Genomic DNA, 57,343 nt, shown 5'->3' on the forward strand with positions numbered 1-57,343 from the left:
AACGCTCGACAATATCTACGTCAGACAGTTCAAAGATAGCTTTCAGCAGTAAGTATTTAAACATGCGAATGGGGTCGATGGCGTTGCGTCCATTATCCAAACAATATTTTGCTTCCAATTCCTCGTATATGAAGGTGAAGTCCACCAGTTCATTAATTTGACGGAGCATGTTGTCCTTCGGCACGACGATGTCATACAATGCCGCATAAGGACTCAGAACCAAGGTTTGTTGTTGACGAATCATCTCGCTCACCCGCTCTCCATGATGCTTTCATTATAAGCGAAAAAAGGTACAGCTTCCTCAATTTTCTTGAGGGGCTGTACCTTTAACATGAGATGGACTTTTTCAGTGGCCTCAAAACGTTAGGCCTCTTTTTTTGTGTCAGTCGATGTGGATGGAACTAATATTCGGCTATGATTGCAATCTGGAATCAAACATCAATTGGATGTGAATACCGAACGGATCTTCGATTATACCGTAGGCTTTGCTGAATATATTGCTCGATAATGGGACAATAATGCGTACCCGTTTATCCGTAATCAAGCTGGCATAAAATCGTTCCACTTCCTCTAAATCAGGGCTCTGAATGCACAGTGACGTGTTATTGCCAACAGTATAGGCTTCCCCAGGGTTCATTGTATCTTCTGCAATCATTATTTTCGTTCTGCCAATCGATAAGACAGAGTGAGTAATCTGATTCTTGTTGTCCTCCGTAAGCGTTATGGAGCTGTCACGCTTCGCCATGTCTTGATAGGTCACAACCAGCAATTCCTTCGCGTTCAAATGTTGTTTGTAAAAATGAATGGCTTCCCGTGCTTGTCCGTTCATGGACAGGAAAATAGCGACTTCTAGTGTTGCGCTCATCGTATCAGTCTCCTTGTGGATCATCGTGGTTGGCAGATATCTTTTAGCATTTGATATTTGACCTTGGTTTTATCATAATTGCTAAAGGTATCAAATCATGACACCTTTAATAAGGAGATTCGCATGAATAAATTAGAACGATTACAAGACATGCTCAGATACTTAAATAGTCGAGAGTTTTTTAATTTAAAAGACCTCATGGATAAGTACCAGATTTCAAAAAGTACAGCTTTGCGTGATATTCGCTCGTTAGAACAATTAGGCATGCCTATCTATTCGGAATATGGATGTCATGGGCGATATGGTATTTTGCAGAATCGATTGCTATCGCCGATTATCTTTACGCTTGATGAAGTTTACGCTCTGTATTTCGCCATGCTGACGCTGCAATCTTATCAATCTACTCCATTTCATATGCATGTCAATCAGCTGCAAGAGAAGTTTGAAAAGTGCCTTTCGCAAGAACAAATCAAGAAGATTCGTAGCATGAAAAAGGTTCTGCAATTGGAAAGCAATCAGCATCATCATGTAAGTCTTTATTTGGAACAAATCTTGAAGAGCATTCTTCATGAAAACATCTGCACCATTCAATATACACGGAATAAGGGCAGCAAGAGTTATCGGGTTCAATTTTTCAAAATTTCTGCTAAGTTCGGTCAATGGTACGCAACAGGGATAGAGGTAAATACAAATCAACAACGAGTGTTCCGATGCGATAAAGTTACCTCCATGCAGGTGGAAGCAGAAGAATCCCGCTTTTCACTTGATGAACTAGTTAGCCGCTCTTTAGAACTATACCAGTCGGTGTGCCATATTCGTTTTGAGGTAGAAATTGAAGAGCAGGCCAAGGACATCTTCTATAAAGAATCTTATCCTTCTATGAAACTAGATATCGGTGAACAGACCGTCATTACAGGATTCTACAATCCAGGAGAAGAATCATTTATCGCCGAATATTTCATGAGGTATGGCAGTCATGTGGTAGCAGTAAAGCCTGGATCATTACGAACAATGATTCAATCGAAGGTAGAGCAGCTCTTACAGCATTATCAAACCTCAATTACTTGAGTTGGAGAAGGCTATGAATCTATCAGCGGAGCAAGCAGGACTAACTGGGGAAAATTGGGGCAGCTAGATTACAGTGGCGTAAATCTTTCCCTCTCTATCCTATGTTACGATTTAAGAGACATCATGAATGGCTTAGAGAGAAGGAAATATAGAATGAACATAGATTGCTGGTACAAACCGATATGGAAGGTCTCATGTGCTTTGATTGTTGCTGCTGGGGTATTGGCTGCTCCTCTTGGAGTGGGGACGGCTTCTGCTCAAGCGCCGCTACTGCCTGTAGGTGGGCCAATGATCGTTCCATCTCATACAGCAGCGAAGACAGATGATCCATACACAGGAAAAGGGATTAAAGTCGCCGTCATCGATTCTGGTGTAGATATGGAGCATCCCTTATTGAAGGATCGAATTGTGAAGGCATATGACTTTGTGGAAGGTGATGAGTTTCCACAAGATGAGAAGGGACACGGCACGCATGTTGCTGGTATTGTGGCACAGCAAGCGCCTGGCGCCTCGCTGCTCATTTACCGTGCGGTCGCCTCTGAAGGTCATGAATTCACGTCTACGATTGCAGAGGCAATGCAGCGTGCGATTGAAGATGGAGCGAGAGTCATTAATTTATCCCTGCATTCAGATATCGATGCTCCAGATGAACCACTGTCCCAGGCAATTGCGGATGCAGCAAGCAAAGGGGTGGTTGTGGTCAACTCCAGCGGCAACGCAGGGGAGAAGCTATGGAGTATTACAGCGCCAGGACTGGTGGAGGATGTCATCACCGTTGGGGCATCTACCTTACCTACTTATGAACCAATGCTCTCGAAGAACGATCGCAGCATACGCCTAATTTCAGATAGAAATACACCTGCTTTTCCGAAGCAGGGCTCCGCTGATGTTGTCTTCGTTAGTGGGTACAGTCCTAGAGTAATTACACAGAAGCAGCAGCAAGGGAAATGGATCGTAGTGAGGACTCCCAGTTCCTCGGTAACATCTTATTATGAAGCGGCATGCCGAGCGAAGGCAAGCGGTATTCTGTTCTATCAAGATGGGAAGGTAGAGTGGGAACCGGAGATTAATATTAATATTCATAATGAGCAAGATCATCGACTTATTCCCGCGGCTACGATTTCTCCACAAGGAGCGACGATGTTGAAGCAAGGCAAGTCGGCAGTCTGGCAGTGGGGAGAAGAGCAGAGAAGCCGAATGTCAGCGATGAGTTCTCGCGGTCCCGCTGTAGGCACTTGGCTTATGAAGCCGGATCTTGTAGCTCCGGGGATTGATGTACGCAGCTCGATGCCGCGTGATCTATATGAGCAGGGTTATGGGAATATGAGCGGATCGAGCATGGCCGTCCCTTATGTGTCGGCCGCAGCCGCGATCATTCTAGAGGCACATCCGGAGTGGACGCCTGCAATGGTGAAGTCGGCGCTGATGACTTCAGCGGATAAGCTTACGGATATCAATGGATCGGAATATCCGTATCACGCACAGGGATCAGGACTCGTAAATATAGATAAAGCGCTGGATGCACATACCTTCCTACAGCCCACGGCGTTAACGTATGGAGTAGTTGGATCAGAGTCTTGCGGTGCAAAGAAGGAGCAGACGTTCCAAGTGACGAATCGCACCGCGCAGGAAATAACCTATCAGGTTACATTGTCATCCGAAGCAAGGAAATGGGACATCTCCTATCCTGCTTCCATTACGTTGCAGCCTGGCGAGACAGTCCGTGTTCCTGTTGTATGGGATCTAGCCACTCTTATGGAGACGGGAATCCTTACTGGGAGCCTCCAGCTTACGAACGGAACAGAATTGCTACGAATCCCTTTCCAATTGATACATGGTTCCGGTCATTATCCGCTGCTGACGGGATGGTTTGCAGACGATCAACTGCTCACGCCGAACGGGGACAAACATAAGTCAATCCGATTCCATTATTATTTGCCAGGCGACGTCGATCGAATGATTATTACAGCGAGTCGTATTGACTTAGGGAAGAAGGCTGAAGGTGAATATTTATTGTTCAATAAGCCGAATCCTATCAATGGATTGCATACGTACGAATGGAATGGTACAGATGTGACGGGCCGCAAACTGCCAGATGGGTTGTATAACTTGAAGAGTAAAGTGTTCGCGGATGGACGTTCGGAGATGAAGGACGATCAAATTATCTATATCGATCGTGAAGCCCCTAGGGCAACCTTTATGAAGGCAAAGGCGGAACGTGGAGTTGTGCAAGGGACGGTTCAAGACATGATGCTAACCCTTGATTATGCGGTACGACCTATGTTTCGTATTGCCTCGGGAAATAAGCAGCCGGCCCTGATTGATGTGAAGTGGAGTACTTCGAACACAGGAGATTGGAAGAGTGTGAGATTCAATGAAGACAAGAGGATGTTCCACGTGTCTCTTGTAGGGTCAGGGCTTAAAAAGGGCAAGCACAATATATTTATCCGGATGGAAGATGCCGCTGGCAACGTACAAATTCAAAAAACACAAGTAAACATATAGCAGCTTGGAGCGGGGGGCATCCTCCGCTTTATTCTATTTACATGGAATAATTTTCATATTTATAGAGGTGGTAAGAGTTCATAGAATGTTAAGGAGGCAACCTAATCTTTTGCAATTATTTATGATAGGATAAAGAAGCTAACGTGATAGAATGTGGGGAAATGTTTCACGTGAAACATGTTCATGATAGATAAGGTGTTATCAAGAAAGTGATTAGAATAGAAGTGTAACGACGGCAAAAGATATCATTCGAAGTTTTTCTTTTATCGTGTACAAGAAAAGGCAGGAAAAAGGCACAAGCTTGGAGAATACATAAAGGCAGAGCGTATAATTTTGTCGAAGGAAAGAAATGGTTCAAGTCAGATGTCCTACTCTATCATTGTCGCGAAGGACGTAAAGGGAATGGAAAATTGCGAGGAGTAGCGGGAATCGCAGCCCAATTGCCTCCTTGAGCGACGTAGGGCAGAAGATCAAGGATGGAGCAGAGCACTGCCGCTTCTTCATGTGCCTGGCATTATTTTGAAGTTAGGTGGTATTATACGGAAATGAAAGAACAACTGTCTCGGTTATTCGGTTTTGCGGAGCGTCAATCGCTGGATGAAGTGAAACAGCTTCCGGTGAATGAGATTGTCAGCAGTCCCTATCAGCCTCGAACTATATTCGATGATGAGCGTATTGATGAACTGTGTCAGACGATCAAAACGCACGGCGTTATTCAGCCGATCGTTGTCCGCCAGCGAAACGGGCAATTTGAAATCATTGCCGGAGAGCGCCGTTGGCGTGCTGTCAAGAAGTTGGGCTTGGATACGATCCCGGGCATCGTAAGAGAAATTAATGACGCTCAGGCGGCATCCGTTGCCTTGATCGAGAATTTGCAGCGTGAAGGGCTTACAGCGATTGAAGAAGCATATGCTTATCAGAAACTCATTGATTTGCACAATTTGACGCAAGAAAGCTTGGCGCAACGGCTTGGCAAGAGCCAGTCTACAATAGCCAATAAAATTCGCTTGCTGAATCTACCGGATGTAGTGAAGCAGGCCTTAATGGAACGCAAGATTACAGAGCGACATGCAAGAGCATTGCTTGGTCTCGATTCAGAGAGTTTGCAACTCAAACTGCTTGAGGAGATTATCGCGAAAGAATTGAATGTTAAGCAGACAGAGGCACGAGTCGCGTTTTATAAAGAGGTTCACAAGGCGAAGAAATCGAAGCGTATCTCATATACAAAGGATGTACGTCTTGCGCTGAATACGATTCGACAGTCAATCGATCTTGTGACTGGATCAGGCTTAAAAATTAAAACGGATGAACATGATCATGATGATCATTATGAGATTGTCATCAAAATACCGAAAAGGTAGATTATTATAAACGTGTGTTGTTTAAAGAGGTCGACAGATATTTCTTACAAGGGTGCAGCAGCCTTAATCAATAAGAAGAGGGATTTATGGCTATAGCTAGGGAATTGATGAAAGTAAAAATCCTACTGGCAGAGGGGACGTAAAGCTAGCTGCTCCGCATATACATTTGCACTCACATCCTGACCTTTTTAGTAACCTATATATCAGATTCACCTAATTATCGGTTGATACCAGCCTAATCGTTGTATGTTTCCTATCGTACGACGATATTGTTGTCATGCGTAGTGCTCAAATATGTGCAGCGGCAGGCAAGAGGCCGCTCTTTTCTGTTTTTGTGGTCGTTAGCGGTTATCGTTACAGCTAGAAACGCAAAAGAAACAACATTGAGGTGAAGAGGAATGGCTAAGGTTATTGCCATTACCAACCAGAAGGGCGGCGTCGGCAAGACAACGACGACGGTAAATTTGGGTGCAGGTTTGGCGTTATTAGGGAAGCGGGTGCTGCTTGTCGATATTGATCCACAAGGCAACACCACGAGTGGTATCGGGATTAACAAAGCAGATGTAACGAATTGCATTTATGACGTGATAATTAATGATGTTCATCCGAAGGACGCAACGATTCCGACTATGGTCGAAGGTCTGCACATTATTCCGGCAACGATACAATTGGCGGGTGCTGAGATTGAATTGGTTCCGACGATATCACGTGAAGTACGATTAAAGAAATCGCTTCAGCTTGTAGCACATTTGTACGATTACATATTAATTGATTGCCCACCTTCACTTGGGATATTGACGATCAATTCCTTAACAGCATCCCATTCGGTCATTATACCGATTCAATGTGAGTACTATGCGTTAGAGGGACTCAGCCAATTGTTGAATACGGTCAGACTTGTTCAGAAGCATTTGAATACCTCTCTGCAAATTGAGGGTGTTCTTCTTACGATGCTTGATGCACGTACGAACTTGGGTATACAAGTCATTGATGAAGTTAAGAAGTATTTTCAACAGAAGGTGTATACAACGATTATTCCCCGTAACATACGCCTTAGTGAGGCACCGTCACATGGTCAGTCGATCATGACCTACGATCCGAAATCTAAGGGTGCGGAAGTATATTTGGAACTTGCGAAGGAAGTGATTTCGTATGAGTAAGCGATTAGGACGTGGATTAGACGCGCTCATTCCGTCACTATCCGTCAATGATGACGATAAGGTAGTAGAGGTATCTCTACAACAGCTGCGTCCCAATCCATATCAGCCGCGAAAACATTTTGATGAGCAGTCTATTCAGGAGCTTGCAGAATCAATTAAGCAGCATGGTGTCATTCAGCCCATTATTGTGCGGAGTGTTTTAAAGGGATATGAGATTATTGCTGGAGAACGCCGCTATCGAGCCTCTCAGCAGCTTGGTTTGCAGCATATTCCAGCAGTTGTTCGCAACTTCTCCGATCAACAAGTCATGGAAATTGCCCTGATTGAAAATTTACAACGTGAAAATTTAAACGCCATTGAATTGGCCGTTGCTTATCAAGCTTTAATGGATCAGTTCACGTTAACGCAAGAAGAACTATCTGTTAAAGTAGGTAAGTCGCGCTCACATATCGCTAATTTTCTGCGTCTGTTGCAGCTCCCAGAAGAAGTAAAGGAATGTGTTTCACGTGGAACACTATCAATGGGACATGCGCGTGCCATTGTAGGGGTAAAGGACGAGGCAAAGGTGAAGCAGTTGGCTAAAGCTTCCATCGAACAAGGGTGGAGCGTTCGTCAGTTGGAGGAAGCAATCCAGCAGATGAACAAAAAAGGGAAGTCAATTGATAAAACGAAGCTTATCCGCAAAGATCCTTACTTAGACGAATTGGAAGAAAGTTTGCGTGAACGATTCCGTACGACAGTTAAAATTAAACAGAGCAAAGATAAAGGGAAAATTGAGATATCGTACTTTAACAAGCAGGATCTGGAGCGATTATTAGAATTGCTTCAATCGTTGTCGGCTCAATAAAGCCTTAGTTGGGATTCTTGTACATGAACTGGCATTCTTGGTTGTTATCCGAAGCAAGAGGGGATTACACTAAGCATGCCAGTTTTGTGTTGGGACAGAACAATCAGCCAGAAGGACAAGGCAACGATAAACAGTTTATTATTTACAAAATATTGAAGCAAAAGGTTACAACTTTGTTGTCTCTTCATTTGGTTAGATCGTGTTATAACTAAATGTAGAGATCCGTTAAAAGGGCATATTTCCGAATATCATCAATGACCATAAACAGGTTCAGCTTCATCGCAGCCTTTGGAAGTTGATATAGGGCAGAAAAACGCAGATTTTTCAAGTTAATGGTGGGGAAAAAGTATTGTATGAGTCCGATGAAAAAATTTATACTAAGAATGGACGAAATACATACAGAAAATATGACTCATCATTCGGCCAGCTCGCATCATAGCTGCCCATTATAGATAATAAATATTGATAGACAGCAAGCGAACTAATGGGGAAACGCAAGGATGAGGAAGTCCGTGCATTTGAGGTACGGGACACGTTATAGGCAGGAGAGAACAAAGACTTATGATGAATGAATTGCAGAATGATTGGTTGCCGCTCATTGCCGCTGGCATCGGCATATTGTTATTGTTGTTACTTATTATTGTTCTTCTCCAAGGGTCACAGCTCCGTAAGCTTCGCCGCAAATATGAGGCGATTATGGGGGAAAGTGGTATTGAAAATTTGGATGTTGTATTGTCCAGCATGCATGAGGATATTGCACATCTGCAAGGGAAGACGGAACAGCATCATGCTGACATGGAGCAAACGAAAAAAGCTCTGAAAAAGATGAAATCCCACGTCGGCATACAGCGTTACAATGCATTTGCAGAGCGCGGGAGTGATTTAAGCTTCTCGATTGCATGGTTAAATGAGGAGCAGGATGGGGTTGTCATTACAGGCATCCACGGACGGGATCACTCATATGTATATGCGAAGCCCATAGAGAATGGACAGTCTTCCTATTCCTTGTCCCCGGAAGAGAAGCAAGCAATGGAGCTTGCAGAGGCAAAGAAGGGCTCCTAATCCGTGTACTTATCGATGGGCTAAGGAAGTGAGTGACTGTTCGATTGTATCCGCGATCACCTCGGCCATACCCATGACCAAATGAAGCCTAGTATTTTGCAATACGAAATATTCCATGAAGCCTCCGACGTTGACAATGCCTGTAATGTGCATATCTCCGATCGGGGGCAATTGTTTATTTACCCCAGCCCCAGGACGGACCGGCCCTTCAACGACTTGAACGGAACCCACACTGCTGCTCTGGCCAAGACAAGCGTCAACTGCAATAATGAAGGTATGAGGATCGCTCGCTTGCAGTGAATCTATCGTCTCTTGCAAATTCATGGCATGAACAGGCTGCTGTAGTGTCCCGAGAACTTGAAAGTGACGGGAAGTGGACTTCGACAGCCGTGTCCCGACGAGAGGGCCGAGACAGTCGCCCGTTGAACGATCGGTTCCAATGCAGATAACCGTTGTCGACTGGTGAGAAGCTCGCATTTGCAAATGGTGTTGGCAGGAATGAATTAGGGAAGATAGTGCGTTAGGTGCATCATAAACCACTTTACATGGATGGCATTCATGGGTTGACGGGCGTTTGAACAAAGAAAATGTCATCACAAGCAGCCTCCGTTTTCTACTAAAGGTACTATCTAGTATATGGAAGCAAGAAAACTTTTATACTTCGACGAGAATAAGTTCCTATTTTATAATAAAGTGTCCTAACATTGATAACGCTAGATAGTAATAGAGGGGGAATGAAGATGTTATGGGCCGCAGCGGCAGATAAGCCAGAAGAAGTAACCGACAATATTGAACAGACGCTGTCGGTATTCGAGAAATGGCAGCAAGGGATATGGAACTGGGTAACCGATATGGCAACTTGGGAAATGCTCTTAGTAAAAACCATTAAAATTGTACTGATTATATTAGTAACCAGAATCGTGATTCGCATTGTTCATCGAATGATTAATCATACGATTGCCAAGCAGGAGAAATCCCGCCTGAACGGACAACCGAGGCGGCTTGTTACGGTAGGAAAGCTGCTTAAAAATATGACCTCGCTTGCAATGAATTTTATTATGATCCTTGTAGTTTTATCGGAGTTCAATGTGAATTTGGCACCGCTGTTAGCGGGGGCAGGGGTAGTCGGCTTGGCCATTGGTTTTGGTGCTCAAAGCTTGGTGAAGGATGTTATGACCGGATTTTTCATAATATTGGAGGATCATTTCGCGGTAGGCGATGTCATTAAGGTTGGATCCTTCCAAGGTACGGTAGAGATGATTGGTTTGCGGTCGACTCGGATCCATAGCTGGACTGGAGAGGTTCACGTCATTCCAAACGGTAGCATTACCGAGGTAACCAACTATTCACTAAACAACTCGATTGCTGTTGTGGATGTATCAATTGCTTATGAGGAGAATGTAGAGAAGGCTATTCAAGTCATGAATAAAGCGCTTGAAGCATTGCCAGAGCACAATGAGAATGTAGTCAAGACGCCGCAAGTTTTGGGCGTTCAAACGCTTGGGCCTTCAGAAGTGACGATTCGGGTTATTGCCGAATGCCGTCCATTCACCCAAGCAGGTGTTGTTCGTATGATTAATGCAGATATGAAGCGGGCTCTAGAGCGAGAGGGAATTGAGATTCCATACCCGCGCCTCGTTACGTATCAACGAGCAGAACAAGGAGGGAATATGTAATGGATCGTAAAGTCTTCGCACTGGGTGATATCGTTCAAATGAAAAAGCCTCATCCTTGTGGTACAAATGAGATGGAGATCATTCGAATGGGCATGGATATCCGCATTAAGTGCGTTGGATGCAAGCATAGTGTGCTTGTCCCGCGCGCGAAGTTCGAGAAGAGCATGAAGAAGGTGCTTCGTTCTGCTCATCCTGATTCTGAGTAAGATAATTTTGTAAAAAATATGTTGCAATATAGTGTGGACTATGGTAAGATAACTCTTGCTATGGAAAGGTACCCAAGAGGTCCAAGGGGGCTGACTCGAAATCAGCTAGGCGTCGCAAGGCGTGCGTGGGTTCGAATCCCACCCTTTCCGCCACTTATTGGATATGATAACTCCGGAGCTTAGGCTTCGGAGTTTTTTGCATGTTATAGGCAAGTTTTTGCTGCCTCTGGAGCTGTCGATGACGATGTATGTGTTGTTGTAACAAATGCTGAAATAAATAGAGAAGGGACTTCGCATGCGCGAAATCCCTTCCTGGTTGACGGTGCTTATTCGACTTCTATCTTCACAATTCAGATGGCTTAGGTTTTCTTCATCATATGGAACCATATAAAAATTCCATTACGATAAGTGTGTTACAGATAAATGCTCTACAGCACAACCCCTCGCTTCCCTTTATTTCGTAAAGTTAAATGTCTCCACTAGGCTTCTTTGCTCCATTGTTCAACGGAACCCACCTCGCTTCGCACCGTCAGTTGTTATTATGGATCGTTATTGCGGAATTATACATACATCCGAGAAAAAAATAAAAAGGGTGCAGCAAATGAGAGAAGGGATCTCGCATGCGCGAAATCCCTTCCTGGTTGACGGTGCTTATTCGACTTCTATCTTCACAATGTTCAGATGGCTTAGGCTTCCTACATCACATGGAACCTTTACGGTATCCATATTACGATAAGTGTGTTGCAGACAAATGGTCTTTAGCACAACCCCTCGCTTCTCTTATGTCGTAAAGTTAAATGTCTCCACTAGGCTTCTTCGCTCCATTGTTCAACGGAACCACACCTCGCTTCGCACCGTCAGTTGTTATTATGGCTCATTATCACGTTTCTATACACGGATAATAAAAAAAGTGAAACGATCGAATCAGTGCGTCAAAGCATGGCGCTTTTTCTTCCACTTTCGGTCTTTGTTCGTTGTTTCAGGGAATGTATCACCCTTCTTCAACTTAATTTGTTTTGGATCTTGAATTTCGGTATGGAAGCTTCTTTCACCGACTTCCATATAAATGGCATCATTGGGTGCTTTGTCTCCCGGTTCGAATTCTGTTTTCTCGCCCATTGTGTAACCTCCTGAAAGGATGTTGTATAGATGCAGAAGCGTAACGAGATCGCTTGCCTATGTAGTGTGTGCGCAGGGGTATCCCTTAATGAATGGAGAAAAGTGCTTGTATGCGGACACGAAGATGCACTTGCATGTCATCCTTCATTTTGGTACACTAGTTTAGTGCGAGTTTTCTCGCTCCTTGCTTCTGACAAGATCAGAAGCCTGAAGTCCATAAGGAGGTGAACGTGAAATGCGCAAATACGAATTGATGTACATCATTCGTCCTGACGTAGAGCAAGAAGCTGTTCAAACAACAGTCGACAAATTCCAAGGCGTTATCTCTAACGGCGGTGGAGAAATTACGAAGCACGATGTGATGGGTAAGCGTCGTCTTGCTTACGAAATCAAGAAGTTCCGCGATGGCGTGTACGTTCTCGTGAACTTTACTGCAGAACCTGCAGTAGTAGCGGAGTTGGATCGTCAACTTAAGATTTCTGACGAAATCATCCGTCATCTTGTTGTTAGCGACGTGGCTTAATAGCCAAAACTATCGTAAGTTCGTAAAGGATACGTCGAAGGAGGGGATAGCATGTTGAATCGCGTGATATTGATAGGACGTCTTACACGGGACCCTGAATTGCGCTACACTTCATCTGGAGTGGCAGTAACGCAGTTCACGTTAGCGGTTGATCGACCGTTCTCGAGTCAAGGTGGGGAGCGTGAAGCGGACTTTATTCCAGTCGTTACTTGGCGGCAGCTAGCTGAGACATGTGCAAATTATTTGCGCAAGGGTCGGCTTACAGCAGTAGAAGGACGCATTCAAGTGCGCAACTATGACAATAACGAAGGTAAACGTGTATACGTGACTGAAATTATTGCTGATAATGTGCGTTTCTTGGAATCGAACCGTGATAACGGGGGAACACGTGATGATATGGGCGGCGGCAATTACGGTGCACCAGCACCGCAATACAACAATGCTCCAGCACGTGGTGGGAATTCCAATTCTCGCGGACAAGCAGCAGCAGATCCTTTCTCTGATGACGGTAGACCTATCGACATTTCCGATGATGATTTGCCATTCTAGAACGGAAAGGACTGACATGAATGAGCTTTAAGCAAAATGAAGGCGGCGAACGCGAAGGCCGTAAATTCGGTGGCCGTAGAGGTCGTAACAAGCGCCGTAAAGTGTGCTTCTTCACAGTGAACAAAATCACTCACATTGATTATAAAGACATCGACCTGTTGAAGAAATTCATCAGCGAGCGCGGCAAAATCTTGCCACGCCGTGTAACAGGTACAAGCGCGAAGTACCAACGTGCTTTGACGATCGCTGTAAAACGCGCTCGCCAAGTAGCATTGCTTCCGTACACTACGGAGTAATGATGGTGCAGAAGACAGCTGATATGATATCAGCTGTCTTTTTTATTGTCTTTTTTAATTTATCGACAGAGGGCTTTTCGTTATCTCACATCGTGTTCGATTTTTGAATTGCTGATCTTATGGATTTCTGATCAAATATGTAATCATAACTGGAATAATTCCTTCTGCCACATGACCAATACAGTGGAATGATACCCGTGCGGTTGACATGGCCTAGAGAGGGATGAAGCTCCTCTACGGATTGAAGGGAAGCAGGGGCTACAATCGAGCCTGGTAACGCTGTTCCATTCGCAGGAGGAGCGAATTCTCCGCGACAATGGAAGCGGAGTCTGAGCTTGACCTCCTCCTGTTGCATAGGATTCATCATGTACAAGTATAGAACATACCATATCTTTACTTGTGCGGCTAATACAGTAACCCATCCTTTTTTCTAATTTACCATGCCTGTATCCCATTCAATCTTGATTTCGCAAATGAATAAATGCTGCTCCAGTTGGATGGGGGGTTCCGTCTCGAGGCGGATTCCTTCATATGGCTGCAGTGATACAATGGATAGCAGGAGAAGGATGAAAATGGTTTCGGTACGGAGGTTTAGATCATGAGATGGCACGAACGATTCAGTAAACGTTGGCAGGGACAAGAAATCGACTATCAATGGCCATCCCCACAGCTTCCGATTATTAGCATCCGGAGCAGTGGCGCTAGCCGAGTAGGCCGACACAGTAAGGTCGCAATTGGCCTTATCGCGATTGGGGATATCGCAATCGGTCTCATCGCTGGAGGAATGATAAGTGTTGGTCTGTTTGCATTTGGTGCCATATCCTTAGGACTGCTGGCAGCAGTGGGTGCCATTGCATTCAGTGATTTATTTTCGGTAGGGGCGATTGCGGTTAGTGATTGGCTGTCCATTGGCGCTGTGGCCGTGAGTAGTGTCTTATCCATCGGTGCTGTTGTAATTAGCAACGTGGCATTAGGAGTCGTTGCTATCGGTCAATATGCGTATGGTGTCGTCGCTATAGGCAATCATGGGTTTGGACTCATTCCATTAACGTTAGATGTTGTACGCTGGGTAAAGAGCTGGTTCGGATGATCATTATTCCATATCCTGTGTGAAAACCGCCCAAAAATGGGCGGTTTTTTGGTACTTCTGTCAAAATAGTGATCCGGATCATGAAATCTGTATTTTCCTTTTTGATCGTTTGCATGTAAAATAAAAATATTGTTTCATGCATAATCATCAAAGAAATTTGTCAAAGAGGGTTCTGATTACCGGTCGTTACAAACAGATAAAATCGACCGAGCATGCTCATCCTATATCTGATACAGCTTAACCATAAGGGAACGTGGATATTCCAATATTGGGTTATGAAGCTGTCAGTGTAGAATGTGAGCATGTCTTTTACATTCATCGTCACATACTGTTCTAGGCAGGTACTAAGCGGTATGAAGCTCATGTTCAACGAATAGAGTAAGTGCACGATCGCATGATCAAAGCCGCAATTATTACGATTCGAATAAATGAGAAGTAAAACGATGAGCAGCTAGCGTGGCTGGTCTTTTTTGAAAAATCACCATGCGACACTTTCTAGGGGAATAGGTACTGCTAGTATAGGAAATTCGTGTCGTTCGCACTGGGGCGGGTATCTTTGAGAAGTGAAGCAGGTGTGATGTGCTGCCAATTTCGAATTAGAGCGAACCGAAGCTTACACACATGAGGAAAAATGAAACACCGTACGCGGATAGGGAAATCAGATTGACGCGGATAGCTATGCGCAGCATAATGTTTTTCATCTGGTCAATGCGGAAAATGCCTAAGAGCTATACTGAAACAGGTATGGAAGGCAACAAAAATGCTTCTTATATGTATGAAATAAGAACTATCGGTTAGTAAATGGATTTTGGATATGATCGCATCACATAAAGGAAGAAGAGGATTACGAATGAAAAAAAATAAATATAAAAAATGGGGAATCGCCCTGGCAATCATCGCGATTGTTGGTCTTAGCGGATTTATATTCCGCAAGCAGCTAGCGGTTCTGGCCTTCGATATGTTCTTATCCGGGCATGTAGAAGAGACGCTTGATAAGTCTTATAAGCCAATTGAAGGCAAAGAAGAAGTAATTCGCAAAGTGACGGAGCCATTCTCAGTACTACTGCTGGGGGTTGACCAGCGAGGTAAGGAAATTGGACGTTCTGATACCATTATATATTCGGTTGTAAGACCACAAGATAACAAAGTATTGCTGTTATCGATTCCACGTGATACGTATACGGAAATCATCGGCAAGGGATTTGAAACGAAGCTCAATCACGCTTATGCCTATGGCGGTGCGAAGATGAGCATGGAGTCGGTAGATAATCTGCTCAAGCACAAGGTTGACCATTATGCGACAATTAACTTCGAGGGATTGAAGGATGTCGTCAATGCATTAGATGGCGTTAAACTCCCAATTACGAAGGCGATCGTCAATAAAGATCCCGATCATGAGAAGTTCCGCATAGAGCCGAACAAGCCGATCTATGATGGTCAAGAAGCATTGTACTTCGTACGTTACCGTGAGGATTCGGATATGAACCGTACGATGCGTCACCGCATATTCTTGAACGCGGTTATGCAGCGTACCATCGAAATGGATAAAATCGGACGCATTCCAGAGCTTATTGAAATTATGGGTGAGAATTTTACAACGGATATGCGACCGAAGTATATGATTGATTTGGCCAAGACGATGTTCACGAATGACGGAGTACCGAGCATTAGCAGCTATATGCTGCATGGTGACGGCAAGATGATTGGCAACGGCTGGTATTATATGGTGAAGGATGAGGATCTGGATTATATTAAGACTCTGCTGGACAACTGGCTGGATCCGAAGACGAGCAAAGAGAATCTAATGGAACCACGCCAAGTGAAAGAAGATTAATGATATAGAAACCGGAAAGTCAGTCGTATTTATTACGGCTGACTTTTTGTTTTTGTATGCCTAAATGTGTTAATTTATTGTTAGGGAGTTACAGCGATCATCTCGCTGGAGTCGTTTGAGGAGGAGACCTAACGGATGAACATTGCTTTTTTCTTAACACCGAAACATGAGGTTGTTAGTCTTACATTGAATACAACATTGAGACAAACACTCGAACGAATGGAATATCATCGGTACACGGCTGTTCCGATTTTGAATGATGAAGGGGAATATGTAGGAACGGTTACCGAAGGAGACCTGTTATGGCACATGAAAAATTCCAATGGCGCGATTACGTTTGAGAACGCTTCAAAATCCTTGCTGAAAGAAGTTTCGCTGAATATGCATAATAAATCAGTACGAATTGACTCCAATATGGAGGATCTTATTAATTTGGCTAAGGTGCAGAACTTTGTCCCGGTGGTTGATGATATGAACCGTTTTATTGGCATCGTGAGGCGCAGTCAAATTATCGAATATTGCGAGCAGTTCGTCACCAAAGCTATGGACGTGAAGTAATTATGGTATAATGAAAATGACGCCCTTTTCAGAAATATGGAAGATATAGGGATATACCCGCGGAATAAGCGGTCTCGGGGTTTCTTTCCGGGGGAAAAAGATTGAATGCGCAAGAGGTGAACGTATTGAAAAACCGCTGGTCATCGTCTTTATTATGGGCGATTGTAGCGCTCGTATTGTTATTATCCATATTGCAGCCGATACAGGTGTTGACGATGAGTTTTATGGCGGTTCCATTTGTGATGCTGTATGCAACGCAATCAAAGCAGAGATTCGCTCTTATCACTGCTGCCGTGCTTGCCGTCGTCTACTTGTTAATGGGGAAGGCAGGCATGATTGTTGCTGTAACCGCCTTGTACTTTATTATTCCGGGCATTGTCATTGGCCACATGTTTAAAAGCAGAAAGCCTGCACTCAACGTGTTCGTTGCTGGAACCGTGACCTTTCTCGTTGAGTCCCTTGTCCTCTTCGTCATAGCGAAGTGGGTACTAGACTTCAATGTGTATGAATTTGTGATTGAGATGCTGAACTACGGGATGGTCGGTGTTGAGCAGTCTGCACTATTCCCGACGCAAGTGACAGCAGAAATGAAACAACAATTTGCGCTTCTCATGAGCAAGATGGTTCCATTTATGATGATTGTGAGTGCGCTGTATATGGGTACGATTACGTACGCTATCAGCCGTCGTCTATTAACCGCGCAAGGACATGATGTGCAGAAGATGAAACCTGTACACCAATGGATGCTTCCGAAGTCTCTTGTCGTGTACTATTTCATCGTTGTGATTCTTGACCTTGTTGGCCCGAAGTCAACGGACAGCTTCTTAACGATGATTGTATTGAACTTGGCGCCGCTCTTGCAGTTGGCATTCGTAATGCAGGGGATTGCCTTTCTCTTCTTCTTTGCGCACATGAAGAAATGGGGCAAGGTGCTGCCGATTGTCATTACAGTAGCTGCATTGTTCATTCCACTGCTCTATTCACTACTTCGAATTGTAGGATTGGTGGATCTCGTCCTTCCGATGCGGAAGTACCTGTCCAAACCAAAAGTATAGGGTGAGAAGGCATGCCTAAACTATTGTTCCAACGTTGGTATACGAAGCATACAAGCTGGACATTCGTTGTATTGATCGCCATGAGCTTAGTGCTGACCTGGTATAACTGGGGAGTCGGGGTATTGGCATGGATCAGTATTGCAGCGCTCGCTATGGCATCGTTCACGGCAGAACGTAAATTCCGGGAAGAGACGGAGTCGTATTTATCAACGCTTGGATTACGAGTAAAGCGGGCTGGGGAAGAGGCCATAATCGACTTGCCGTATGGCATCCTTTTGTATCGTGAGGATCGTGTCATAGAATGGCATAATCCTTATGTATCTCAGCTAACCGGACAGGATGGGTTAGTTGGAGAGGAATTGACGGATATCTTCCCACAGCTTCATATGGGAAAAGAAAAGGATCGCTCCGCTGAATTGTTCATCGGTGGGCGTATCGTACATGCGGATATTGTGCCAGAGGAGCGGGTTGTCTACTTTACGGACATTACTGACCTGTGGAGCTTACGTAAACGTTATGACGAAGAACGGATAGCAGTCGGAGTCGTCATTATGGATAACTTGGAGGAATCGACCCAAGGGCTGGACGACCAGCAGCGGGCTGCCCTGCTCGCGCGTGTAAATGGACAGATTACGTCCTGGGCAGGCGAGCATGGTGTATTGATGAAGCGGCTGTCCTCTGATCGACACTTCATGATTATGGATGTGCAGACACTGAAGGCACTGGAGCAGACGAGATTCGTTATTCTTGACGAGGTTCGGGAGACGACGCTTGATAATAAGCTTCCAGTAACACTCAGCATGGGCATTGCAGCTGGCGCAGACAGTATCCCAGAACTGGGTCAGCTGGCACAGTCAAGCTTGGATATTGCACTTGGCCGTGGTGGAGATCAGGTAGCGGTTCGCATGGGACAACGATTATCGTTCTATGGCGGTAAATCGAATGCGGTAGAGAAACGGACTCGGGTTCGCGCACGGGTTATCGCGCACGCGCTTCGAGATTTCATTAAGCAGAGCGACGCTGTGTTCATTATGGGGCACAAAAATCCGGATACGGATTCGATTGGATCGTCGATTGGCGTGCTGAACGCATGCCGAATGCTTGGAATTGAAGCCTATATCGTGCTGGAAGAGAGCAATCCTTCGATCGATCGTCTAGTGGACTATTTGAAGAAGGATGAAATTCTATGGTCAAGGTTTATCTCTCGAGCGGAAGCTATCGAAATGATTACGGAAGCAAGCCTTCTGGTTGTATGTGATACACACAAAGCCTCTATGGTAGAAGAGCCGCGTTTGCTTCAATCGGATCGGATTGTCATTATCGATCATCATCGCCGAGGCGAAGAGTTCATTAATGATGCGGTTCTCGTTTATTTGGAGCCCTATGCATCTTCTACGGCTGAGCTTGTTACGGAACTGCTGCAATATATCCATAATCGGATAAATCTCAGCATGCTGGAGGCAACGGCATTGCTGGCAGGAATCACGGTAGACACGAAGTATTTCACGCTGCGAACAGGCTCGCGTACATTCGATGCGGCAAGCTTCCTTCGCAGACAAGGTGCAGATCCATTGCTTATCCAGCGCATCTTGAAGGAAGATCTGGATGAGTATATTCAGAAGGCGGAAGTCATCCGCCATGCACAGATGCTGTATGGACATATTGCGATTGCGGTTACAGAGCCAGGACGAAAATTTTCTCAGTTGCTCATTGCACAGGTAGCTGATACGCTATTAAATATGACCGATGTTCTCGCTTCGTTCGTTATTAGCGAGCGAAATGACGGACTCATCGGGATTAGCGCGCGTTCGCTGGGCCAGATGAATGTACAGGTCGTTATGGAACGGCTGGGCGGCGGCGGACATCTAACGAATGCCGCAGCTCAATTGCAAGGTACGCTTGTTGAGGCAGAAGCGAAGCTGAAGCGCGTGCTGGAAGAAATCGACGCAGAAGAGGGGTTGTTCGAATGAAAGTCATCTTGTTGCAGGATGTAAAAGGACAAGGCAAGAAAGGACAAGTCAAAGAGGTTTCCGAAGGGTACGCTCAAAATTTCCTCATCAAGCAGGGACTGGCTCGTCCGGCGACGGACGGCAATCTTAAGACCCTGGATCAACAGAAGAAGTCGGAAGATAAGCGCAAGGAACAAGAAAAGATAGATGCGGAAATGCTTGCAGCGAAGCTGGGAGAAACAACAGTTGAGTTGAAGGCAAAGGCTGGTGAAGGCGGCCGTCTGTTCGGTGCCATCACATCGAAGCAAATTGCAGAAGCTCTTGCAGGCATGAAGATCAAAATAGATAAGCGTAAAATCGAACTGCATGACCCGATTCGTACGCTGGGATTTACGAATGTAGCCGTGAAGCTGCATCCTGAAGTCAAGGCGACGATGAAGGTGCACGTAACGGAGGAATAGAATGAACGAGATGTATGTCGATCGTGTTCCGCCGCAGAACCTGGAGGCTGAGCAAGCCGTTCTCGGCGCTATATTGCTCCACTCCGAAGCGATGATCACGGCTATGGAGCGGATTCAGTCCGAGGACTTCTACAATCCGGCCCATCAGATGATCTATGAGGCGATGATCGAGCTGGGCGAAGACAACCAGCCGATTGACCTTGTAACGCTTACAGCGAAGCTGAAGGATAAGCAGCAGTTGGAAGACGTCGGCAGCGTGTCTTATTTGACGAAACTGGCCAATGCGGTACCAACCGCAGCCAACGTCGATTATTACGCGCAAATTATTGAAGAAAAGTCAATGATGCGACGTCTCATTCGGACTGCCACGCAAATCGCAAGTGAAGGCTATACAGGCGGCGAGGATGTCTCTGGATTGCTTAGCGATGCGGAACGACGTATCTTAGAAATTTCGAATCGCCGCTCTTCGAGCGGCTTTATCGCGATTAAAGATGTGTTGATGGAAGTCTATGATAAGGTTGAGACATTAAGCCAGCAGACTGGCGGAGGGACGACCGGAATTCCATCAGGCTTCCCTGATTTGGATAAGATGACATCGGGTTTCCAGCGCAGTGACCTTGTTATTGTGGCTGCTCGTCCGTCTGTCGGCAAGACAGCCTTCGCCTTGAACGTAGCCCAGAATGTTGGCGTTCGTGCGAAGGAGACGGTAGCGATATTCAGTCTCGAGATGTCCGCGGCACAGCTTGTACAGCGGATGGTCTGTGCTGAGTCTAATGTCGATGCAGGACGGCTTCGTACAGGTGCGCTTGAGGATGATGACTGGGAGAAGCTGACGATGTCCATCGCAGCCTTGTCCGAGGCAGAGGTCTACATTGATGATACACCAGGGATAACGGTGGCGGATATCCGTGCCAAGTGCAGACGCCTGAAGAAGGAACATGGTCTTGGCATGATCTTGATCGATTACTTGCAGCTGATTCAAGGACGCGGCAAGCCAGGCGAGAACCGTCAGCAGGAGGTCTCCGAGATATCACGTACGCTGAAGCAGATAGCCCGTGAGCTTGAGGTTCCCGTTATTGCCTTGTCCCAGTTAAGCCGGGGCGTAGAGCAGCGGCAGGATAAGCGTCCGATGATGTCCGATCTTCGGGAATCGGGTTCCATTGAGCAGGATGCTGATATCGTTGCATTTTTGTACCGTGATGATTACTACAATCAGGATACGGAGAAAAAGAATATTATCGAAATTATTATCGCTAAGCAGCGTAATGGTCCAGTAGGTACGGTGGAGTTGGTGTTCTTGAAGAACTTCAACAAATTCGTCAGCTACGAAAGGAATCATCAGGACGCTTCTGCGGGATAATAAGCGTAAAAGAAAGCGAACGTTGTTTTCCGAACATTTGGTTAAGGTCGGATATCAACGTTCGCTTTTCGTTGACTTTGCACTATTTGACTGATAAACTAGGTATGCTGCTTGGAGCAAAAGCTTAAAAAAGCAGTGAATAACGGTGTGTAAACACCCGCCGGGGGTATGAATATGTCTACAGTAGTCGTCGTAGGAACCCAATGGGGAGACGAGGGGAAAGGGAAAATCACTGACTTCCTCGCCGAAAGCGCCGACGTGGTTGCGCGTTATCAGGGTGGTAACAATGCGGGACACACGATCTTGATTGATAATAAGAAATATAAGCTGAGCCTGATTCCATCCGGTATTTTCTACACAAACAAAATTTGTGTAATCGGTAATGGTATGGTCATCAATCCAAAGGCACTAATCCAAGAGATTGAATATATTCACGAAAATGGTTTCTCTACCGATAATCTTCGCATTAGTGATCGTGCGCATGTCATCATGCCGTATCACATGGTGCTGGACGGTCTGGAGGAAGAGCGCAAAGGCCCGAACAAGATTGGAACGACCCGCAAAGGGATCGGACCTTGTTATATGGATAAAGCAGCTCGCAACGGCATTCGTATTGTCGACTTGCTCGACAAGGATGTATTCGAGAAGAAATTCCGCCACTTGGCAAATGAGAAGAACGAGTTAATCAGAATGTATGGCGGCGAAGAGCTGGATATCGAAGCTACGTTGCAGGAATACTTCGAATATGCAGAATTCATTCGCAAGTATGTGGTTGATACCTCGGTTGTACTTAATGATGCAATCGATGACGGCAAGAAGGTATTGTTCGAAGGTGCGCAGGGCGTTATGCTTGATATCGACCAAGGTACGTATCCGTTCGTTACTTCTTCGAACCCAACAGCTGGCGGTGTCTGCATCGGTTCTGGTGTTGGCCCATCCAAGATTGAAGAGGTTATCGGCGTAGCGAAGGCTTATACGACTCGCGTTGGTGATGGTCCGTTCCCAACAGAGCTGAACAATGAGACAGGCGACTTCATCCGCGAAGCTGGCCATGAGTATGGTACAGTAACAGGTCGCGCACGTCGCGTAGGCTGGTTCGACAGTGTCGTCGTACGCCATGCCCGCCGTGTGAGCGGGATTACAGGCTTGTCCCTGAACTCGCTTGATGTATTGACTGGACTGGAGACAGTTAAAATCTGTACGGCTTACAAGTGCGGCGATGAGATTATCGAGCACTATCCAGCAAGCTTGGATATGCTTGCGAAGTGCGAAGCAATCTATGAAGAAATGCCAGGCTGGTCGGAAGACATCACAGGCTGCAAGACGCTTGATGAACTGCCTGAATCAACACGCAACTATGTGAAGCGCGTATCGGAGCTGACAGGCATTCCGATCTCGATCTTCTCCGTTGGCCGCAACCGCGAGCAGACGAACCAAGTGCGTTCTATCTACCGCTAATTGCAGCATAATATAGAAACGAAACGGCTTTTCCTTCGGGAAGAGTCGTTTTTTTTGTATATAATTGGGCATACTAAACAGTAAATGACTGTGGGCCGGCACGGATCCCGAATACAAGATAGAGGAAGAAGAGTCATATTAGAGGCTGCTAGAGGCTGCTAGTACTCTATTATACACACTCGGGCACGAGGGAGGGCTATTGCCCTCGCGTGACAGCAAGAGCTGGCTAGGAGGTAGTATAGATGCGCTTAGTGTGGCGTGTGATGCGGTTAGCAATGACGATTTTGGTCGTAGGTATATTATCTAGCTTATTAACGGTTGGAACGACAGCGATCGTAGTCGATCGATATATTCAGACTGCCTTGGATAGTTTCCATATCCCAATAGAACGGAAGCCGCTGACACTTACCTCTATGTGGGGTGTTCTGCTTGGCTCCGATGTACAAACGGCTAGTCAATCAAATAATAAGTCTACAGGTACGAGTCAGGATGGGATAACGGGAAATAGCGGAAACCATACAGAACGAACCACTACTAATAGTCAGGAATCGGGATCGAATCGGAATGGGCAGGGAGCGACTGAGACGAATGGCGGCGGAACGACAGGATCCCCATCTGCTGGAGGAAATGAAGGCAAGAGCGGATCAACTCCAACGCCTGATGGCGCTTTTCCGGTAATGGGGGGCATAACATCCGGTCAGGAATCGAAGGGGCGGGAGGCAATAATAGTGCCGCCTGACGCGATAGCGAAGAGCAAGGAAGAGTTGTCGAAGGAGAAGAAGGATCAAATCTTTGCAACCTTGATGAAGAAGCTCCCGCAAGAGGATTGGCAGCGCATCTCTACCTTAATGGAGGGAGGATTGACTTCCAGTGAGGTTATGGAAGTCGAACAGATTCTCGCGAAGCATCTGAATGACGAGGAATATAAGGAGATGCGGGAGTGGATGGTGGGAGAATCGAAGACGAAGGATACTACAAGCACTACAGATGGTTCAAATGCGAAGGAAAGCAAGACAGAAAGCTCGGGAACACCGTAGTCTGATTCATAGGCTTCACGATGAACATCTTTGTGAGAACATATGCTGAATAAACCGATTAAAAGGATTGCATAATAAACGCGAAAGTGGCCATCTCCTACGGAGAGCACATTTTCGCGTTTTTGTTTTGGAAAAGTAAGGGGTGTAAGGATGAACAACGTCCAAAAAATGACGAATTCGGTCAAGTTGCAATGTACTTTCGACCTATGGTACATTAAAAAAAGATGACAAAACGTTAACTTTTGTAAATTTTCATAGAAAAAGATCACATTACGTATGAGAATATAGGCATTGTATTCGCAAAGGAGACCATCATGGAACGTTTCAACGGAAATCGTCGGGAGGAAAAGGAACAAATGAATGATCGCAACCGATGGCAACAATGGACGGCTGCATGGCGGGAACGGTTGACGAGGAATCCTGCAACCCGATGGATGACAAAGAGGAAAAGAACGATTGTATTCGCAATGAGTGGCATGGCATTGGCTGCATCTGCAGTATGGGGAGGCATTACCTATGTACAAGCCAATACGATACCTTTTTATCATGTATACCATAAGAATGAACTGGTGGGCACGGTGTCTGCTCTAGAAGAAGTAGAGCAATATTATGCAGCTCGGCTCCAGAAGGAACAGGCTAAGTATCCGAACGCCCATATGAAGATAAATCGAGAGGGAATTCGAACGATTGAGGATTCCGGATTCAAGGCGAAGCCGACAACGGAAGCAACGTTAGCGAAGCTCGATCAATTGACGCCTGCATATGCAGAGGGTGTAGAGCTGAAGATCAACGGCGCGACAGTCGGATATGTGAATGACGAGGCTACGGCCGAGAAAATATTGAAGCAGGTAAAGGCGAAGTACACTCCATCTGCATCGAACAAAGGGAATGCGAAGGAAGTGCGCGTATTAGCTGCGCCTATGCGCTCTGCGAAGGCCACGAAAGCCGTATCACGCTTGGAATCTGTCAGTTTCCGCGAGCGTGTCAGCACGGAAAATGCCAATATTAGCCCAGACCAACTGATGACGCAGGATGAGGCGATTAGCAAGCTGACGACAGGCCTCACGAATAAGCTCCAATATATTGTGAGGGCAGGAGATACCGTTTCTTCAATTGCAAATAAGATGAATGTCTCTATGGATGCGATCTACCATAACAACCCGACTGTCGGGGAGGAACGTCTGCAGGATGGACAAATTCTTAATTTGACGGATACGAAGCCGCTTATTACCGTGAAGACGGTTGAAGCTTATAGCGAGTATTTGGTGACTGAGCCGCAGAAGATGATTAAGGAAGATCCGAATATGCGCTCGGGGGAGTCCAAGGTCGTGCGCAAGGGCAAACAGGGATTAAAGCGCATGTCTTATCGCCTGGTGAAGGACAACGGCAAGCTGTCCCACGAGGAATGGATTGAGCAAGAGGTTGTCGAGCCTGCCATTCCGGAGATTGTCATTCGCGGTACGAAGGTCGTGCGCGGCGAAGGGACAGGCTCCTTCGATTGGCCTGTGAACAGTGCAACCTTGACAAGCGGATTCGGCAAGCGCTGGGGCCGCATGCACAAGGGGATCGACATGGTATCCTCGGATCGTTCGATTATGGCTGCTGATGAAGGCGTCGTACTGTTTGCGGGTGTGAAGAACGGGTATGGCAATTGCATCATCGTCAACCATCGCAATGGGTACAAAACCTTGTACGGCCACCTAAGCAAAATTAATATCAATGCCGGCGATATTGTGGAGAAGGGTCAAGATATTGGCGTAATGGGCAATACGGGCGATTCCACAGGTACACATTTGCATTTCGAAATTATTAAAAATGACGAAGTGCAGAATCCTCTTAAATACTTATAAACGCAAGCTAGACGGGACGAATCGGATGTCCCGTCTTTTTTATATTTAGATTGCCGCGTTATGCCGTCTTCTCCAACGTTTGGGTTCGGGATGTAGAGACAATTATGGTAAAATAGAGTGACATAAGGACTGGCTGCATGCAGAACGGAATTTGTGACTGTATTAGTACGTGGCAGGAAATGTGAAGGTAGAGGGAGAGGTGCGGATTCGTGTACGGCAAAATTCTCGTTGTAGATGATGAACAACCGATTGCAGATATTTTAAAGTTTAATTTGGAGAAGGAAGGCTACGAGGTCATCTGCGCCTTCGATGGGGGAGCTGCCGTTGATTTGGCAATATCGGAGAAGCCGGATCTTATGCTTCTTGACTTGATGCTACCCGTGAAGGACGGGATGGATGTGTGCCGTGAGGTACGTCAGCATTTGCATATGCCTATTATTATGCTGACGGCGAAGGACACAGAGCTTGATAAGGTATTAGGCTTGGAATTGGGGGCCGATGACTATGTGACGAAGCCGTTCAGCACGAGAGAGCTGCTGGCTCGGGTTAAGGCTCACTTGCGGCGCCAAAACAAAATCTCTACTCCAGATCCAGAAGAGGATGCTGAGACATCTGCCGCAGAGAAGCAGGGTATGAAGCTGCATGAGCTGCTCATTGATACGGATATGTATGTAGTCTATAAGAACGGAGCTATGCTGGATTTGACGCATCGGGAGTATGAACTGCTGTTCTACTTGGTGCGCAATGCTGGCAAGGTCATGACACGCGAGCACCTGCTGCAGGCAGTGTGGGGATATGAGTATTTCGGAGATGTGCGCACGGTGGATGTAACGATACGCCGCCTGCGCGAGAAGATTGAGGATGATCCGAGCAAGCCGGAATATATCATTACACGGCGCGGATTGGGATATATGATGCGCAATCCGCGGAGTGGAGGATTCTAGTGAAGCGGGGGCTAGGTCGATTTTTTCGCACCATTCAGGCGAAGCTGATTATTATTTATGTTCTGCTTATCTTAATTGCGATGCAGCTCATCGGTGTCTACTTCGTCAGTTCGATGAAGCATACGCAGACGACCAACTTTACGAAGGAGCTGCAGAACACAGCAGAGCTCATGTCTATTTACGCGGGTCAGACGCTGAAGGGTGATGAGACGCTGGACGATGAGCAGACGCTGGAGGCGCTCAATAAGTTCGTGCGCAGCTTCATCAATATGAATGGTGTGGAAATACAGGTATTGGACGTAACCGGGAAGGTATTGACGACATCTGTGCCTACCCATATGGAATATGTAGGACGCAAAAATACAGAGACAGTAGTGAATCGGGCCCTGCAGGGCATGCGTGACAACCAGGAAGTTATCATTGATGAGGACAATGTGCGCAAGCAGGTGCTGGCGAAGCCCGTCTACTCCAATGGGAAGCTCGTCGGGGCCCTATACATTGTCGCATCAATGAAGGAGCTGTACGCGACAATTGAGGGGATCAATCGGATTTTCCTCTCGGGGATGGCGATTGCACTTGGGTTAACGGCCGTACTGGGTGTCATTCTGGCCCATACCATTACACAACCGATCAAGGAGATAACGAAGCAAGCAACGAAGGTGGCGGAAGGGAACTTCGCAGGACAAGTTCCTGTGATGGGCACCGATGAGATCGGCCAGTTGAGTGAGGCATTCAATTATATGACGAGGCGCTTGCAGGAAGCGCTGAATGCGAATGAGGAAGAGAAGGAGAAGCTGGCATCCATCTTGACAAATATGAGTGACGGCGTTGTCGCGACCGATGAACAAGGTCAGGTTATTCTCGTCAACAGACGAGCGTGCAAGCTGCTAAGCATCAAGCAAGGCGAGGTAGAGGGCAGTCCCATGTCCGAGGTGCTTCGTGTGCCGCAGGAACAGATCGATGAGATGGTGAACGGCAAGCTGAACTGGATGCTGCTTCCTCGAACAGAAGAACATGAGGGTGATGAAGATAGCGAGACAATCCTGCGCATATCCTTCACCCCGGTTCATCGCCGTGGGGAAGGTATGACAGGATCAATTGTCGTGCTGCAGGATGTGACGGAGCAGGAGAAGCTGGAGCAGTCTCGCCGCGAGTTCGTAGCCAACGTGTCGCATGAGCTGCGGACGCCACTGACGACGATTAAGAGTTATGTTGAGGCATTAGGCGACGGCGCGCTGGAAGAGCCGCAGCTTGCAGGGCGCTTCGTTGGCGTTATACAGAACGAGACGGAGCGCATGATTCGTCTCGTTACGGATTTGCTGCATCTGTCGCGCCTTGATTCGAAGCAGGCGAAGCTGCGCAAGCAGGTGACGGATATGACGGAGATGCTGGAGGATGTCATCGACCGATTCTCCTTCCAGTTCCGCAATAAGGGAATTGCTGCATCAGTTGTCATTGATCCGGACATTGGCAAGGGAGGCTTAGTGATGATCGATCGGGATCAGATCGATCAATTGCTGGATAACCTTGTGTCCAATGCGGTGAAGTATACGCCAGACGGCGGCGAGGTGAAGCTGGTTGCGGTTCTGGATTCTTCTCGCAGCATGCTTCATGTATCAGTGCAGGATAATGGGCTGGGCATTCCACAGAAGGATTTGGAACGAATATTTGAACGATTCTATCGGGTAGATAAGGCTCGTTCGCGCAATATGGGCGGTACAGGACTAGGCTTGTCCATTGCCCGGGAAATTGTGAGAACGCATGGTGGGGATATATGGATTGAGTCGGAATGGGGCGAAGGTACACAAATTACCTTCTCGCTTCCGTTGACATCGATGAAGGCGGAAGGGAGTGAGGCAAGCGAATGGTAGAGCGATTTAAGACGATGCTGCTAACATTTCTTGTGCTGTTAAGCTTGCTGCAGAGCTTCTTCCTTGCTTATAGCATGCCGAACTTCGATGTACGCAAAAAGTCGACCAGCGACTACATTACGACCGATCCGCTCGGGCCTGAGGAGAAGGTAGAGAATCTAATCTTCCCGGAACAGCTGGTTCTTCATCTCGGAGGAAATAAGCATACCATTCTATATCCAGGCATGACGTTCTATAACATTATTGTGAAGCGGCTGCAGGGACGCTCGTATGATGGGTTCCAATACCGCTCGCTTTCTGCGGTGGATTGGAATCGAATACGCGAGGAGAATGAGGGAGTGGAACTGCTTTTCCACGCGCCTATCCCATTGAAACTGCTGCAGAAGGTGTTTCCGATTGGTGACGATTCTGCGCTTATGGATGAGAGTATTCGTCGAATATGGCTGTATACGACGAAGGATACGAAGGAAGTCCGCGTCTTCTTCTTCAATGCGAAGGGGGACGCTGTCTATGAGTCGACCCGAGCAGACTTGACCGAGCAGGATGTGAAGCAGCAGGTCGAATTCGGACGGTCTTGGACGCCTTATAAGTTGGTTAACGGGTCATATTATGTTCCAGAACAGCCGATTGAACTGCTTGAGGTTACGCTTCCCTATGATCGAATTACGGCAGAGCAGATGCAGCGCAGCCTGTTCAATGATCCTACCGTTACGAAAAATATAGAGACTGGGAATTCGGAAATTTATACCGACGTTAAGCGCGGCTTGGAAGTGAATAGGGGCCTGCAATGGCTTATCTACTCCGATCCTGTTGTGCAGACGGAAGGGCAGCAGGATATTGCTTCTGATGTCACGGCAGCAGTCCGCTTCATTAACCAGCATGGAGGCTGGAATGGCAGATATCGTGTCACCTTGCCGGACAATGAGAAGAAGGATGTGCTGAACGGAGCAACCAGTGGATTAGGGACAGCCTTTCGATTCCAGCAATATTGGGGCTCTTACCCGATTGTCAATACAAGTCGCTTCCGCTTCGGGTATATGCAGGTAACGATGCAAGAGGGCACGGTTACGAGTTATGAGCGGTCTCTTGTACAACTTCATCAGCGTGCAGAGAAGAAGGAAATGCGCCAACTGGTGGTTGGGGACGCGTTGCTTCAAAAATTGAGTGCTCTCAGTCAGAAGAAGCAAATCGTAGGAGTTGACCCGGTATATATCCCTGAGCTAGGGAAGGAGACGGTTCGGCTGCTGCCTGCATGGCAGGTAAAGTACAAGGATGGGTCGACCGCATTGCTCGATGGATCTGTTAAGAAATGAACGTAAGATCGTATCTCAGAAGGGAGGAGTCAAATGGATTGGGGTCGGGCGAAGAATATATTGATCTATGCTTTTCTGCTGCTCAATATTGTGCTGGGCTATCAGCTCTGGCAAGAGGTACGCGACCAAATGCATTCCGAGCTGGATTGGACCTCCCTGTCTGATGCGGCGAAGAAGATGATGGAAGTAAAAAAGATTCAAGTTACAGCCAAGATTCCTTCAGAGACACCCGCCTTACGTGAAATCACGTACCGATTCGTGAAGCGGGGCGATCAGATGGAACCGCTCAAGCAGCCGCAGGATACGAAGATCGTATTTATGGAGAATGATTTGATCAAGTCCCTGCAAGGGGATATTCCTCATATTGAGATGTACCGATATGACCCGTTGACGGGTAGAAATGGAACATTCGTCTTGTATCAGCGACTGCCAAATGGCCTGCCGATATTCGAAGTGACATTGGAGCTGGCACACAGCCAGCAGAAGATTAAGGGGTTCCGGCAGCAGTATGTAGAGTTGATTGAAGCTAAGGAGAGCAAGGAGCAGAAGATCTTGCCGGCTTCTCAAGCATTGGAGCATGTGATCTTGAGCGCCTTAATGTCAGGGGCCGTCGTCAAGGATGTACAGCTTGGCTACCATGGTCAAATATTCGATGCGGCCAATACACAGGTGGCAGCGCCGTCTTGGCGCATCCTCTTGGAAAATGATGAAGTGTATTATGTGAATGCGATAAGTGGAGCAATTGATACTCCGCAAGAAGGAAAGAAGGAGAACGATAGATGAGTATGCGATTTTCAGTACTGTCGAGTGGATCAACAGGCAATGCAACGGTCATTCAGAATGAAGACGCAACTGTGATGATCGATGTTGGTCTAAGCTGCAAGCGGACAGAGCAGCTCCTGGAGGAACAGGGGCTCTCGGGCAAGCAGATTGACGCCATATTCGTCACGCATGAGCATTCTGATCACATCAAAGGTCTTGGAGCCTTCTCACGCAAGCACAACGTGCCGATCTATGCCAACGAGAACACATGGGAAGCACTAGAGAAGCATGTGGGTGAAATTGCAGACGAAAATCGGATTGTCATGCAAACGGGGGAAGCGCGCGATTTCGGGGATCTACGCATAGAATCATACGGTATCTCTCATGATGCTGCCGAGCCGGTGGGTTATAAGTTCTATGAAGGCGAGACAAAGCTGAGTGTGACAACGGATTTAGGTTATATGAGCGATAAGGTTCGGGATGAGATTATCGATTCGGATGTGCTTGTGCTGGAATCGAACCATGATACGGAGATGCTTCGTATGGGGCGGTATCCATGGAATATTAAGCGACGGATTCTAGGAGATATGGGGCACTTGTCCAATGATGCGGCAGGCGAGGCGCTGTGCGAGATTGCTACGGGTAATACCCGCCGCGTATACTTGGCGCATTTAAGCCGGGATCATAATATGATGGATCTCGCCCGCATGACGGTAAAGGGAGTTATGGAGGACAACGGCCATTTTTACAAAGAGAGTGAACTGCAATTAAAAGATACGTATTATGACAAGCCTACGGCATGGGATACGGTTCATGCGAAGTCTGTGGTTCGTCTGTAAGCCATCTGTCGAGATCATTGGCTTTCCGTGATATATCCTCCTGCGTAATCAGGCCTTTCTCCACGAGAAGCTCCATGAGGGTGGATAAAGCCAAGGTGAGACGGTATTGATCTTCCTTCATATCAGCTAGTTGTCCGACTAGGTCGATGTCCGACCAGATTGTGCTTGAAGTCGTCATAAATCTAGTTCTCCTTTCTATTAGGGGAGGGAGATTGTTTCTCTCAATTCCCTGTTTGTATGATAGAATATGTACAAGCTTGCAAATCTATTACATTTCTTTTACATGACAAGCTCATAGTGTGCATTAATATATAGTGTTGACGATTTTCAGCCATATCATTCCGTGGTGTAATGATGCTGCGAAGGCAGTGGTTCAACCCGTGGATCGATCCCGGTTGGAGGGTTGAGGGGAGTTGTTCGGATGAGCTTGTTTGATGATGATTTTTTCTCGACAAAGGTATCTGGCAAGGTAAAGCGCAGATGGCAGGAGCGAGAGACAGGAACGGGATGGACACTGGGCAAGACAACTCAATCCGGCCGCAGGTGGTCCACCGTCCAAGTGGCTATTGTGAGCTCGGTGATTAGTGCCTTGTCAGCCGTTATTTTATATAGCTGGATTGTGGGAACAGGTTCAGTCACACAGCCTGTGACCATTAATCGCACAGGTACGGTTGATCCCTATGATCGTATTGTGACTGTAGCCGATAAGGTTGGGCCTGCGGTGGTCAGCATCGTCAATGAGCAGAAGCGAGTGGCAGCAGAGACTGATGATGAGAAGGACACAAATCTAGGATCAGGTGTCATTATTAAGCGCGATGACGGCAAGGCGTTCATCCTGACGAATGAACATGTCGTACAGGGGGCGGATAAGCTAGAGGTGGTGCTCTCGAACGGGCAGCGCAAAAATGCAGAACTCATTGGCAAGGATCGGGTAATGGATATTGCCGTTCTTCTTATTGATGATGCAGGTGTATCCACGGTGGCAGAGATTGGCGATTCACGCCGTCTGCGTCTCGGGGAAACCGTCGTCGCAATCGGCAATCCACTTGGCTTAGGCGGTTCACTGACAGCTGGCATCGTTAGTTATACGAATCGACTTATCCCGGTATCCTTGAACCAGGATGGTGTATATGACTGGGAGCAGAGGGTCATTCAGACGGATGCGGCAATTAATGAGGGCAACAGCGGCGGCGCACTCGTGAACTTGCAGGGGCAGGTTATTGGCATCAATACGATGAAGATCGCGACGACTGGCGTTGAGGGCCTTGGATTTGCGATTCCTACGAATGAAGTGATGACGGTAGTAGACGAGATTATGAAGACTGGCAAGGTTATTCGGCCTTACCTAGGTGTATATACGGTCGATCTGACGAATCCTTATGCTCCGATTACCGAGGAGCAGCGCAATGATCTGAAGCTTCCTCAAGACGTGAAGAACGGAGTTATTGTACTGGAGGCTACGGGGCCGGCGAAGAAGGCAGGACTGAAGCTGAATGATGTGATTGTCCGCTTCGACAATGAAACGATCGGTCAGACCCGAGATCTGCGCAAATATTTATATGAGAAGAAGAAGGTCGGCGAGACGATGGAAGTTCACTTCTATCGCGAGGGCAAGCTGATGATGACGACTGTGCAGCTTGAGGATAAGCCGCAGCAGGCCGGATAAACTAAGTGATATCCAAAGATGGGAAAATCAAATGTCTTCACCCCTACAGGGCCTATTTATGTTATGATGGACGTAATAAGACAGCAAGATAAGCGAGAAAGAGGGAACGACATGTACGTAGTCTGTAAAGAGCATGTAGAATTGGCAATTGACAATTTTGTAGATGAGTTCGAAGATGCCCCCGACGTTGTCGATCTGGATGGCGTTGAATTCAGTGATTGGGAACGGCCAATCAAGTGCTGTATGGATTGCGAGCAAGAGGCGAAGTTTCTAGTCGTGTAATCTTGTCGTAGGATGAATGATCCTGTCCGTTTCATGAAGGTTCGGGCACAATCGTTCATACACTTCAATTGCGTGTATAGAACAAGGGCACACCCCCGAGGTGGGGATGCGCCCTTGTTTTTTTGCGTTGTTCCATATGGAATCAAATGAAGCTCGTTATTATTTGATATTCAGCTTATCCTTCACCTTAGTAGGAAGCTCGTCCTTGCTTACTTCTTCGTAGGCGGTTACACGATCCGTATCTTTTACATATACGCGTAAAAACGCATGCTCTTTAAATTTGCGGTTTTCCCCTGTTTTCATAAAGGTGAGCTTCAGCTCATTACCTTTCTCATCGAATGCGGGTAGGGTATATTCCCCATTGTCATTAGGATCGCCAACGGTTTGGACATAATATTGCTGCTTGCCGTTTCGATTGTAGTCACAGCCGACAAGAATGCTTGCAAACAATGTGATGACTGCGAATAAAGCAATTAGTCTCTTCATGATGCAGATACCTCCGAGTTTACGTAGTTCTAGCATTTATCATAACAGCAACAAAGAACAGGACAAATCGATTTACCCAACACAGCCTTACAGTTCTGTCATGTGGCAAGTGAAGGAAAAGCGAGTGAATAGGGGAGCATTGAACAACTTATGAACATGCTGCGCAGGGTTGGTGATAACGTGGATGAATATGTGGATAAGGGGCGTTTGGGTAGCAAAATACAATTATCCACATGTGGATAGTGGAAAACGATAAATAATCGGGATACCGACAGATTCGTCTATCGTAAATCGAATATGCACGGTAAGCTTTATACATAATCAGGTATGATTTTTAACACGATGAGGAAATTCCTTCTTGCAAAAACTAATATCATTAGTTATTATGTAATTAACATTAGTTAGAGAGGGATGGTCATCCATGCGTATGCGTAAGCAAGGTCATATTATTCAACTGTCTTTCCTGCCACGCTTGTTTCCTGTGAATTGTTATTTCGTTGAAGAGGAGAATGAGCTGACACTAGTCGATGCTGCTCTTCCTTATAGTGCTGCTCGTATCTTGAAGGCGGCTAAGCAAATTGGAAAGCCAATTACACGTATCTTGCTTACTCATGCACATGGTGATCATATCGGAGCATTGGATGCCTTGAAGCAGGAGCTTCCTCATGCGAAGGTGATGATTTCAGCGCGTGATGCCAAGCTGCTGCAGGGGAACTGCTCATTAGAAGCTGGTGAGGCAGCAACGCCTATTCGTGGAGATGTGCCGAAGGAAGGGGCAATTCGTACGAAGCCGGATGTTCTACTTCAAGACGGTCAGATGGTGGGATCTCTGCGTGCCGTGCTTGCACCAGGGCACACACCAGGCATGATGGCCTTCTATGATACGAGAGATGGTGCGCTGATTGCTGGCGATGCTTTTCAAATTCGAGGAGGAATCGCAGTATCGGGGATGATTAAGCCGCTGTTCCCATTCCCAGCTATGGCGACTTGGAATAACGAGGCTGCGCTGGCAAGCGCAATCAAGTTAAGGGCGTTACAGCCTACTCTGCTCGCAGTAGGACATGGGGTGATGCTTATGAAGCCGACATCTCAAATGGATTGTGCCATTCAGGAAGCAGAACGGAAGTGGGGAGCGGTATCTATGAGCGGCAAAGCTGTGAAGTAGAATGGACGAAGTGAAGTGGCCAATGAAGCACGATGTTGAGAGAAGAAACATAGATGAAAATAAAGTTTCGATTGGTAGTGGTGTTTTATCGAACTACTTACAAACGGATGCAATTCACCCATAAGAAAACGGTTACAAGCGTTCTGTCAATGAGATAGGGCGCTTTTTTGTGTCTAAAAGGTGTCGTTTCTTGCAAATTCATTTTACTGGAAGTATAATAGCAAGAATGAGTGACCGAAATTCACATTTAGTTCTGTAGTTCTAGAACCTGTTCGTAATCGCCTCTTTGCAGAAAGGAGGAATCCGTATGATCGTAGATCGAAGAACGAGGATTATAGAGGCAGCAACACAGTCATTTTCATTATATGGTTATAAAGGCAGTACAATGGATCAGATAGCGAGACTTGCACATGTGGGCAAGGGGACGATTTATCGTTTTTTCCCAACAAAAGAAGAGCTGTTGGAAGCCATTATGAATAGATTCATTCAAGACATACTGGAAGTTGCACAGTCATCCGTTCATCCAGAGAGAACCTTCACAGAGAACTTGCACCGTACTCTGCACAATGTGTTGGAATTCCGCTCAAAGCATGAGATGATGGTTATTCTCTCATACGAGATGCGGGAGATGGGGACCGAGATTGTGATGTCTGAGATGAGCAAGGTGGAAGACGCGCTTCAGCACTTTGTGAAAGAGCAGGTAGAACTAGCTATTGATTCAGGCGAGCTGCAGAGTTGTGATGCTGAGCTGACTGCATTCCTATTTATTAAGACTTATGCAGCGCTTGTAGTGGAATGGCCGAAGCGTGCGAAGGCTATCCATCAGGATCAAATTCCTCATTTGCTTGAATTTTATTTGCTGAATGGGGCAGCTCAGAAGGGGATTGCTCGAATTGGATAACGCATTACATATTATAAGTAGAACGGTGGTGGCAGTGGGATGAAGAACATCTTACACATTTATAAAACGGATCTTCGCAACATTATTACAAATCCTGCTGCAATTATTGTTATTTTAGCAGTAGTGATCCTGCCCTCCCTATATGCATGGTTCAACATTCTCCCGTCATGGGATCCGTACTCCAATACGAAGGATGTATCGGTTGCGGTTGCGAACTTGGATAAGGGTGCCAAGGTAGAAGGAAAGGATCTTGATGTTGGGGCAAAGGTTATTGAACAGTTAAAGGAAAATGAGAAGTTAGGTTGGAGATTTGTTACGAAGGATGAGGCAATCAATGGGGTCAATCATGGCGATTATTATGCAGCCATTGTTATCCCAGAGGATTTCTCTGAGAAGATCTCATCCGTCATCTCGGATCATCCAGAGAAGGCACAGCTTGATTATTATATTAATGAAAAGATAAATGCGATCTCGCCGAAGGTTGCGGGGGCAGGAGCCTCGACGCTGGTGTCGAACATTAGCAGCAACTTCGTAGAGACAGCGAACAAAGCGATATTCGATATTTTCAATGATGTTGGCCTTAAGCTTGAAACGAATGAGCCGGACATTAAGAAGCTTAGAGATAACATCTTCAAATTGGAGGAGAAGCTGCCGGAGATCGAGAAGCTGATGAAGACAGGCCAAGTTGATATCATCAAGGCGAAGGACTTCATTAGCAAGGCAGAGTCTGCCATTCGTGTCATCAAGCGCTACGAGAACCGACCGGATTCGGTAATTACAGATGCGGAGAATATGCTCGATAAGGGCAGTGATTCCTTCCATAAGGAAGTGCCGGTTGTCAAAGACAATCTGCGGAAGCTTCAGGGTGTCGCAACGGATACATCGAAGGTCGTGGAGAATATCATGAACTCCGATTTCGATCTTGGCAAGGTAGAGACAGAGCTGGCCAAGAAGAGTGTCGAAGTGGAGTCTGGGATGAATTCCTTGCAGCGCCTCATTACGACGGTTGAAGATGTAGATCGGAATTTGAAGAATAATGGTCTATTTGATAATGTGCTCACGTCCTTGAATGACGCGAAGCGGGGCGCGGAGGATCTGAAGACGCGTCTGGATGAAGCACAAAAAACCGTAGAGTCTGCGAAGTCGATTGCAGATGATAAGCTGAGGGATATTCGCAATAAGGCAATCGAAGTCAACTCGATTTTGGATAAAGCGAGAACAAGCTTGAATTCACAGGTTGCGCCGACGGTAGCGAAGGCATTCGATGATGCAGAACGATTAGGAAAGACGTATCGAGAGCATCTCGGTCAGCTGCAGGAGAAAGTTGATCGCGTCAACAAGCTTATTCAGGGCAGTGAGACGGATGCTTCATTAACCGACAAGCTGAATGCAGCTGTCGAGGATATGACGAATCAGTTGAAGCTCACATTAGGCTCCTTAGAGAAGTATAAGGATCAGCTGAACAAGCTGGCTCAAGTGACAGGCATAGACACTGATCTGTTGATTGCTCAATTGAAGGGCATGGAGACGAAGCTCACACTGCTGCAGGATCGCTTGGCTGGCGGCAAGCAGATTGGCGCAGAAGCGGCAGCAAGAGCAAGTGAAGTCGTTGCTCAGCTCGTTAGCGATTATGATAATGGAATTAAACCGCGATTCCATACGATCCGCGGAGATATGCAAGCATTGAATCGCGATGCTCTGAAGATGATCGATAAGATGCAGAACAGCACTCGCAATGTCATTGAAATGACAGATAAGATCATGAACCGCAATACGGCGGATAAGGTAATCGATCAAATCAATAATGCAAAGAACCACATCAGTAACGGGCAGAACCTGGCGGATAAAATTATCGCCTCAACAGAGAAAATGAAGCAAACGGTGGATGATGGTGCCATTACGGACATCGCCGATAGTATGTATAAGGTAAAAGGGAAACTGGCAGATTTGTCGGATATGCTGAAGCGTGCGAGTGAAGCGGCTGGCAAAGCGAATCAACCGACGAAGGATGCGCTGCAGAAGATATATGATTCCTCGAAGGATACGAGCGCGTCCATTGATAAAGTAATCGGGAAGATCGATTCGGATGTTGTACCTGCCTTCGACAAGGGTGTCAAAGATTCTCGCAAAGGCTTGGATTTCATCAAGAACGTGAAAAAAGAAATGTTCTCAATGATTCCAGAGGTCGAAACCCAACTGGCTGATATGAAGGGCAAGATTCACACGGGGGAAGATGGACTGGATGAATTCAGTGACAAATTCCCAGAAATCAAAAAGAAAGTAAAAGATATTGCATCCAAAATCCGTGAATTCGAAGAAAAAGGTGATCTGGATCAAGTCATTGACTTGCTTCGTAAGGATGCGGCTAAGGAAAGCCAGTTCTTTGCGGAGCCGGTATTGCTTAATCAGCATGAACTGTTCCCTGTACCGAATTACGGTTCAGCGATGTCACCGTTCTTCTCGACATTGGCATTGTGGGTCGGCGGCTTGCTGCTCATCTCCATGCTGATTGTAGACATCGAGAATAAGCATGACTATAAGAGCTACCAAGTGTACTTCGGACGCTGGCTGACCTTCGTGACGATCGGTATATGTCAGAGTATGATCGTGACACTGGGAGACATGTTCCTGCTCAAAACCTATGTCGTGCACAAGTTCTGGTTCTTCGCGTTCGGGATTTTCATCAGTATCATATTCGTCAGCATCGTCTATACGTTGGTATCGGTATTCGGTAATGTAGGTAAGGCGTTGTCCATTGTATTGCTTGTGTTCCAATTGGCGGCCTCTGGTGGTACATTCCCGATTCAAATGACGCCGAAGTTCTTCCAGAAGCTGAATCCGTTCCTACCGTTCACACATGCGATAGGCATTATGCGTGAGGCAGTCGGGGGAATTCTATGGGATGTTGTGACGAAGCATGTACTTATCCTATTGATCTATATCGGAATTGCTTTTGTACTTGGTATAGGCTTGAAGAAGACAATTAATAAGAACAGCGATAAGTTCTTGAAGAAAGCGAAGGAAAGTAAGCTGTTGTAGGTGTAGATTGTAGATTTGCAGGCGAATAGTCTTGTAGTGGAACAGTAAGAGGTTTTATTAGGGTAAATGGTAAATAGTCGTATTATGCAATCATCATATAGATTATATAAAAATCGCTGCCTGGGTTATCAGGCAGCGATTTTGTTATTGTTACGGATGTTGTCCAGAGCGAGGAGGCTGTTGATCCTGCTTTATATAGTGACTCCCTCTGCCTGAAGCCCCTTTGGAATCCGTTTCTCTCGGAACATCGTGAAATAACAGATGGATGAGGTTACGTACAGGACACCGGTAATGCTGAAGGTTAGCGCATAGCCCCAATAGTAACCGTAAGTGGTGACCAGATACGATTGTACAGTTCCCATACTCGCCCAGCCAAGCATGAAGGCGGTCTGTGTTAAGGAATTGGCAATTCCACGACGTGAATCCGAGATACGGTCAACCATGACGGCTGATTGAATCGGATTCGCCGCATTCATAAGCGCTTGCCGGAACAGGAAGCTCACGATGGCAATGGAGATTGCATTTGTAAATCCAGTAAGCAGCAAGAAGGGGAGGGACAGCATCTGGAACACGACGATTGCAGGCACCTGTCCGATCCGCTTCACCAGTGTTGGTCCAATAAGCATGGAGATAATCGTCATGATCTGCCCAAGTGAGATCAGGAAGCCGACAGCGGTAATAGAAGCGTTAAATCGATTCGTGAAATATAAATTCAAGTAAGGCACAACGAGTCCTGAGCCTAAGCCTACAAGCAGCTGACAGAAGGTGAGGCGGCGGATATCACGCCATTCTGCAGCTGGTTGAGGCATCGGGGATGTCTCAGCTTGTACAGGAGCTTCTACTGAAGCCGCTGCCTGTGCTGGTTTCCTATCCTCAGCCTCTATTTCTACCCTAAGAACGTCCTGCTTGCGAACCTCCTTAACGGCGAGCAACGGCAGAAAGGCGGCTAATGTAGCCGTTCCCCCTAGCATCAACACCGTCTGCAAGCTAGCAACCTTGCTCCATCCGACGGATTGAAGTATGTCGGCCAATGCACCGCCCCCCATGCTGCCGAGCACCTGAGCGGCTAAGCCTAGAGCAAAGTGGTAGCTGAAGAGCTGTAGTCGCTGTTCTTTCTGCGCATTTTCTGCAAGGAATGGGACTGCGATGACTTGGAATGCCGAAGCGACAAGTCCTGAGAAGATCGCGAGCATGTTCAAGCTCATTACAGATTCAACATAGGCGCGTCCAATGAATCCTATTCCTGTCAGCAGTGCGCCGAAAATGAGAACCTTCTTCCGGCTCGTGCGATCCCCTAAAAAGCCGATTGGAACAAACATCAAAGCCGTTGCAAGAGATTGCAGGCTGATGAGCGTCCCATTCATATCATCATTATATCCGAGTGATTGAATATACAAGTTATAAAGCACCATGAACATGCCACCACCCACTTGAAAGCATAAGTTGGCGATAAAAAACAGCTTAATGTTCCGATCCCATTGCTTCACGTCTGTCCATACTTGTTGATATAAGCGCATGATCGTTCCCCCGATTGTCCATGTTAGCATCTTCCATTGTATCATGGTTCCATAAACAAGGAAGGGGGCGAATTGTTCGATTTAGGACTCACGGGGAGCTTAATTGTACTGCTACCGCTAATATGGTTAAAGGGTTATTGGCGACCATTCTGATTGTACTGATTGTTGGATTGCAGTTGGATATGCACTAGTGGATCAGCTTGCTCCCTTTTGCCTTGCGCACGAACTTGGCACTAGAGCGATTCAGTGGTGTTTTTAACAACAAACCAATGACGAGCGTGATCGCAATATAGACACACATCATGAGCAGGTCGCGCTGCACCACATCCCACAGAATCCCACCAACTGCCTCACGCATCATGCTAATGCCGTAGGTAAAAGGCAAATACGGATGAATCGCTTGAAAAAACGGCGGCGTTACTTGAATCGGGAAGGTGCCCCCAGATCCCGCCAGCTGGAGGACAAGCAGCACAATGGCCAGCGCCTTGCCCACGTTGCCGAAAACAGATACGAGCGTATATACTATTAGCATAAATACGCCGCTAAGCAGCATGCCGAAGATGACGAACCAGAATGGATTCAACACATATGCCTGCAGCAGGTAACAATCGCCTAAGGTCACAAGTAAAGACTGCAGCAGGGCAATCGTTACAAAGGTGAGATAGCGGCCGAAATATACTTGATAATCCTTATACGCTGCGCCTTCCTCATGTACCTCCACCGTCAGAAGCGACACCAGGAGCAGGGCGCCGACCCATAAAGATAATGTAGTGAAGAATGGTGACATGGCCGAACCATAGTTCGGTATTGGAAACAGTTTATGTTCTTTCAACACGACGGGCTCGGCGAAGAACTCACTCTCTTTCTCGAAGTTATTTCTCAGCAAATCAATAATCTCGTTGATATCACCGCGTGCCTCCAGTTCGCGAATCCGATCTGCAATGTTAGTTAGTTTGGACTGCGCTTCAGGCAGACTTTGCTGTATCTTCTTAATTTCTTCACTGCCGACTGTAATCAGCTTGGCTGCATCGTTCAGGATCGTCTTCACGTCAGGCATATGCTTCACCGCATCCTGAAGGACGGTTTGGGCATTGCCTACGGTACGCTTGGCTGTCTGGATGCCCTGAACGATATTTGGCTTAATCTCATCATCATATCGATTCAGTATGCTGCCGGTGGCATCTGCTGTTTCCTTGGAAATCCGACTCAATTGATTAATCAGGTCTGCCGATACTTGTTCACCGCGCTCCACCGCGCCTGAGATCTGTCGAACAATCGCTAACTGTCGCTCCAGCTTGTCACGTATGGATTGCAGACGGCCTATGGTGCTGCCGAAGCGATCACCTGGGACAAGCCCGTTGAGCCGATTGAACCAGTTGTTCAGACCATTCACAAGGGTGATGGCTGTATCCAGCCGTCCTTCTGCACGGTTAAGTGCCTCCTTCACGAGAGAAGGGTCACTGCCCGGATTCTGGAGAATGGAGGTCAGGTCTTGGATAGCCAGTGCAGTCTGATGGATGGAGTTAAGATCCTGCTTGATAAAGGGAGAAATCGTATCAATCCCTTGCTCGCTGTAATTGAGCAGATCGCCGACACTTCGGGAGAAGCGGGCGCCTTCCTCAGCAACTTGGGACACCAGTGGAAGATTGCGCTGGGCTGAAGCGACAATGTCATTTGCTTTCGCCGTATCGCGCAGTGCCACATCAACCACATGTACAAGTTCTGGGAAACCTTTTTCCAGCTTGAAGACAAGGTTCTTGACCTTCTCAATAGTGGGCAGCTCATTCTTTAGCTCTATGCCTACTTCGTTAAATATTTTGAAAATGGTGCGGTTCGCTTCACGAACGAAGTTGGAGCTGACTTGCTGGATGACGCCCGAGGCTCCCTTGCCCGTAATTTTAGGCGAGATGGCATTGATTTTCTCATTTACATAATAGACGATCTCAGCCTTCTGGGGATTGTCTGTTAGTACGGTTCCGATACGTGCAGAGAAATCGGCTGGAATGATGATGGCGGCATACACTTGTCCGCGCTCGGCACGGCGCAGTGCTTCTTTTTCATCCATGAATGTCCAGCCGATAGCCTCGTTTGTCTTTAACGATTCGATGATTTGTTTGCCAATGTTAATAGGCTTATCGAGGAGTGTATCGCCGGTATCGTTATTGGCGACAGCAATGGATATCCCCTTGGTGTTGCTGTACGGATCCCAGGATGCCATGATATTGAACCATGCATATAGGGATGGTAGGGCGATAAGGCCAGTGATGACAATGGCGGCAGCCCAGTTGCTCGTAATGCGTTTCAAATCAGTTACATACAGGTTGATGATGGATTTCATAGAAGGCTGTTCTCCCGTTCATTTCTAAAATTGACAGCATTGCTATCATTGTGCGTAGTTCGGGCAGGAAACATGCGATAAAGGAGGTGATGCCCCAAAATTAAGGACAGGATGAACTGATGATGCGTTGATGTATCAAGGCCGAAGCGAGCAGAAGGATTATGCTTAAACAATTTGGTAAGCGCTTGCAAATGGGAGGTGAAGGATATCGTTAAATTTTCGTGAGCCAATTGAGAGAGGGGGGAATGAAAGGGGGCGGGTTTGCGCCTAACTATTAAGATTTGGATAAGATTGGGGTGAACATGACCAGATTGCAACTGACTATGCTAACGTTGATTACCAAGTAGAAGTAGCGAAGGAGGGACATTGATATTGATGTTGCGGGTCATGCTGGCGGATCAAGATGTTATTGAGCGCAGGCAAGCCGTGCAGATGGTGGAAGAGGGAGGATATACAGTCGTCGGACAAGCGGGGAGCCAGCCGGAAGCGTGGGAACAGGTTGAGAAATTATGGCCTGAAGTCGTAATCGCTGATACGTCAGGAAACGGGATAGACGGTCTGACTCTTGCTAGAGGGTTATCTGAGAGGGAGCATCCGATTGTGGTGGTGCTCACAGGGCGCTCATCGGATCACCAGCTCTTGCTTCAAGCGATGCGATATGGCGCCATTGCGTTCTTGCCGAAGCCTTGGAAGCGTGATGAGGTTAGTGATGCGCTCAGAAGAGCCAGCAAGCTGGCAGGATATTATCGTGTATATCACACCCAATATGGGCACATCTATCGGTTCTTCCACCGACTCGGAAGCCTCACAGCTGTCGACATGCTGCAGGAGCAGCAACAACTGGTGCAGGGTTTAATGCGAAATGCTCGTACCGCAGATGAGGCCGGATTCCAATGTTTGCGGGAACTGGATGCCCAGTGGCGGCGCTTGTTCCGCAAGCATGAAATCACTTACTCGGATCTGCTGCCAGAGCGGGAAGCGGATATTGGTCCCCATTTTCAGCGTATGGCTGAGCATTGGGCGGCTCGTACGAATATGTTGCGGAGGAACAATGCGGGGCTGCTTATCCAACGGGCAGGCGAATATATTCAAAGCTATTACTATAAGGAACTGACACTATCTGAATTGAGTGAGCGGTACGGGATGAGCATCTCTTATTTCAGTGCTCAGTTCAAGCGCGGATATGGCTATTCCTTCGTTGATTATGTGAATCGGGTTCGTATACAGAAGTCGAAGGAACTTCTATTGAACCCACATCTCAAGGTCTATGAGGTTGCACATGCTGCTGGATATACAACACTGCAGTATTTCAATCGGGTATTTAAGCAGATCGTAAATATGACGCCGCTTGAGTATCGGAAACAGTTCGGTATCTAGCAATTTTTGATATTCCGTAAAGAGTAGAATCGGCGAAGAAATGATAAATGTGTTTCATTACTTTGCAGAGACAGCCGACTATACTAGGTCATGTTATAGAGAGGACAAGGCCTCTCGAACATTTCGATGGTAGGAGGAACGCATTACGTATGAAACAAATTCGACAACGGTTGGCGGTTGTTCTATCACTGTGTATGATCTGGTCCACGATTGCATCGACAGGGACTAGTATGGCAATGGCGTCAAGTGCTGCTCCAGGAAGCTTCGCCAAAGTTACGGATGAGCGCAAGATGGAACTTGCGCCAGGAGCGAATTATATTTGGAACAATATGGAGCTCCCACAAGGGCAAGAGAAGGTTCATTACGTGGAATTCGATCCGAAGAATCCCTCCTTGGATTTGCAGCCTGGAATGACGGACGGAAAAGTGTACGGTATGACGGGTGTTACGAAGATGGCCGATAATGCCGACAAGGCAGGCAATCGGGTCATCGCAGCCATTAACGGCGACTTCTATGATATGACGACAGGCGTGCCTCTTGGATTATTCATGGGAGACGGTGAAATATTAGTGAGCCCACCGCCTAAATGGGATTGGTATGCTTATGGATTGAAGAAGGACGGAACGTCCATATATGGACTGAGTCCTGAGTTGAAGCGTACCCTCCACATTGGCGGCAAAGACTATGAAATATCAGAAATTAATCGGATGCGGGAAAATGCGGACAAGCTGTCCTTATTCACATCCGCATTCCATACTTCGACCAAAACAAATGATATAGGTGACGAAGTTATTCTCGATGTGTTGTCAGGAGAAGTGAAGAGTGGCAGCACTTTAAAACTCAAGGTCGCGGAAATACGCAAAGACAAAGGGGACTCGCCGCTTGCCCCGGGTAAGGTTGTGTTGTCTGCTTCCGGAACAGAGAACCGCAAAATTCTCGGTCAACTGAAGGTAGGAGATGAAATTTCAGCAAGCTTCGAGCTGGAGGATGAGTGGAAGGACGTTAAAATGGCAGTCGGCGGTGTGTTCATGCTGGTCAAGGATGGCGTGGCGCAAGAGCATCCAGATAAGGCACTCTATCCACGAGTAGCAATCGGAACGAAGGCTGACGGCTCCATTATCATGATGGTAATCGACGGTCGTGCACCAGGATTTAGTGAGGGTGTATCCTATGATGATTTCGGCAAGGTGCTGAAGGACATGGGTGTCGTCAATGCGCTATGCCTTGATGGCGGCGGTTCGTCTACGTTCGTGGCGAAGCTGCCGGGTGAACTAACTCGCAAGGTGCTAAATCGTCCATCTGACGGCAGTGAGCGCAAGACAGCAAACGGATTGCTGCTCGTAAATAAGGCACCAGAGCAAGGTATTGCATCGAAGCTGGTCGTACAGCCGAATATGGAGCGAGTGCTCGTTGGTTCAACGTTCAAATTCACAGCAGCTGGGGTAGATGCAAATGGACATCCTGCTCCATATGCAGGTGCATTGCAGTGGACAGTCGATCCTTCACTTGGAGTGATAGCAGGGGATGGCAAGTTTACTGCTGGATCTACTGCAGGGATCGCCAATGTGGAAGCAGCAACAGGTAACGTGAGGGGGCAAGGTCAAGTCGAGGTTGTGAAGGATTTGACAGACCTCATACTGCCTGACAAGGTAAAGGCTTTTTCTTCTGGTGAACAAGTGAATATGCAGGTCACGGCTGTTCGAGATGGGCAAGTCGTTGTTTCTGATAATCGCCAGTTTGAGTGGAGTTTAGAGGGCCCGATTGGTTCTATTGATGCTAACGGTGTATTTACCGCGACGTCGGAAACGGATAAGAACGGTAGGATTATCGTCAAGTACGGTAATGTCGAGGCATCAATGGAAGTAAATATAGGGCTGAAGCCCGTCTTGTTGGAAGATTTCGAGAATGGTCTGGATCGTTACTTTGTAGAAAGTGGTGCAAGATACAAGCGCGTGAATCTCGGCGAGACGACGGATGAGGAATTCGTTCGGTTCGGCAGCAAGGCCGCAAAGCTGGAGTATGACTTCACGGATACGGTAGGGATATCCGGAGCTTATATCAATACAAAAGGCAAGGATCAGTATATCGATATTCCTGGCTATCCGGAAAAAATCAGCGTATGGGTGTATGGTGACGGTCAAAAGCACTGGTTGCGCGGTCAGCTGCGAGACGGCAATGGGGCTGCAGTAGATATTGATTATACGGATGAGAAGACGGGTCTTGATTTCAAAGGATGGAAGTATATCGAGGCAGCGGTTCCAAAGGGAAGACCTCTTCCGCTTCAAATTTCCATGCCGATTCGATATATGGAGACGAAAAATACAAACAAGAACGATGGGACTCTCTATATCGATCAAATCCGAGCGCTGTATGGCCCGAACACGGATGACATGGATCCTCCAGTGCTAAAGGACTTCTCTCCAGTTGACGGCAGCACGATTCATACCTCGACTCCAAGAATTCATGTGTACGGGGAAGATTTCGGATATGATCCGATTAAGCATCCGGGAACAACATTAATTGATCCTGATAAGGTACGCATGTATGTGGACGGACAGCTGGTGCAGCATGGATTTTATCCACCTAAGGGCGAAATTCACTACACACCAAGTGTACCTTTGGCAGACGGGGTTCATGTCGTAATGGTCAAAATTCGTGACCTAAACGGGAATCGAGCAGAGAAAGAATGGATGTTCACAGTCGATACTGGGGCATCGAGGCTGGTATATAAGGGAGCAGACAATGCATATGCAGGCAATGTTTATAAGGTGGAGGTCAAAGGATATAAGCCTTCCAATATTAAACGTGCTGAAGTCGGATTTAAGGTTGACCCGAATTTGATAGAAAAAATAGAAGTAGTTGCAGGCGATAAACTTGCTCCCGCTAATATCGAGCATCATATTGCCCCGGATGGGAAAGTGAACCTGAAGCTGTCTGATGTGAATCAGTTGAACTTGAAGGATGACGAAGCGCTTGCGCGGATTGAATATCACCTGAAATCGGATGTGTCGGGCACATTTAAGGTTGAATTTCAATCCGGAAGCATTGCATTGGCAGATAAGGGAAATACCGATTTTAGCTTCTTCGGCCTGCCTATGCACGCAGCTATTCAGTATCATTTACGCTTGAATTGGAATGCAGACGGTATAGCTGAGGGGCAAGACACTGTGCTTGGGGTTGTAGATGAGGCTGGTGCTCCGGTGCAGGGAGCGCGTATCGTGACACGTGATGGAATAGAGTTAGGTGTAACGGGCGCTGACGGCAAGCTTACCACGAATAAACTGACGGCGACGGTACGCGAATACGAGCTGCAAGCGAACGAGGGAGTACGCTTCAGCCCGGTTGTAAAGTTCAAGGTATCTCCACTAGCGGGCAGCGAATTGCCTTACAACATCAGTGTGTCGATGGGAGAAGATCCTGCAACTTCTCGCGGCTTTACATGGCATTCGAAGATTAACGTGGATGCTTCAGTAGTAGAGATCGTGAAGAAGAAGGACTTCGTCGATTTTAACAATGCGAATGTCATTCGTGTGAACGGTACGAGCAATATGCTCCATACGTGGGATATCGGTACGGTTCGTGTACACAAGGCAGTTGTGCAAGGACTTGAGCCGGGAACGGAATATGTATACCGTGTTGGCAACGGCAGCGATAAGGTGAGTGAGCAGGGCGCATTCAAGACGGCTGAGCTGGACGGTACACGTACGAAATTCCTCTTCTTCGGCGATTCCCAATCCGAAGATGAGGCAGGATTCAAACTATGGGGCAATATTGTACGAAAAGCAGTGACCGATCAACATGATTATGACTTTATCCTTCAGGCTGGCGATATGGTAGAGAACGGATTTAAAGAGGCCGAGTGGAATATGTGGTTCAAGGCCGTACAGGATACGTTCTTGAAGACGACAGTTGTATCGGTGGTCGGCAACCACGAGGTAACGGGTACTCGGAAAAATGATGATTTCCTTGCCCATTTCAACAATCCTCAGAATGGAATAGACAGCTTGAAGGGCAGTAATTATTCGTTTGATTATCATAACGCTCATATTGCAGTGCTGAATAGTGAGTACGACTTCGAGGAGCAGAAGGAATGGCTGCGCCGTGACTTGGCTGCAACGGATAAAACGTGGAAAATCGTCACGTTCCATCGTGGTCCATATGGCAGCAAGAATAATGAGAAGCGGATTCGCGAAGCTTGGACATCCGCATTTGATGAACTGAATGTGGACGTAGCCTTGAATGGCCATGATCATGTTTACCTGCGTACGTATCCACTCCGCGGTGGCAAGCCCGCCGGGGAGGGAGAGGGCACCACTTACATCGTCGCAGGCTCTTCCGGGCCGAAGTTCTATGAAGTTGTCCCACAAGATTGGCAGTACAAAATAGATGGAACGAAGGCGCAAATTTATGTAGCCGTCGAGATAGTTGACAACGAGATGAAGTTCCTCGTGAAGAATATTAATGATGTAGTCATTGATGAGTTCTCGATTCGGAAGCTGGAGCGTAAGCCTCCTACTTCGGTAGTGCTTGATCAGCCGAGTGTAAACTTGGCTGTGAACGAAAGCGTTAAGCTGAATGCAACGGTTCTGCCAGACCAAGCGTATGATCGTTCTGTTACGTGGTCGGTCTATGGATCGTCAGAGGATGGCGTTGCGGCGGTAAGCGCAGATGGAGTGGTAACCGGACTTAAGCTGGGGACTGCAATCGTACGGGCGACGAGCGTCGTAGAATCGGTGTATGCAGATAGTCTTATTACGGTCGATCGTTTGCCAGAGGTTCGTATTGAGGAAGTTCGAATTGACCGTAACGAGGGAACGCTGAAAATAGGAGATACCTTGCAATTGAATGCAACGGTATTACCGGACAGCGCAAGCAATAAATCTGTTGTATGGTCGGTGTATGGTTCTTCTTCAGAAGGAGTTGCAAGTGTAACGCTGAATGGGCTTGTGAAGGCATTGAAGCCGGGCACAGCCGTCATTCGGGCGATGAGTGCGGCAGATGCAACGAAGTATGCAGACTTCCAACTGAAGGTAGAATTAGAAGATAAGCCAAATATTCCGGATCCGTCAACGGACAATTCGAGTTCGAACAGTTCCAAGGAAGAGAACAAGCGTCCAGAGCCGCCGAAGCCAGATCCAGGAGCAGCGAAGCTGGAGAATGGCAAGATTGTGGTACAAGCGAAGCGGGATGCAGGTAGTACAACAGCGAAGGCAGTCATCCCTGCTGAGATATTGGGGAAATCTGCTGACAGCTTGAAGCCGGATTCGAATGGTGTGAAGAAGATCCGGATTGAAGTATCGGCAGACAAAGAGGCTCAAAATATTCTCGTATCCATGCCAACATCGGCATTGACGGATACAGCGTTGAAGCAGCAATATGAGATCGTTACACCTCATGCGAGTGTGATACTTCCTTCGAATGTGGCGAATGGGAAAACTCCACAAGGAGCGAAGACGATTGATGTCGCTGTCGTTCAACCAGACCGCAGTGCATGGGGAACAGAGTTGCTTGAACATACTGCAAATCGTCCGGCCGTTCAGTTGGAACTACGCGTAGATGGAAAAGCGCTGAAGGACATCGCAGTTGGAACAGCTATGCAGGTAGCTATTCCGTATCAGCCAAGCACAGATGAGTTGGCTCGTCCACATTCAATCGTTGTATGGGGTGTAGATGAGCAAGGACGTCCTACTATCATTCCAAATGCAAAGTATGATGCAAAGACAGGAACGGTACAATTTGCAGTGAAGCAGCTTGGTACGTATGCAGTTGGCTTCTCTGCGGTAACGTTCCATGACATCAATAAGCTGGAATGGGCGAAAACAGCTATTGAGTCATTAGCTGCCAGAGGAATCATTCAGGGTCTTGGAGCGGATCGCTTTGCTCCGAATACGCAAGTTACACGTGCAGACTTCATCGTTCTGCTGACACGCGTGTTGAATCTGCAATCTGTGCAGTCGATGAGCGGCTTTGAGGATGTCCTTGCGAATGCCTATTACGCAGATGCTGTTGCTGCTGCGAAAGAGCATGGAGTTGTGCAGGGTAGGGACGCACGGACATTTGGCCCGAACGATAAGATTACACGGCAGGAAATGTTCACGATTACGGCGCGTGCACTTGTACAATTCAGCAAGTTGAGCTCGACAGGGGATGCAAATGCGCTTCAGGCGTTTACAGATTACCGTGAAATTCAGGATTATGCGAAGGAAAGCTTGGCAAGTCTGCTTCGTGAGGAATTGATCCAAGGCAACGGACAGAAGCTTGTTCCGCAGGGACATGCTACGAGAGCAGAGGCTGCTGTCTTCTTGGAGCGAATCATGAACCGTGTATCTGAGTAAGCAATAAAACCTAATAGGAAAGCACAAATAAAGGGGCTGGATATCCAGCCCCTTTTGCATGTCAATTTAATGATTGCTAGGTTACAGTTGGCCCGACAAGAACACGATAAAGCAGAATGCCGACATCACGGATGCATAGGTGACGGAGTATTGTGTTCTCTTCTTATTGTTGTCGAGCAGGTTGAACAGAAACAGAAAGCTGAGTACGGGAATAAGCAGGTAAGCCATGTACAGAATGATCGTCGCCATTCTTAACACCTCCAAGTAGTAGTTGTTGATAAATACCATGTAAATATTTGCATAGACGTATTCTATCATGCTTTTACGCGTTTGGGTACAAAAGTTTTTATTTTTTTGTGAATGAAGTGCAAAGCTTTTCAATTTGCATATTGACCAAAGTGGTCAATGCAATTATGATAATAATTACCAAATAATCGAAGTAAACAACTAAAGGGTGACAGTCGCGATGAATTCGAAGTTTATGACCCTATCTACAGAAAAGCAGGATCGAATCATAAACGCATCCATGAAGGAATTTGTACGAAAAGGATATGAGCATGCATCGACCAATGAGATGGTGAAAGGGGCTGGGATATCGAAAGGCTTATTGTTCCATTATTTCAATAACAAGCAGGAGCTGTTTCTCTCTTTGTATGATTATGGGGTTGAGAAGGTTATGGGCCTTTTTTACGGTAGAATCGATCTAGAGGAGAAGGATTTCTTTATTCGATTTAGGCAGGTTCAACAGGTGAGATGGGAGCTGCTTATGCAGTATCCGGAGCTGTTCGAATTTCTAAACGCCGCATATATCGAGACGGCAAGCGACATTAGGCCGCACATCGAGCAGCGAAATAAGGGACTGACGCAGGAAGCGTTCGGCAAAGTGCTTGCAGGGTTCGATCGTTCTAAGTTCAAGGAGGGCTTGGATATCGACAAAGCAATTAATATCATTGTCTGGACGTTCCACGGATTCGTGAAGGATAAAATGAAGCTTGCAAGTGCAATGCAGATGAATTCTGATGATTATGTGCATATGGTGAAGGAAGCGGACGAATATATCGACATTTTTAGACAGAGCTTTTACAAATAAGGGAGAAAGCGATATTTCTCGAATAACGATTATTAGTCATCGCCATCAAGAGGTTCAATCAGCATCCGTATGTATTCGGGGAAAGCATATGGGAGGAGCAGCTGCTCATGGGAAAAATGGTTGTGCATTTCGAGGAGTTAACGCCGGCATTGCAAGCAAGCGCCGGTGGCAAAGGAAGCATGCTGGCTAGGATGTATCAGCATAAATATCCTGTGCCGGAGGGTATCGTCGTACTGACGTCGGCTTTTCAGGATGGGGAGCTACATGTACAGGCTTGGTCAGCCGTGCAAGTCTATGTGAAGCGTATGCGCAGCCACCATGGGGAGGTGGCGTTTGCGGTAAGATCTTCGGCGCTTAGCGAAGATTCTGCGCAAGCATCTTATGCAGGGGAGTTCGAGACGGTATTAAACGTAACGACGGATGAGCAAATCCGAGAGGCAATTATGAGGGTATATGACTCCAAAAGCTCAGAACGGGTAGAGGCTTATAGTGCCGTAAAAGGAATGAAGCAGGCGCATGAAATCGCGGTCGTCATTCAAATCATGGTTCGTCCCGAGCTATCGGGTGTCCTTTTCACTGCTGATCCGATTACAGGCAGCTATGCAGCTATGGTAGGCAATTATGTGCATGGATTGGGAGAACAGCTCGTATCGGGTGAGGCGAATGCTTTGTCATTTGCGCTCCAAAGACCAAAGGGAAGGTACGAAGGCCCAGATGAGTGTAAGCGGCATGCATCCAAGCTGTATCGACTAGCGTCTAAGCTGGAAGAAGAACTGGGAATTTCACAGGATATCGAGTGGGCTGTAGCAGAAGGTAAACTATATATTCTCCAGACGAGACCGATCACTACGCTAGTGCGGGGGAATCTGGATACGTATGAATGGAATGAAACGATTTCCGGCGATTTTCTATGGACGAATACGAATATCGGTGAAGCCACTCCAGACGTCATGACGCCGCTGACATGGTCCGTATTAAGAGCTCTTGATGAGGAATCGAATATGATATCGGGGTTCCGCATTATGTCGGGCAATATATGTGGGAGGGCATATACAAATATAAGTTTGCCGGTGTCTATATTTCCGGCACTGGGAGTACCGCTTGCAAAGAGTCTGGATAAATTGTCCCAAACACTTGGCAAGATTCCAGAGGGAATGGAATTTCCCGTATATCCTTATTCTCGTTGGCATGTGTTTACAAAAATAACTCCGTCTATTTTTCGTTTTGCGAAGAAGGTCAAGACTACACTTGAGGATATCGAGCAGTACCTCGCTGACAATCCCGATTGGTGTGCGAGGATGACAAATCGTATTCAGGCAACAAGTTCGTGTGAGGAACTGTGTAGCATATGGAGTGATGAGCTGTGGCCTTATACATGCAAGTCATGGTGGGGCTTAATAGCAGGCGGACGGAAATTCGGTGATGCGATTTATAAGTTGAATAAGGAACTTACTAAGCTCTCTGGTACGGAGACTGCGAATGCATTAATGTCGAATTTGCGAGGAAAATCCGGATTGGCCAGCCTTGGGCCGGTTATCGGCATATCACAGGTACTCCAGGGGACGATGAGTCGCGAAGAATACCTGATGCAATTCGGCCATCGCGGCCCGCATGAATTTGAACTATCTCTGCCTCACCCGGGAGAGGATCCGAAGTGGCTAGAGACTCAAATCGAGGAATATGAGAGATCGGACACGAATGTGGAGCAGCTTCTGAACCGTCAGCGGTCGCAATATGAAGCTGATTGGGAACGGTTTGAGCAGAAATATCCGCAAAAAGCGAAGCACATAAAGAAGCAGATTGCCAAGGCTTCGGAGTATGCTCATCTAAGAGAGGAGACGCGATCCGAATTTGTGCGGGTGTACCGCGTTATTCGTGCATTTGCGTTGCGGGCGGGAGAGATTAGCGGGGCGAGGAGCGACGTGTTCTTTCTGTATATGGAAGAAGTGCAGAGGCTGCTTGCGGGGGATGGCACAGGTATGAAGCATGTTGCTGTCCGTAAGGAGACATACGAGAAATATTTGACGCTGCCGCCGCTGCCTACGTTGATTCGTGGACGATTCGATCCGTTCCAGTGGGCGAACAATCCAGAGCGAAGAGTCGATGTCTTCGATGCATCCATGCCTCCAGTTGTGGAAGATGGGAATGGGCTTACGGGTTTTGCGGGCGCTTCAGGCAGAGTAGAAGGAATTGTCCGGGTTCTGAACCGGCCTGAGGAAGGCAACCAACTGCAATCGGGCGAGATTCTAGTGGCATCTACGACAAATGTTGGCTGGACGCCATTGTTCCCAAGAGCAGCTGCCATTATTACGGATGTCGGGGCACCTCTCTCACACGCGGCTATCGTGGCACGGGAATTGGGTATCCCCGCTGTCGTAGGTTGTGGCAATGCAACAACGAGATTGAAGACAGGGGATCGGGTCATCGTGGATGGGGGCCATGGCATCGTACACATATTGAAGGGGTAGTGGACGTTGCTATCAAGCAGCGTGAGCATCGACATGGACGAAGGAAGCAGATGTCGGGTACACTAAAGTTATACATGCTGAAACAAAGGAGGGCGTGCGCTGCTCTCCTTTTTAAGGTTGTTCAATAGTCCGCTTTTGAACAGATACTTATATAAATTGCACGAAAATCAGGAAACGGGGTAAACGACAACAATGAACATTCAATTGATATGCGTAGGGAAGCTGAAGGAGAAATACTTGGTGCAGGGCATTGCGGAGTACAGCAAGCGGCTCGCGCCGTATGTGAAATTCCAAGTGTCCGAGGTACCAGATGAGCAGGCACCTGAGAAAATGAGCGATGCTGAGCTGGAGCAGGTCAAGGATCGTGAGGGAGAGCGCATTCTTGGTCACATTAAGCAGGATGCCCATGTCGTGGCGCTGGCGATAGATGGTCAGCTCTGGTCGAGTGAGGACTTGTCTTCGCAGCTCGATCGATTGGCGACGTACGGGACAAGCAATGTAGCCTTTGTGATCGGCGGCTCCAACGGGCTATCCGATGCTGTTCTCCGTCGTGCCAATTCGAAGCTGTCCTTCGGCCGTATGACGTTGCCGCACCAGCTGATGCGCTTGGTACTCGTGGAGCAAATTTACCGTGCCGTGAAGATAAATCGCGGTGAACCGTATCACAAGTAAGCACAAAGTCTTCTCTGAAAGAATCGTCAAAGAACAGTTCAATGTCCTTGACGATTCTTTCATCAGGCTTATTTCCAGCGTTTACTGTAATCTTATTGATAATGGAATGTAATAAGTCTTTTTGCTTCTCAGGTGCAACTTTGCTAATGAATTTTGAAAATTCTTGTAAAATAGTATAAACCTGTTCAAATGAAACTTCTTTTATAGTTGGCTTACTTAGTTCCGACTCAGCCCTAGAGAAATCAAATTGTATGAATTTCTCCATCGTATGAGTGAATATCTCATGCTTGTTGTGCAATTCATTGAATTTTTTCTCATACCATCCTAAACGCCATTTTTCTTCTTCCTGCTCCATTAATTTGATGCTCAATTCTAAATCTGCCTTTTCACGTTGTGGTGAGATAATCCCAAAATAGTCAAGGATGCCTTCAATTTTGCCATGTTCACCCCCTAATTCCTCCAACAACTTAAAGCAAGTCTCAAAGTCTGGACTTTTTATTTTTCCATTTTCAAGCTGTGAGACATAGGTAACAGCTTTTCCTACCTTTGAAGATAAAACTTTTGAAGAAACACCAGCGTTGGTTCGTATTTTTTCAACTCTTTTCCAAATTCTATTCCGTTCAATTTTATCAACCCCCTGGCATCTGTAAGCCTTGTTTGGGGTTGGTGTACAAATTACATATTGAACGTATTAATGCCCTTAGAAGGGCATCTTAGGCTTCTGATGATGTTGTATGAGTGGTGGGGAGTTTACACCTTTTCAATGTTTGTTGATTTTAGATATGGGGTATGCACTTCCAGCCAGCGACCATGTATTAAATTTGGACGATACGAAAAAAAAGGGATTCCAACTTATGGTATAATATTTAAGGTGGAAGTTTAACATAAGTCATGAGAAGAGGTGAGAATTACCTTGAAGAGATTGGAATTAATGCACAAAACACAACTTGAATTTGATGAAGCGATAAAGGATAAAGATATAGAAGTACTTAAAATTTGGAATTGTAAGATAAAAGATTACTCGAAACTCAATTCTTTAACAAGATTAGAGGAATTAGAAATCTTTAGTTTCGAGGGAACATTAAGTGACATATGCAATCTTATGAATTTATCGAAGTTAAGGTTGATACATATGCCAAAAGTAAACAAATTAGATGAACTAGCTTTATTAACAAATTTAGTGGAGTTGTCCTTAGAATCTCTTCCTAGCTGGGACTCCTCAGGGAAAACATTGGTATTCGATAACTTTATCCCAATTGGTCAGCTGTCCAATCTTAAAAAGCTAGTAATAATGAAAGGCATTGTTAAGGAGCATGGGCTAAAGCCATTAGGTCAATTGAAGAAATTACAGAAGTTTGAAACAGACAATACATTTTCAATGTACGACTTCGCTTGGTTGTCTTCACAATTAGGAGATGTGGATTGTAAGTATTTTAAGTCTTATCATGAAGTGAGTTATTCTCAATGCAAAAAATGCGGTTCAAATAAAGTTAGACTGGCTGGTGTCACACGAAATGGGTTACTCTGCCCAAATTGCAATAAAAATAAAATACTTGAACATGAGCAAATTTTTAATGATATTGTTAGTGCAAGCAAGTAGTAACTTCTTAAAGGGAAGATTTCCGAATAAAAGGTTGCTTCCATAAAGAAACCACTCCAATGTATGTCAGGAGTGGCTTTTGTCATTTATATAATGATGTATATTTTGTGGTCGAACTGTACTTTGTGTTTAGATACATTACGGTGAACCGTACCATAAGTGACGACGAAAAATTTTCGCCGGAGATGGGACAATTGGACGCAGCCGAAACCTTTGCTGCTCCCCCGTTCCGATAAAATTCATTCTTGCTTTCAAACAATCCCTCTACTATTTCATCCAGATGGGCCAATAGAACGTGCTTTCCCTTATGAAGAGCGTATGGGAACATGGAGTGCTGAGGTTTTTGGTAATGACACCTCGTGTGAGATCAAGGAATATTTCTATGAGCAGTACAATCGGGGTTCCGAAGTTACTCAAATTGTAAGTATGTACACCCAACGCTTACTATCTCTCATAAGCCCCTTAATGATCTTGGACACTAAGAGTGTATATGAATTACACTAATAGTTGACAGGGGATGATGAAATGAAACGAACGAAACATTCAACAAACTTCAAATTACAATTGGTGAAAGAAGCACTGGAGACTGGAAATAAAGCGGCAGTTGCTCGCCGCTATGAAATAGCAACGAATATGCTCCATCGTTGGATTAATGAATATCGCGATGGCAAATTCGGTGATGTTCAAATGGAACAAATCCCGGAGTTCGACTCCAAAGCAATAGCTGAAGAAAATGATCAGTTGAAAAAATTGCTTGGAGAACAAGCGTTGGAGATCGCGATTCTCCGT

Annotated in this window: 48 protein-coding genes, 1 tRNA gene and 2 pseudogenes; 40 read left to right on the forward strand and 11 right to left on the reverse strand. The window is 46.6% G+C overall.

All coding sequences use genetic code 11. The annotated features are described in order from the left end of the window. Together BLS15_RS27870 and BLS15_RS27875 are read right to left on the reverse strand one after the other, a co-directional pair. Nucleotides 1–244: transposase (locus BLS15_RS27870; RefSeq protein WP_139170712.1), on the reverse strand; the 244-nt coding region annotated here is incomplete at its 3' end. Between the two features lie 168 nt (nt 245–412). Beyond that, complete coding sequence (locus BLS15_RS27875) at nt 413–865, reverse strand: VOC family protein (RefSeq protein WP_021257549.1); 453 nt, start codon at nt 863–865, stop codon at nt 413–415. Nucleotides 866–988: 123 nt separating this feature from the next. Here BLS15_RS27875 and BLS15_RS27880 point away from each other — a divergent pair, with 123 nt between their 5' ends. The 6 genes from BLS15_RS27880 (at nt 989) to BLS15_RS27905 (ending at nt 8,868) form a co-directional block, all read left to right on the forward strand. Then, nucleotides 989–1,933: a helix-turn-helix transcriptional regulator gene (locus BLS15_RS27880; protein ID WP_028533226.1), complete on the forward strand. Its 945-nt coding sequence runs from the start codon at nt 989–991 to the stop codon at nt 1,931–1,933. A gap of 153 nt (nt 1,934–2,086) precedes the next feature. Beyond that, on the forward strand, nt 2,087–4,438 hold the full coding sequence (locus BLS15_RS27885; protein WP_175460858.1) for a S8 family serine peptidase: 2,352 nt from the start codon (nt 2,087–2,089) through the stop codon (nt 4,436–4,438). Between the two features lie 545 nt (nt 4,439–4,983). Continuing rightward, nucleotides 4,984–5,799 (forward strand): nucleoid occlusion protein, encoded by an 816-nt coding sequence (noc, locus tag BLS15_RS27890; protein ID WP_090514835.1) that lies wholly within the window; start codon nt 4,984–4,986, stop codon nt 5,797–5,799. A 398-nt stretch (nt 5,800–6,197) separates the two neighbouring features. Continuing rightward, nucleotides 6,198–6,959, forward strand: coding sequence for a ParA family protein (locus tag BLS15_RS27895; protein WP_005545445.1), 762 nt, complete (start codon nt 6,198–6,200; stop codon nt 6,957–6,959). Further along, complete coding sequence (locus BLS15_RS27900) at nt 6,952–7,806, forward strand: ParB/RepB/Spo0J family partition protein (RefSeq protein ID WP_021257545.1); 855 nt, start codon at nt 6,952–6,954, stop codon at nt 7,804–7,806. Before BLS15_RS27895 ends, BLS15_RS27900 begins: the two co-directional genes overlap by 8 nt. Before the next feature lie 561 nt (nt 7,807–8,367). Continuing rightward, complete coding sequence (locus BLS15_RS27905) at nt 8,368–8,868, forward strand: DUF4446 family protein (RefSeq protein ID WP_021258404.1); 501 nt, start codon at nt 8,368–8,370, stop codon at nt 8,866–8,868. Between the two features lie 9 nt (nt 8,869–8,877). Here BLS15_RS27905 and yyaC read toward each other — a convergent pair whose 3' ends face one another. Beyond that, nucleotides 8,878–9,462 (reverse strand): spore protease YyaC, encoded by a 585-nt coding sequence (yyaC, locus tag BLS15_RS27910; RefSeq protein ID WP_028533229.1) that lies wholly within the window; start codon nt 9,460–9,462, stop codon nt 8,878–8,880. A 146-nt stretch (nt 9,463–9,608) separates the two neighbouring features. On the opposite strand from yyaC, the gene BLS15_RS27915 reads away from it, so the two are divergent. From BLS15_RS27915 to BLS15_RS27925, 3 genes are all read left to right on the forward strand, one after another. Next, nucleotides 9,609–10,544, forward strand: coding sequence for a mechanosensitive ion channel family protein (locus BLS15_RS27915; protein WP_028533230.1), 936 nt, complete (start codon nt 9,609–9,611; stop codon nt 10,542–10,544). Further along, nucleotides 10,544–10,750 (forward strand): DUF951 domain-containing protein, encoded by a 207-nt coding sequence (locus BLS15_RS27920; protein ID WP_028533231.1) that lies wholly within the window; start codon nt 10,544–10,546, stop codon nt 10,748–10,750. The genes BLS15_RS27915 and BLS15_RS27920 overlap by 1 nt, the downstream gene beginning before the upstream one ends. 62 nt (nt 10,751–10,812) lie before the next feature. Beyond that, nucleotides 10,813–10,903: transfer RNA gene (locus BLS15_RS27925), tRNA-Ser, on the forward strand. Nucleotides 10,904–11,674: 771 nt separating this feature from the next. On the opposite strand, the gene BLS15_RS27930 is transcribed toward BLS15_RS27925, so the two are convergent. Then, nucleotides 11,675–11,869, reverse strand: coding sequence for a YjzC family protein (locus BLS15_RS27930; protein ID WP_021257541.1), 195 nt, complete (start codon nt 11,867–11,869; stop codon nt 11,675–11,677). Nucleotides 11,870–12,104: 235 nt separating this feature from the next. Between BLS15_RS27930 and rpsF the strand changes: the two genes are divergently transcribed. From rpsF to rpsR, 3 genes are read left to right on the forward strand one after another with little or no spacing between them, the layout of a single operon-like run. Next, a complete protein-coding gene (gene rpsF, locus BLS15_RS27935; RefSeq protein WP_021257540.1) occupies nt 12,105–12,392 on the forward strand; it encodes a 30S ribosomal protein S6 in 288 nt (95 codons plus the stop codon). Between the two features lie 51 nt (nt 12,393–12,443). Further along, on the forward strand, nt 12,444–12,941 hold the full coding sequence (gene ssb, locus BLS15_RS27940; protein ID WP_021257539.1) for a single-stranded DNA-binding protein: 498 nt from the start codon (nt 12,444–12,446) through the stop codon (nt 12,939–12,941). A 20-nt stretch (nt 12,942–12,961) separates the two neighbouring features. Beyond that, on the forward strand, nt 12,962–13,237 hold the full coding sequence (gene rpsR / locus BLS15_RS27945) for a 30S ribosomal protein S18 (protein WP_021257538.1): 276 nt from the start codon (nt 12,962–12,964) through the stop codon (nt 13,235–13,237). Nucleotides 13,238–13,418: 181 nt separating this feature from the next. Here rpsR and BLS15_RS29715 read toward each other — a convergent pair. Beyond that, nucleotides 13,419–13,576: pseudogene (locus BLS15_RS29715) on the reverse strand (amidase family protein); the annotation flags it as partial. Nucleotides 13,577–13,835: 259 nt separating this feature from the next. On the opposite strand from BLS15_RS29715, the gene BLS15_RS27955 reads away from it, so the two are divergent. The 16 genes from BLS15_RS27955 (at nt 13,836) to BLS15_RS28025 (ending at nt 31,618) form a co-directional block, all read left to right on the forward strand. Beyond that, the gene (locus tag BLS15_RS27955; RefSeq protein WP_021257537.1) at nt 13,836–14,327 is read left to right on the forward strand and encodes a hypothetical protein; all 492 of its coding nucleotides are present in this window, start codon (nt 13,836–13,838) and stop codon (nt 14,325–14,327) included. 850 nt (nt 14,328–15,177) lie between these two features. Continuing rightward, nucleotides 15,178–16,161, forward strand: a complete 984-nt coding sequence (locus BLS15_RS27960; protein WP_021257536.1) for an LCP family protein — start codon at nt 15,178–15,180, stop codon at nt 16,159–16,161. A 135-nt stretch (nt 16,162–16,296) separates the two neighbouring features. Continuing rightward, a complete protein-coding gene (locus tag BLS15_RS27965) occupies nt 16,297–16,719 on the forward strand; it encodes a CBS domain-containing protein (protein ID WP_021257535.1) in 423 nt (140 codons plus the stop codon). Nucleotides 16,720–16,820: 101 nt separating this feature from the next. Next, the gene (locus BLS15_RS27970; RefSeq protein WP_254777420.1) at nt 16,821–17,774 is read left to right on the forward strand and encodes a YybS family protein; all 954 of its coding nucleotides are present in this window, start codon (nt 16,821–16,823) and stop codon (nt 17,772–17,774) included. 11 nt (nt 17,775–17,785) lie between these two features. Continuing rightward, the gene (locus BLS15_RS27975; protein WP_028533234.1) at nt 17,786–19,744 is read left to right on the forward strand and encodes a DHH family phosphoesterase; all 1,959 of its coding nucleotides are present in this window, start codon (nt 17,786–17,788) and stop codon (nt 19,742–19,744) included. After that, on the forward strand, nt 19,741–20,184 hold the full coding sequence (gene rplI, locus BLS15_RS27980; protein ID WP_021257532.1) for a 50S ribosomal protein L9: 444 nt from the start codon (nt 19,741–19,743) through the stop codon (nt 20,182–20,184). Before BLS15_RS27975 ends, rplI begins: the two co-directional genes overlap by 4 nt. 1 nt (nt 20,185) lies before the next feature. Next, the gene (gene dnaB / locus BLS15_RS27985) at nt 20,186–21,544 is read left to right on the forward strand and encodes a replicative DNA helicase (RefSeq protein WP_021257531.1); all 1,359 of its coding nucleotides are present in this window, start codon (nt 20,186–20,188) and stop codon (nt 21,542–21,544) included. 174 nt (nt 21,545–21,718) lie between these two features. Beyond that, the gene (locus tag BLS15_RS27990; RefSeq protein WP_028533236.1) at nt 21,719–23,002 is read left to right on the forward strand and encodes an adenylosuccinate synthase; all 1,284 of its coding nucleotides are present in this window, start codon (nt 21,719–21,721) and stop codon (nt 23,000–23,002) included. A 564-nt stretch (nt 23,003–23,566) separates the two neighbouring features. After that, on the forward strand, nt 23,567–23,680 hold the full coding sequence (locus BLS15_RS30130) for a hypothetical protein (RefSeq protein WP_139170733.1): 114 nt from the start codon (nt 23,567–23,569) through the stop codon (nt 23,678–23,680). A 50-nt stretch (nt 23,681–23,730) separates the two neighbouring features. Continuing rightward, nucleotides 23,731–24,039, forward strand: coding sequence for a hypothetical protein (locus tag BLS15_RS30135; RefSeq protein ID WP_139170734.1), 309 nt, complete (start codon nt 23,731–23,733; stop codon nt 24,037–24,039). Between the two features lie 314 nt (nt 24,040–24,353). After that, entirely contained in the window at nt 24,354–25,889 is a 1,536-nt protein-coding gene (locus BLS15_RS28000; protein ID WP_028533238.1) for a peptidoglycan DD-metalloendopeptidase family protein, read from the forward strand. A gap of 209 nt (nt 25,890–26,098) precedes the next feature. Continuing rightward, a complete protein-coding gene (gene yycF, locus BLS15_RS28005; protein ID WP_021257527.1) occupies nt 26,099–26,833 on the forward strand; it encodes a response regulator YycF in 735 nt (244 codons plus the stop codon). Further along, complete coding sequence (walK, locus tag BLS15_RS28010) at nt 26,833–28,704, forward strand: cell wall metabolism sensor histidine kinase WalK (RefSeq protein WP_021257526.1); 1,872 nt, start codon at nt 26,833–26,835, stop codon at nt 28,702–28,704. Before yycF ends, walK begins: the two co-directional genes overlap by 1 nt. Further along, a complete protein-coding gene (gene yycH / locus BLS15_RS28015; RefSeq protein WP_021257525.1) occupies nt 28,698–30,017 on the forward strand; it encodes a YycH family regulatory protein in 1,320 nt (439 codons plus the stop codon). The genes walK and yycH overlap by 7 nt, the downstream gene beginning before the upstream one ends. A gap of 33 nt (nt 30,018–30,050) precedes the next feature. After that, nucleotides 30,051–30,800, forward strand: coding sequence for a two-component system regulatory protein YycI (gene yycI / locus BLS15_RS28020; protein WP_028533239.1), 750 nt, complete (start codon nt 30,051–30,053; stop codon nt 30,798–30,800). Then, nucleotides 30,797–31,618 carry an MBL fold metallo-hydrolase gene (locus BLS15_RS28025; RefSeq protein WP_021257524.1) on the forward strand — a complete coding sequence of 274 codons (822 nt, stop codon included), beginning with the start codon at nt 30,797–30,799 and terminating at the stop codon, nt 31,616–31,618. The genes yycI and BLS15_RS28025 overlap by 4 nt, the downstream gene beginning before the upstream one ends. On the opposite strand, the gene BLS15_RS28030 is transcribed toward BLS15_RS28025, so the two are convergent. Continuing rightward, nucleotides 31,572–31,796, reverse strand: a complete 225-nt coding sequence (locus tag BLS15_RS28030) for a hypothetical protein (protein WP_036592674.1) — start codon at nt 31,794–31,796, stop codon at nt 31,572–31,574. The genes BLS15_RS28025 and BLS15_RS28030 overlap by 47 nt on opposite strands. Before the next feature lie 243 nt (nt 31,797–32,039). On the opposite strand from BLS15_RS28030, the gene BLS15_RS28035 reads away from it, so the two are divergent. Next, nucleotides 32,040–33,284: a S1C family serine protease gene (locus BLS15_RS28035; protein ID WP_021257523.1), complete on the forward strand. Its 1,245-nt coding sequence runs from the start codon at nt 32,040–32,042 to the stop codon at nt 33,282–33,284. Nucleotides 33,285–33,395: 111 nt separating this feature from the next. Continuing rightward, on the forward strand, nt 33,396–33,566 hold the full coding sequence (locus tag BLS15_RS28040) for a CxxH/CxxC protein (protein WP_005545397.1): 171 nt from the start codon (nt 33,396–33,398) through the stop codon (nt 33,564–33,566). Between the two features lie 159 nt (nt 33,567–33,725). Here BLS15_RS28040 and BLS15_RS28045 read toward each other — a convergent pair whose 3' ends face one another. Then, a complete protein-coding gene (locus tag BLS15_RS28045; protein ID WP_021257521.1) occupies nt 33,726–34,052 on the reverse strand; it encodes a YxeA family protein in 327 nt (108 codons plus the stop codon). Nucleotides 34,053–34,473: 421 nt separating this feature from the next. On the opposite strand from BLS15_RS28045, the gene BLS15_RS28050 reads away from it, so the two are divergent. From BLS15_RS28050 to BLS15_RS28060, 3 genes are all read left to right on the forward strand, one after another. Continuing rightward, complete coding sequence (locus BLS15_RS28050) at nt 34,474–35,217, forward strand: MBL fold metallo-hydrolase (RefSeq protein WP_028533240.1); 744 nt, start codon at nt 34,474–34,476, stop codon at nt 35,215–35,217. A gap of 307 nt (nt 35,218–35,524) precedes the next feature. Next, the gene (locus BLS15_RS28055; RefSeq protein ID WP_021257519.1) at nt 35,525–36,118 is read left to right on the forward strand and encodes a TetR/AcrR family transcriptional regulator; all 594 of its coding nucleotides are present in this window, start codon (nt 35,525–35,527) and stop codon (nt 36,116–36,118) included. 39 nt (nt 36,119–36,157) lie between these two features. Then, a complete protein-coding gene (locus BLS15_RS28060; RefSeq protein WP_090514838.1) occupies nt 36,158–39,157 on the forward strand; it encodes a YhgE/Pip domain-containing protein in 3,000 nt (999 codons plus the stop codon). A 191-nt stretch (nt 39,158–39,348) separates the two neighbouring features. Here the strand turns inward: BLS15_RS28060 and BLS15_RS28065 are convergent, their stop codons facing one another. Together BLS15_RS28065 and BLS15_RS28070 are read right to left on the reverse strand one after the other, a co-directional pair. Next, complete coding sequence (locus tag BLS15_RS28065; protein WP_090514842.1) at nt 39,349–40,674, reverse strand: MFS transporter; 1,326 nt, start codon at nt 40,672–40,674, stop codon at nt 39,349–39,351. Nucleotides 40,675–40,861: 187 nt separating this feature from the next. Next, nucleotides 40,862–43,012: a YhgE/Pip domain-containing protein gene (locus tag BLS15_RS28070; protein WP_090514846.1), complete on the reverse strand. Its 2,151-nt coding sequence runs from the start codon at nt 43,010–43,012 to the stop codon at nt 40,862–40,864. 375 nt (nt 43,013–43,387) lie between these two features. Between BLS15_RS28070 and BLS15_RS28075 the strand changes: the two genes are divergently transcribed. Both BLS15_RS28075 and BLS15_RS28080 read left to right on the forward strand, forming a co-directional pair. Next, nucleotides 43,388–44,389 carry a helix-turn-helix domain-containing protein gene (locus BLS15_RS28075; RefSeq protein WP_028533244.1) on the forward strand — a complete coding sequence of 334 codons (1,002 nt, stop codon included), beginning with the start codon at nt 43,388–43,390 and terminating at the stop codon, nt 44,387–44,389. 149 nt (nt 44,390–44,538) lie between these two features. After that, nucleotides 44,539–50,724, forward strand: a complete 6,186-nt coding sequence (locus BLS15_RS28080) for a phosphodiester glycosidase family protein (protein ID WP_090514852.1) — start codon at nt 44,539–44,541, stop codon at nt 50,722–50,724. An 81-nt stretch (nt 50,725–50,805) separates the two neighbouring features. Here BLS15_RS28080 and BLS15_RS29190 read toward each other — a convergent pair whose 3' ends face one another. Continuing rightward, nucleotides 50,806–50,973: a hypothetical protein gene (locus tag BLS15_RS29190; protein WP_155987339.1), complete on the reverse strand. Its 168-nt coding sequence runs from the start codon at nt 50,971–50,973 to the stop codon at nt 50,806–50,808. A gap of 217 nt (nt 50,974–51,190) precedes the next feature. Between BLS15_RS29190 and BLS15_RS28085 the strand changes: the two genes are divergently transcribed. The 3 genes from BLS15_RS28085 (at nt 51,191) to rlmH (ending at nt 54,954) form a co-directional block, all read left to right on the forward strand. Continuing rightward, entirely contained in the window at nt 51,191–51,814 is a 624-nt protein-coding gene (locus BLS15_RS28085) for a TetR/AcrR family transcriptional regulator (RefSeq protein WP_090514857.1), read from the forward strand. A 107-nt stretch (nt 51,815–51,921) separates the two neighbouring features. After that, nucleotides 51,922–54,282: a PEP/pyruvate-binding domain-containing protein gene (locus tag BLS15_RS28090; protein WP_090514861.1), complete on the forward strand. Its 2,361-nt coding sequence runs from the start codon at nt 51,922–51,924 to the stop codon at nt 54,280–54,282. Nucleotides 54,283–54,474: 192 nt separating this feature from the next. Beyond that, nucleotides 54,475–54,954, forward strand: a complete 480-nt coding sequence (gene rlmH / locus BLS15_RS28095) for a 23S rRNA (pseudouridine(1915)-N(3))-methyltransferase RlmH (RefSeq protein ID WP_028533247.1) — start codon at nt 54,475–54,477, stop codon at nt 54,952–54,954. 457 nt (nt 54,955–55,411) lie between these two features. Here rlmH and BLS15_RS30140 read toward each other — a convergent pair. Next, nucleotides 55,412–55,630: pseudogene (locus BLS15_RS30140) on the reverse strand (helix-turn-helix domain-containing protein); the annotation flags it as partial. A gap of 237 nt (nt 55,631–55,867) precedes the next feature. On the opposite strand from BLS15_RS30140, the gene BLS15_RS28105 reads away from it, so the two are divergent. Beyond that, nucleotides 55,868–56,554, forward strand: coding sequence for a hypothetical protein (locus tag BLS15_RS28105; RefSeq protein WP_139170736.1), 687 nt, complete (start codon nt 55,868–55,870; stop codon nt 56,552–56,554). A gap of 525 nt (nt 56,555–57,079) precedes the next feature. Then, the coding region (locus BLS15_RS28110) for a transposase (RefSeq protein ID WP_090514866.1) at nt 57,080–57,343 on the forward strand (264 nt) is incomplete at its 3' end.

Source organism: Paenibacillus sp. cl6col (assembly GCF_900102125.1).
GTDB lineage: Bacteria > Bacillota > Bacilli > Paenibacillales > Paenibacillaceae > Paenibacillus_B > Paenibacillus_B suaedae.

Excerpts from the sequence above, each read along its gene's own strand:
- BLS15_RS27920 (WP_028533231.1), top strand. The coding sequence starts at position 10,544 with ATGGATCGTAAAGTCTTCGCACTGGGTGATATCGTTCAAATGAAAAAG.
- BLS15_RS27915 (WP_028533230.1), top strand. The coding sequence starts at position 9,609 with ATGTTATGGGCCGCAGCGGCAGATAAGCCAGAAGAAGTAACCGACAAT.
- rplI (WP_021257532.1), top strand. The coding sequence starts at position 19,741 with ATGAAAGTCATCTTGTTGCAGGATGTAAAAGGACAAGGCAAGAAAGGA.
- BLS15_RS27905 (WP_021258404.1), top strand. The coding sequence starts at position 8,368 with ATGATGAATGAATTGCAGAATGATTGGTTGCCGCTCATTGCCGCTGGC.
- yycH (WP_021257525.1), top strand. The coding sequence starts at position 28,698 with ATGGTAGAGCGATTTAAGACGATGCTGCTAACATTTCTTGTGCTGTTA.
- BLS15_RS27875 (WP_021257549.1), bottom strand. The coding sequence starts at position 865 with ATGAGCGCAACACTAGAAGTCGCTATTTTCCTGTCCATGAACGGACAA.
- BLS15_RS28060 (WP_090514838.1), top strand. The coding sequence starts at position 36,158 with ATGAAGAACATCTTACACATTTATAAAACGGATCTTCGCAACATTATT.
- rlmH (WP_028533247.1), top strand. The coding sequence starts at position 54,475 with ATGAACATTCAATTGATATGCGTAGGGAAGCTGAAGGAGAAATACTTG.
- BLS15_RS28040 (WP_005545397.1), top strand. The coding sequence starts at position 33,396 with ATGTACGTAGTCTGTAAAGAGCATGTAGAATTGGCAATTGACAATTTT.
- BLS15_RS28075 (WP_028533244.1), top strand. The coding sequence starts at position 43,388 with ATGTTGCGGGTCATGCTGGCGGATCAAGATGTTATTGAGCGCAGGCAA.
- BLS15_RS27930 (WP_021257541.1), bottom strand. The coding sequence starts at position 11,869 with ATGGGCGAGAAAACAGAATTCGAACCGGGAGACAAAGCACCCAATGAT.
- BLS15_RS28035 (WP_021257523.1), top strand. The coding sequence starts at position 32,040 with ATGAGCTTGTTTGATGATGATTTTTTCTCGACAAAGGTATCTGGCAAG.
- BLS15_RS28025 (WP_021257524.1), top strand. The coding sequence starts at position 30,797 with ATGAGTATGCGATTTTCAGTACTGTCGAGTGGATCAACAGGCAATGCA.
- dnaB (WP_021257531.1), top strand. The coding sequence starts at position 20,186 with ATGAACGAGATGTATGTCGATCGTGTTCCGCCGCAGAACCTGGAGGCT.
- rpsR (WP_021257538.1), top strand. The coding sequence starts at position 12,962 with ATGAGCTTTAAGCAAAATGAAGGCGGCGAACGCGAAGGCCGTAAATTC.
- noc (WP_090514835.1), top strand. The coding sequence starts at position 4,984 with ATGAAAGAACAACTGTCTCGGTTATTCGGTTTTGCGGAGCGTCAATCG.
- BLS15_RS27965 (WP_021257535.1), top strand. The coding sequence starts at position 16,297 with ATGAACATTGCTTTTTTCTTAACACCGAAACATGAGGTTGTTAGTCTT.
- yycI (WP_028533239.1), top strand. The coding sequence starts at position 30,051 with ATGGATTGGGGTCGGGCGAAGAATATATTGATCTATGCTTTTCTGCTG.
- BLS15_RS28030 (WP_036592674.1), bottom strand. The coding sequence starts at position 31,796 with ATGACGACTTCAAGCACAATCTGGTCGGACATCGACCTAGTCGGACAA.
- BLS15_RS27955 (WP_021257537.1), top strand. The coding sequence starts at position 13,836 with ATGAGATGGCACGAACGATTCAGTAAACGTTGGCAGGGACAAGAAATC.
- BLS15_RS27885 (WP_175460858.1), top strand. The coding sequence starts at position 2,087 with ATGAACATAGATTGCTGGTACAAACCGATATGGAAGGTCTCATGTGCT.
- BLS15_RS27880 (WP_028533226.1), top strand. The coding sequence starts at position 989 with ATGAATAAATTAGAACGATTACAAGACATGCTCAGATACTTAAATAGT.
- BLS15_RS28090 (WP_090514861.1), top strand. The coding sequence starts at position 51,922 with ATGGGAAAAATGGTTGTGCATTTCGAGGAGTTAACGCCGGCATTGCAA.
- BLS15_RS28045 (WP_021257521.1), bottom strand. The coding sequence starts at position 34,052 with ATGAAGAGACTAATTGCTTTATTCGCAGTCATCACATTGTTTGCAAGC.
- BLS15_RS27895 (WP_005545445.1), top strand. The coding sequence starts at position 6,198 with ATGGCTAAGGTTATTGCCATTACCAACCAGAAGGGCGGCGTCGGCAAG.
- BLS15_RS28050 (WP_028533240.1), top strand. The coding sequence starts at position 34,474 with ATGCGTATGCGTAAGCAAGGTCATATTATTCAACTGTCTTTCCTGCCA.
- BLS15_RS27900 (WP_021257545.1), top strand. The coding sequence starts at position 6,952 with ATGAGTAAGCGATTAGGACGTGGATTAGACGCGCTCATTCCGTCACTA.
- yyaC (WP_028533229.1), bottom strand. The coding sequence starts at position 9,462 with ATGACATTTTCTTTGTTCAAACGCCCGTCAACCCATGAATGCCATCCA.
- BLS15_RS28055 (WP_021257519.1), top strand. The coding sequence starts at position 35,525 with ATGATCGTAGATCGAAGAACGAGGATTATAGAGGCAGCAACACAGTCA.
- BLS15_RS27975 (WP_028533234.1), top strand. The coding sequence starts at position 17,786 with ATGCCTAAACTATTGTTCCAACGTTGGTATACGAAGCATACAAGCTGG.
- BLS15_RS28070 (WP_090514846.1), bottom strand. The coding sequence starts at position 43,012 with ATGAAATCCATCATCAACCTGTATGTAACTGATTTGAAACGCATTACG.
- BLS15_RS28065 (WP_090514842.1), bottom strand. The coding sequence starts at position 40,674 with ATGCGCTTATATCAACAAGTATGGACAGACGTGAAGCAATGGGATCGG.
- BLS15_RS28080 (WP_090514852.1), top strand. The coding sequence starts at position 44,539 with ATGAAACAAATTCGACAACGGTTGGCGGTTGTTCTATCACTGTGTATG.
- ssb (WP_021257539.1), top strand. The coding sequence starts at position 12,444 with ATGTTGAATCGCGTGATATTGATAGGACGTCTTACACGGGACCCTGAA.
- BLS15_RS28085 (WP_090514857.1), top strand. The coding sequence starts at position 51,191 with ATGAATTCGAAGTTTATGACCCTATCTACAGAAAAGCAGGATCGAATC.
- BLS15_RS30130 (WP_139170733.1), top strand. The coding sequence starts at position 23,567 with ATGGGCAGGGAGCGACTGAGACGAATGGCGGCGGAACGACAGGATCCC.
- BLS15_RS28000 (WP_028533238.1), top strand. The coding sequence starts at position 24,354 with ATGGAACGTTTCAACGGAAATCGTCGGGAGGAAAAGGAACAAATGAAT.
- BLS15_RS27960 (WP_021257536.1), top strand. The coding sequence starts at position 15,178 with ATGAAAAAAAATAAATATAAAAAATGGGGAATCGCCCTGGCAATCATC.
- BLS15_RS27990 (WP_028533236.1), top strand. The coding sequence starts at position 21,719 with ATGTCTACAGTAGTCGTCGTAGGAACCCAATGGGGAGACGAGGGGAAA.
- BLS15_RS29190 (WP_155987339.1), bottom strand. The coding sequence starts at position 50,973 with ATGGCGACGATCATTCTGTACATGGCTTACCTGCTTATTCCCGTACTC.
- rpsF (WP_021257540.1), top strand. The coding sequence starts at position 12,105 with ATGCGCAAATACGAATTGATGTACATCATTCGTCCTGACGTAGAGCAA.